This is a genomic window from Streptomyces sp. NPDC111802 (assembly GCF_055634335.1).
On record NZ_JBVKCZ010000039.1, the window covers coordinates 1 to 54,536 of the forward strand.

Below are 54,536 nucleotides of genomic sequence, written 5' to 3' on the forward strand. Positions count from 1 at the left end.
ACGCTTCCTTCGTACTCACCCTCTCGGGCTTTCCTCCGGGCGCTTCCCTTCGGTCTTGCGTTTCCGACTCTATCAGATCCTTTTCCGATCCGATTCCCTGTCGGCGGGATTGCCGTAGTGCCTTAGGCTTTCGCCCGTCGGCCTTTCGACATTCACTACGTTAGCCGATTCCCCCGGCCGATTCATAATCGGCTTCCGCGGATTCGAATTCAGGCGTGCGAGCACGCGAGAATCGACCCCGCTGAGGGGTTCTCGTAGGTAGTGGGTTGGCCGCTCCGGCTGCTGACTTCGCAGTACCCGGTTCAGCGGCTCGGGCCACGTTACGCGCCTTGCCAGGGCGCGTCAACTTCGGCGGCGCCTGGGGACATGGGCCCGATAGGGGCTGACTGTGGGGTCGTTGGCCACCCAGTAGCGCCAGGGGTGGATGTCGCCGTCGCCACCGTCACCGGCCACGCCGGTTCGTGGACCGTTGCGTACCTGGTCGGAGGGAACGGGCGTGCCGGTCAGCATCCTCAGCGGGGTCTCGCCGGAGGCGCACGCGTCCGTGCCGTCCAGGGCCCGGTCCACGTCCAGGGCGGTGGCCAGACGGGCGGGGCCTTTGGCCAGTTCCTTGTCGTTGCGGGCCGAGAGACGGCGTTTGCGGGCGAGCTCGGCGCCCTCGACGATCTCGCCGGCGCGCAGCAGGACCGCGCATGCCTGGCCGTCGGGGCCGCACACCAGGTTCATGCAGTGCCACATGCCGTAGGTGAAGTAGACGTATACATGTCCGGGGGGACCGAACATCACGTCGTTGCGGGGTGTGCGGCCGCGATAGGCATGGGAGCCGGGGTCGTTCGGGCCGTCGTAGGCCTCGACCTCTGTGAGGCGCAGGGCGATCGGACCGTCCGGGGTGCTGCGTACGAGGATGCGGCCCAGGAGGTCGGGTGCGACCTCCAGGACGGGCCGGTCGAAGAAGTCCCGCGGAAGGGGCGTACGGTCGGGGGTCGCGATCATGCCGTCCGAGGGTAGTGCAGACGGGTGGTCGCGACGGGGTGGTCAGGGGGCGTGCGGCTTGCCAGTGTGAGAGCGCGGAACCGGCCACGGCCGGATCGCGTTTGTAGGGATCAGGGATCCACTCTGAGAAGAGGAGAGTCATGGCGTTCAAGAAGCTGCTCGCGAGCCTGGGGGCCGGCGGTGCTTCGGTTGAGACGGTGCTGACGGAGGTCAACGTCGTCCCGGGCGGTGTCGTCCAGGGTGAGGTGCGGATTCAGGGCGGGTCCGTGAGCCAGAACATCGAGGGCCTGTCCGTGGGTCTGCAGGCGCGCGTCGAGGTCGAGGGCCAGGACTCGGAGTACAAGCAGGACATCGAGTTCACGAAGATGCAGCTCGGTGGTGCCTTCGAGTTGCAGGCCCAGGCCGTGCACGCGGTGCCCTTCGGGCTGGAGATCCCGTGGGAGACGCCGATCACCACGATCGACGGTCAGCCGCTGCGGGGCATGAACATCGGTGTGACGACGGAGCTGTCGATCGCACGGGCCGTGGACTCCACCGACCTGGACCCGATCAGCGTGCACCCGCTGCCCGCGCAGAAGGCGATCCTCGACGCCTTCATCCAGCTGGGCTTCCGTTTCAAGAACGCGGACATGGAGCGCGGCCACATCCGCGGTACGCGGCAGAAGCTGCCGTTCTACCAGGAGATCGAGTTCTTCCCGCCGCAGCAGTACCGCGGTATCAACCAGGTCGAGTTGAGCTTCGTGGCGGACGAGCACGCGATGGACGTCGTCCTGGAGATGGACAAGAAGCCGGGGCTGTTCAGCGAGGGCAGCGACACGTTCCGTTCGTTCCAGGTGGGTCTGAACGACTTCCACGGGACCGACTGGGCGGCGTATCTCAACCAGTGGCTGTCCGAGGTCGGCAGCAAGCGCAACTGGTTCTAGGCTCGGAACTGCTGATTCCACTGTTCCAACAGGAGGTATCGAAGTGACCGAGCTCAAGAGGCGTCCACTGCCCCACGACTTCCATCCGCCCGTGCCGTCCTTCACGGTCACGAGCGAGGACGTCGAGTCCGGCGGGACCCTCAAGGACGCTCAGGTCTACGCGGCCGGCAACACCTCGCCGCAGCTGCGCTGGGAGGGCTTCCCGGCCGAGACCAAGAGCTTCGCCGTGACCTGCTACGACCCGGACGCCCCTACGGGCAGCGGGTTCTGGCACTGGGTCGTCTTCGACATCCCGGCCTCGGTGACCGAGCTACCGGTGGGTGCGGGCAGCGGCAAGTTCGAGGGGCTGCCGGAAGGTGCCATACAGGCGCGGAACGACAACGGGTCGAAGGACTTCGCTGGTGCGGCGCCGCCGCCCGGCGACGGGCCGCACCGCTATGTGTTCACGGTGTACGCCGTGGACCAGGAGAAGCTCGGTCCGGACTCGGACGCCAGCCCGGCCTTCGTGGGTTTCAACCTGCGGTTCCACACGATCGCGCGTGCGCATGTGATCGCTGAGTACGAGGTGCCCGCCGAAGCCTGACGTTCATGGAACGTTTGCCCGCCCCTGGTCATGGAAGTGATCGGGGGCGGGCATTTTTTATTTCGTTGTCCATCTCGGCGTGCCCGGCCAGAGTTGATCCCAGCCCGCCAGGGGGTGGGCAGGTGCGCACGGGAGGTGGGCTGCAATGCGGGACACGCTGGTACTGAACGCGAGCTTCGAGCCGCTGTCGACGGTGACGTTGAATCGAGCCGTCGTTCTGGTGCTTCAGGACAAGGCCGTCGTCGAGCAGGCCCACCCCGAACTGCGTATGCGAGGAGCCGCGGTCGACATACCCGCGCCCCGGGTGATCAGGCTGTGCAGGTACGTACGGGTGCCGTTCCGAAGACAAGCGCCGTGGTCGAGACGGGGTGTTCTGGTGCGGGACCGGCACCGGTGCGCGTACTGCGGGCGCCGGGCCACGACCGTGGACCATGTGCTGCCTCGGTCGCAGGGTGGGCAGGACACGTGGCTGAATACGGTCGCCTCGTGCGCGGAGGACAATCATCGGAAGGCTGACCGGACTCCGGAGGAGGCGGGTATGCCGCTGCTCCGGGAGCCGTTCGAGCCGACACCTGCCGATGCGATGTTGCTGGCGCTGGGGGCGGATGAGCTTGCAGCACTGCCGGATTGGCTGGCACTGGACGCGGCCTGACCAATCGCCGTAGGACCACTACTGATTCGTTGACCGCGGGTTGCCTTGGGCTGGTCGCGCAGTTCCCCGCGCCCCTTTGGGGCGCGGGACCCGCCCGGCATCTGGAAAAACCCTCAGTCGATCGACGGCTTCTCTCGGCGTTCCGAGCCGCTGTTGCCTGAGGAGCCGTTGCCCGAACCGCCGCCCAGGCCGCCCAGGTTGCCCATCGCGCCGGAGAGGCCCTTGAGGGCGTCGCCGATCTCGCTGGGGACGATCCAGAGCTTGTTGGCGTCGCCTTCGGCGATCTTGGGGAGCATCTGGAGGTACTGGTAGCTGAGGAGCTTCTGGTCCGGGTCGCCGGCGTGGATCGCCTCGAAGACCGTGCGGACCGCCTGGGCCTCGCCCTCCGCGCGCAGAGCCGCGGCCTTGGCCTCACCCTCGGCGCGCAGGATCTGGGACTGCTTCTCACCTTCGGCGGTGAGGATCGCCGCCTGGCGCGTACCTTCGGCGGTGAGGATCGCGGCGCGCTTGTCACGGTCGGCGCGCATCTGCTTCTCCATCGAGTCCTGGATGGAGGTGGGGGGTTCGATCGCCTTGAGCTCGACTCGGTTGACGCGGATGCCCCACTTGCCCGTCGCTTCGTCGAGGACGCCGCGCAGGGCCGCGTTGATCTCCTCGCGGGAGGTCAGGGTGCGCTCCAGGTCCATGCCACCGATGATGTTGCGGAGCGTGGTGACGGTGAGCTGCTCGATCGCCTGGATGTAGCTGGCGACCTCGTAGGTGGCGGCGCGGGCGTCGGTCACCTGGTAGTAGATGACCGTGTCGATGTTCACGACCAGGTTGTCCTGGGTGATCACCGGCTGCGGCGGGAACGGTACGACCTGTTCACGCAGGTCGATGCGGTTGCGGATGGTGTCGATGAACGGCACCACGATGTTGAGGCCCGCGTTGAGCGTCCGCGTGTAGCGACCGAAGCGTTCGACGATGGCCGCGCTCGCCTGTGGGATGACCTGGATCGTCTTGATCAGGGCGATGAAGACCAACACCACCAGAATGATCAAGACGATGATGACCGGTTCCATCGTCGTTTCCCCGTATCCCTTCTGCGCTGCGGCAACTTCGGCAGATCTTATGTTTGTTGACGATCTTGCTGGTCGAGTCTGACAGACCGTCGCGTACCCCGTGGCGCGTTCGCGCCAGTTACGTCGTGCGAGGTCACATGACGATCGCCGTGGCCCCCTCGATGTCCACGACGTCCACTTCCTGGCCTACTTCGTAGGCGCGGTCGGTGTCGAGGGAGCGTGCCGACCAGATCTCTCCGGCGAGCTTGATCCGGCCGCCGGAGGCGTCGACGCGCTCCAGTACGACGGCCTGTTTGCCCTTCAATGCCTCGATGCCGGTGGCGAGTTGGGGCCGCTGTGCGCGATGCCGGTTGGCGATGGGCCGTACGACGGCGATGAGTGCGGTCGAGACGACGACGAAGGCCACGACCTGGATGACGGCGTCGCCGCCGAAGATGCCGGCGACCACCGCGGCCGCGACGGCGCCCACCGCCAGCATGGCGAGTTCGGGCATCGCGGTGATCACGAGCCCGATGCCGAGCGCTGCCGCGCCGATCAACCACCAAACCCACGCGTCGATTTCCACATGGTCATGGTAGGGCTGCGGGCCCTGTCGCCGACAGGGCGCCGATCGTTTGAAAGACCCTTCTTACCGGGGTCAGGAGAGCGGGAGGCCCTGTGCCGTCCAGCGGTCGCCGACCTGTTCGACGACGAGGGGCAGGCCGAAGCACAGGGAGAGGTTGCGGGAGGTGAGTTCGAGCTCCATGGGGCCGGCGGCGAGGACCTTGCCCTGGCGGATCATCAGGACGTGGGTGAAGCCCGGGGGGATCTCCTCGACGTGGTGGGTGACCATGAGCATCGAGGGGGCGATCGGGTCGCGGGCGAGGCGGCCGAGGCGGCGGACGAGGTCCTCGCGACCGCCGAGGTCGAGGCCGGCGGCGGGCTCGTCGAGGAGGAGCAGCTCGGGGTCGGCCATCAGGGCGCGGGAGATCAGGGTGCGCTTGCGCTCGCCCTCGGAGAGGGTGCCGAACTTCCGGTCGAGGTAGTCGCTCATGCCGAGGCGGTCGAGGAAGGCGCGGGCGCGCTGCTCGTCGACCTCCTCGTAGTCCTCGTTCCAGGTGGCGGTCATGCCGTATGCGGCCGTGAGCACGGTCTGCAGGACCGTCTGGCGCTTGGGCAGCTTCTCGGTCATGGCGATGCCGGCGACACCGATGCGCGGGCGCAGCTCGAAGACGTCGGTGCCGGGCTTGCCGAGGGTCTCGCCGAGGATGGTGGCGGTGCCCGTGCTGGGGTAGAGGTAGCTCGAGGCAACGTTGAGGAGGGTGGTCTTGCCCGCACCGTTCGGGCCGAGGATGACCCAGCGCTCGCCCTCCTTGACCGACCAGGAGACCTGGTCCACCAGAGCCCGGCCCTCACGGACCACGGATACGTCCTGAAGCTCCAGAACATCGCTCATGAGCGCGTTGTCTCCCCTTGCAGTGTGACCGGTCTCGGCGTCTCGGCGTCTCAGTGGTCGCGTGCGCCTGCGGGCGCAGCCCTCAAGGAAATCTACGCCACCGGTCCCGCGCTTCATTCCATCGGTCCGGTCCTTAGGGTGGGGGCATGCTCTCGGAACCACGTTCAGGACGCCTCGCGGCTTGGGGAAATGCCCTTTTGGCCGGACTTGTCTCGCCGGATGACGCCGTGCTCGAGATCGTCGGCGACGACGCCGTGCACCGGGTGGAGGGGCTGCCGGGTGAGTCGGCGCCGGTGGGGCTCACGCTGGCGCTCGGGCGGCTGCGGACGCTCGGGGTGAGCGGGCTGCGGATCGCGCTGCCCGCGCCGGGGCATCCGCTGGGGTTGAGCGGGCCGCCGGAGTTCAACGCGCGGGCGATGGATGCCGAGGAGGCCGTGATCTGTCACGGCGCCGCGCTCGGGCTGGTGCCGGAGGTGTACGAGGCCGGGCCCGACGGTGATGTGCATGTCGAGGTCGTCTGGCACTGCCTGGTCGTGCGGGAGGCGCCGCCCGCGGATGTGCCGTCGCTGGGTGAGGCCGAGCGGGAGCTGGCGGAGGCGCTGCAGGAGGCGACCGCGGTGCTGTCCCGGCTGGATGTCGCCGGGTCGGGCCCGGTGGCGGAGGCGGCGATCGATGCGTATCGGGCGCGGGCGGAGCGGGGGCGGGAGTTGTTGGCGCCGGGGTATCCGCCGCGGGCGGTGCGGGTGCTGGAGCTGGCGCAGCGGGTGGGGTTGCTGGTCTCGCTGGCCCATGAGAACGGGCACGGGGGTGCGGTGAGCTCCGCGGAGATGGGGGCGCGGGCGGAGGCGTTGCGGCCGGTGGAGCGGGTGGCTCGGCGGGCGCAGGTGGCTGCGTACAACTCCGTTGTGGAGGAGCGGGAGCGGGGCGTGCGGTGAGCGTCGGTCGCTTGGTGGGCGGCGTTGGTGTGGCCGTGGCTGGGGGCTCGGCCCGCAGACCCCCGTTTCGGCCCTGAAGGGGATCTCGTCCTCAGACGCCGGACGGGCTGGATGGTGCCGGCCGGCAGTGAGGAAGAGGTGCCTTCGCGCACACAGACCGGCCTCCCGGGTTGCCCGGGAGGCCGGAGGTCACTGCTCGCTTCGGGTCGGCGTCACTTGTTGACGGCCAGGTTGCCGAAGGCCGGGTTCAGGATGCCGACGACGTTCACACTGTTGCCCGAGACGTTGACCGGGACGTGGATCGGGGCCTGGATGAGGTTGCCCGAGGCGACGCCCGGGGAGCCCACGGCCTTGCCGTCGGCGTGCGCGCCGTCGGTGGCGGAGGCCATGCCTGCACCGGCGGCCAGCAGGCCACCCGCCACCATCGTCACGGCCGCTGCCTTCTTCAGGTTCTTCACTTCTAAGCCCTCCTTGCGATTGCCGCGGCAGTCGCCGCAGCACGCACTGGAGAACGGCGGAGATCCACGAAGGATGCGCCATCCGGGGGACATTCCCACGACGGTATGAATCTCAGTCCGGAGCGGAACCCTCCGCATTGCCGTCCGTGATGCCGTGCGGAGAGCGTTTCAGCCGGTCACGCCATGGCGTACGGCCCACAGCGCGGCCTGGGTGCGGTCGGCGAGGTCGAGCTTCATCAGGATGTTCGAGACGTGGGTCTTGACGGTCTTCTCCGACAGGACCAGGGCTCTGGCTATCTCGCGGTTGGAGCGGCCGTCCGCGATCAGGCCGAGCACCTCGCGCTCCCGCTCCGTCAGCGAACCCGCTCTCCCCTGACCCGAGTTGGCCTCCTCCTGGGACAACAGGGCGTCCGCGACCTCGGGCTGGAGCAGGATGTGGCCGGCGTGGACCGAGCGGATGGCTCCGGCGAGGGCGTCCGGGTCCACGTCCTTGTAGACGTACCCGGCGGCGCCCGCGCGCAGGGCCGGGATGACCGTGCGCTGTTCGGTGAAGCTGGTGACGATCAGCACGCGCGCGGGGTTGTCCAGCTCGCGGAGCTTGCGCAGGGCGTCGACGCCGTCCATGCCCGGCATCTTCACGTCCATCAGCACCACGTCCGGCTTCAGTTCCTCGGCGCGGGCCACTCCCTCGGCGCCGTCGGCCGCCTCGCCCACGACCTCGATGTCGTCCTGCACTTCGAGGAAGGTGCGCAGGCCCCGGCGGACCACCTGGTGGTCGTCGACGAGCAGCACCTTGATTGCGTCAGCCACCGGGGACCTCCATCTCGATCACGGTGCCCTTGCCGGGCGCCGATTCCACGGTCAGCGTGCCGCCGACCCCGCTCGCCCGGTCCCGCATGGAGACCAGGCCGAGGTGGCGTCCGGCGCGGCGGATCGCCTTGGGGTCGAAGCCGCCGCCGTCGTCCGTGATCCGCAGGACCGCTCCGCTGCCGCGCCGGTCCAGCGTCACGTCGACGTGCTCGGCGTCGGAATGCCGCAGCGCGTTGTGCAGGGCCTCCTGGGCGACGCGCAGCACGGCCTCCTCCTGAGCGGAGGGCAGGGCCTTGACCCCGCGGCCGGCGAAGGTCACGCGGGCGGTGTGGGCACGGTCGAGGACCTGTATCTGGGTGCGCAGGGTGGCAACGAGGCCGTCCTCGTCGAGGGCGGCGGGACGCAACTCGACGACGGCGGCGCGCAGTTCGTCGGCTGCCTCGGCGGCGAGCGCGGCCACCTGGTGCAGCTCGCCCTTGGCGCGGGCCGGGTCGCGGTCGATCAGGGCGGTGGCCGCCTGGGCCGTCAGGCGCAGGGAGAACAGCTTCTGGCTGACCGCGTCGTGCAACTCGTGGGCCAGGCGCGAGCGTTCCTCGGCGATCGTCAGCTCGCGGCTGCGCTCATACAGGCGGGCATTGGTCAGGGCGATGGCGGCGTGCTGGGCGAGGATGGAGAGGAGCTCCTGGTCCTCCGCGGTGAAGCCGCAACTGCCCTCCGGCTTCGGGCAATTCTTGTTCGCCAGGAACAGCGCCCCGATGACCTCGTCGCCGTCGCGGATCGGCAGGCCCAGGAAGTCGGACATGTCGGGGTGCGCCGACGGCCAGCCCTCGAAGCGGGGGTCCTTGCGGACGTCGGCGAGGCGCTCGACCTTGGCCTCCTGGAGCATCGCGGCGAGGATGCCGTGCTGGCGGGGCAGCGGGCCGATGGCCTTCCACTGCCGGTCGCTGACCCCGTCGACGACGAACTGGGCGAAGCCCCCGTGGTCGTCCGGGACGCCGAGGGCGGCGTACTGCGCGTCGAGCAGCTCGCGGGCCGAGGAGACGATCGTCTTGAGGACGTCGCGCACCTCCATCTGCCTGCTCATGGCCAGCAGCGCGGAGCTCACCGCGGCCAGACCGGACCTGGGGCCTTGACTCATGCCCTCACCGTACCGGCGGGGTGTGACAGCCGGATCGGACCTGTGACGGCAGCCGACTAGGGCCACGGTCCTACTTCTCCGGTCCCCCGATCAGCGGCGTAGGGCGAACGGCCCCCGTGCGCGGCTTAGGACGAAGGACCCGACGGCTTTGCGGCCCGCGTCCGAGGCGGGGCGGGCGGGCCCGTTCCTACGTTGGGGGCATCGCCGCCGCTCATCGGGGGCGGCCTGGGACGAGGGGACGGTTGTCATGCCGGTAGCGATCATCACGGGGGCCTCGAAAGGGCTGGGGCGGGCGCTCGCCGAGACGCTGGCCGCGCGCGGCTGGGATCTGGTGCTCGACGCCCGGACGCCGCAGGTCCTTGAGGAGACGGCGTCCGGGATCCGGGAGCTGCACGGCACGCGCGTGACGGCCGTGCCGGGGGACGTCACGGACGCCGGGCACCGGTCCGAGCTGGTGGCGGCCGCCTGGCGGCTGGGCGGCGTCGATCTGCTGGTGAGCAACGCCAGCGCGCTGGGCGCCGAGCCGCTCGTACGGCTGGACGAGCTGCCGCTGGAGGGGCTGCGGCGGGCGCTGGAGGTGAACGTGGTCGCCGCGCTGGCCCTGGTCCAGGAGGCGCTGCCGTTGCTACGGGCGTCCGGGGCGGGCACCGTGATCACGGTCAGCTCGGACGCGGCCGCCGAGGCGTACGAGACCTGGGGCGGGTACGGGGCGTCGAAGGCCGCGCTGGACCAGCTCGCGGCGGTGCTCGGCGAGGAGCAGCCCGGACTGCGGGTCTGGGCGGTGGACCCCGGGGACATGGCCACGGACCTGTACGCGGCGGCCGTACCGGAGGACGACGATCCGCGGCCCGCGCCGGCCAGTGTGGTGCCGGCCTTCCTGCGGCTGCTGGACGAGCGTCCGGCGAGCGGTCGCTATGGGGCTCCCGCTCTGCTGGAGGGGCGGCGATGACGCTGGCGGTGAGGGTGCCGGAGGAACTGTCGGCGCGGGTTCCGGCCGAGCAGCGGGGGGCGGGGCTGGGCCGGGATTCCGTACGGCTGCTGGTGTCGCGGGGCACCGAGGTGTCGCATCACACGTTCGTCGAGCTGCCGCGGATGCTGCGGTCCGGGGATCTGCTGGTCGTGAATACGTCAAAGACGCTGGCCGCGGCCGTGGACGGGCGGATCGGGCACACGCGCGTGGTGGTGCACTTCTCCACGCGCGGGGACGACGGGCGGTGGACGGTCGAGCTGCGGGATCCCGATGAGCGGGGCACTACGCGCGCGCGTGCGGGCGGGCCCGTGGGTGGTGAGGTGCGGCTGCCGGGTGGGACGGGGCTGGTGCTGGAGGAGCCGCTGAGCGCGGGAAGCGAGCGGCTGTGGTGGGCGCGGGTGACGGGGCCCGAGGGGGCCGGCGTGGTCGGGCTGATGCGTGAGCACGGTCGCCCGATTCGCTACTCCTATACGGAGCGGGACCAGCCGCTGTCCGCGTACCAGACGGTGTTCGCGCTGCCGTCGGCCGACGGCAGGGGCAGCGCGGAGATGCCGAGCGCGGCGCGGCCCTTCACGGTCGGGCTGGTGACGGAGCTGGTGAGCCGGGGTGTGCAGTTCGCGCCGATCACCCTGCACACGGGGGTGGCCTCGGCTCAGGTGCACGAGCCGCCGTATCCGGAGCGGTTCGCGGTGCCGGAGGCTTCGGCCCGGCTGATCAACGCGGTCAGGGCCGGGGGCGGGAGGGTCGTGGCCGTGGGGACGACGGCCGTGCGGGCCGTGGAGTCGGCGGTGGGCGCCGACGGGGTCGTACGCGCGCGTGAGGGGTGGACGGACCTCGTCGTCACTCCGGAGCGCGGGGTGCGTGTGGTGGACGGGCTGCTGACCGGGCTGCACGAGCCGGAGGCCTCGCATCTGCTGATGCTGGAGGCGATCGCCGGGCGGGCCGCGATCGACCGCAGTTACGAGGCGGCACTGGAGGGGCTCTACCTCTGGCACGAGTTCGGCGACGTGCATCTCGTCCTGCCGACGGAGGGGCCTCACTCAGAGCATTGCGCCAGCAACTGTTGGTGAGACTGACGCAGGGCCGGTGTGAGCCCGCACATAGGGTGCACGTCACGTACGAAAGTCCGTAGTAGGTAGAGCCGTCCCTTTTGAGCGGCGCAGACAGTCCCGTCTGTCCTATTTTGCCCTTCCTGGCTCCACTATCGAGGATCGTACGTCACACCTTTGCCAGGCAATTTTGCGGCCGCTAAGAATTGCTCTCGTCGCTCAGCGCCGTGGGTTCAGCCCGCGGCGTTTGTGCAGGAAGCACCCGTGTCCCCCGACGGACAGCGAGCGACCTCCGCGCTATTCGAAGAGGTCCCACTGCCATGCTCAAGAACACCAAGAACCGTGCTCTCAGTCGTGCCATCACCAAGCGTCAGAAGATCGCGATAGCCGGTGTCGGCACGCTCGGTGCCGCCGCTCTGGCCCTGTCCGCCGTCCCCGGCAACGCCCAGACGACCACGGCCGAAGCCCCCGCGGGCAAGGTGGCCTACAGCAGCGAGCAGATCAAGGACGTCAAGGGCAGCGTCACCGGCCAGCTCGCCGGCGAGAAGGTGAAGGCCGAGGCGATGGCGGCCCAGCACAAGGCCGCGGTGGCCGCCGCCAAGCACCGGGCCGCCGTGGCCCACGACAAGCACGTGGCCGCCCAGGCCGCCGCCGAGCAGCGGGCCGCGAAGGCCGCCGCCGCGAAGAAGGCCGCTGCCGAGCGCAAGGCGAAGGAGGCCGCGAGCCGGTCCGCCAAGCGCGCCACGGTCAAGCCGGTCGCCGCCAAGAGCTACGCCAACAACCTCGACGGCTGGATCCGTGAAGCCCTGGACATCATGAAGAAGCACAACATCCCGGGCACCTACCACGGCCTGCACAAGAACATCATGCGTGAGTCCTCGGGCAACCCGAACGCGATCAACAACTGGGACATCAACGCCCAGAACGGCGTCCCGTCGATCGGTCTGCTCCAGGTCATCAAGCCGACCTTCGACGCGTACCACGTCCCGGGCACGGCCCACAGCCAGTACGACCCGGTCGCCAACCTGACCGCCGCCGCCAACTACGCGGCCGACAGGTACGGCTCGATCGACAACGTCAACAGCGCGTACTGAGCGAGGTAGGCGCGGGCCTCCGATCCGTACGCCGAAGGGCGGCACCCTCCTGACGGGGTGCCGCCCTTCGGGCGTCGTACGGCAGCGGCTACTTCCGCATGACCTCGGGCTCGTGACGGCGCAGGAAGCGGGCCACGAAGATGCCGCAGATCACGCCGAGCACGATCAAGGCGATCATGTCCATGGTCCAGGCCCCGACGGTGTGCTCCCACAGCGGGTCATTGCTCTCGCCCTCACCCGGCGGGCTGATCTTGTTGAAGTCCAGGGTGGCGCCCGCTGCGCCCACCGCCCAGCGCGACGGCATCAGGAACGAGATCTGGTTGGCGCCGATCGAGCCGTTGAGGGCGAACAGACAGCCGGTGAACACGACCTGGATGATCGCGAACATGACCAGCAGCGGCATGGTCTTCTCGGCGGTCTTCACCAGGGCCGAGATGATCAGGCCGAACATCATCGAGGTGAAGCCCAGCGCCATGATCGGCAGCGACAGCTCCAGCAGCGTCAGCTTGCCGAGGACCAGCCCCTCCTCCGGGATCTCGCGGCTGGCGAAGCCGATGACGCCGACCATCAGGCCCTGCAGCACGGTGACCAGGCCGAGCACGAACACCTTGGACATCAGGTACGCGGAGCGCGACAGACCGGTCGCGCGCTCGCGCTCGTAGATGACCCGTTCCTTGATCAGCTCACGCACGGAGTTCGCGGCGCCGGCGAAGCAGGCGCCGACCGCGAGGATCAGCAGCACGGTGGTGGCGGTGCCGTTCGGGATGATCCGGCCGGTCTGCGGGCTCGGCGGGTTGGGCAGCAGGCCCTTGCCCGAGTCGATCAGCAGACTCACCGAGCCGAGGACGAGCGGCAGGATCACCGTCAGGGCCAGGAAGCCCTTGTCCGAGCCGATGACCGAGACATAGCGGCGCACCAGCGTGACGAACTGGGACATCCAGCCCTGCGGCTTCGGCGGCTTCATCGCCTGCATCGGCGGCATCTGTACGGACTGCGGCGCAACCGCGTCGATGTCCGCGGCGTACATCTGGTAGTGCTGCGAGCCCTTCCAGCGTCCCGCCCAGTCGTAGTCGCGGTAGTTCTCGAAGGCGGAGAAGACGTCGGCCCAGGTGTCGTAGCCAAAGAAGTTCAGCGCCTCCTCCGGCGGGCCGAAGTAGGCGACCGCGCCGCCCGGCGCCATCACCAGGAGCTTGTCGCACAGCGCGAGCTCGGCCACGGAGTGGGTGACGACGAGGACCGTACGGCCGTCGTCGGCGAGGCCGCGCAGCAGCTGCATGACATCGCGGTCCATGCCCGGGTCGAGGCCCGACGTGGGCTCGTCGAGGAAGATCAGCGACGGCTTGGTCAGCAGCTCCAGGGCCACCGAGACACGCTTGCGCTGGCCGCCGGAGAGGGAGGTGACCTTCTTCTCCTTGTGGATGTCCAGCTTCAGCTCGCGCAGCACCTCGTCTATGCGGGCCTCGCGCTCGGCGCCGGTGGTGTCGGCGGGGAAGCGGAGCTTGGCCGCGTACTTGAGGGCCTTCTTGACGGTCAGCTCCTTGTGCAGGATGTCGTCCTGCGGGACCAGACCGATGCGCTGGCGCAGCTCGGCGAACTGCTTGTAGAGGTTGCGGTTGTCGTAGAGGACATCGCCCTGGTTGGCCGGGCGGTAGCCGGTGAGCGCCTTGAGCAGGGTCGACTTGCCGGAGCCGGACGGGCCGATGACCGCGATCAGCGACTTCTCCGGAACGCCGAAGGAGACGTCCTTGAGGATCTGCTTGCCGCCGTCGACCGTGACGGTCAGATGGCGGGCGGAGAAGGAGACCTCACCGGTGTCGACGAACTCCTCTAGGCGGTCGCCGACGATCCGGAACGTGGAGTGGCCGACGCCCACGATGTCCGTGGGGCCGAGCAGCTGCGCGCCGCCCTTGGCGATCGGCTGGCCGTTGACGTACGTGCCGTTGTGGGAGCCCAGGTCGCGGATCTCCATACGGCCGTCCGGCATCGAGTGGAACTCGGCGTGGTGCCGGGAGACCTGAAGGTCGGAGACGACGAGCTCGTTCTCCAGGGCACGGCCGATGCGCATCACGCGGCCGATCGAGAACTGGTGGAACGTGGTGGGACTGCGGTCGCCGTAGACCGGCGGCGCCCCCGCGCCACCACCGGGCCCCTGCTGCTGCGGGATGTGGGCGGCCTGCTGCGGCTGGTTCGGCCAGCCGGCCTGCTGGGGCTGCTGCTGCGGCGTCTGCTGGGCGGGGACCTGCGGCGTCTGCTGGGCGGGAGCCTGCTGCGCCCACCCGGCCTGCGCGCCCTGTGCGGCGTACGGCTGCTGCTGCGGCTGGGCCTGCGGCGAGGCGACGGAGGCCGCGGCGCCGGAGAGGTCCAGGCGCGGTCCGTCGGTCGCGTTACCCAGATACACGGCCGTCCCCGGGCCGATCTCCAGGTGGTGGATCCGCTGGCCCTGCACGAACGTGCCGTTGGTGCTGCCCTGGTCCTCGATGACCCAACTGCGGCCGCTCCAGCTGATCGTGGCGTGCCGCCAGGACACCCTGGCGTCGTCGAGCACGATGTCACCCTGCGGATCACGTCCGAGGGTGTAGGGCCTGGACGCATCGAGCGTCCAGGTCCGTCCATTCAATTCCAGTACGAGTTCCGGCACTCCATGCCCCACTGAGTAGTCCCCCGAGTTACCCCCATCACAGGGAGTCTAGGGATGTCGAACATCGTCGGGAACTATTTCAGGCTCCGCCCCCTGACCGAAAGCCGGGCCTTGTGTGGACCACGCTCACGCGCTTCCACTGGTTCCGTTGACGGGGTTGAAACCAGCCCGGAGAGTGGTAATCCACGCGAGGGGGACATGCGCGGCGGACAGTCGCGCAGCGGATCGGGGGGTCTGCCATGAGCGCGTCCACGTACGTCGAGAGCGCGAAGAGCGGCCCGAGGCTGCCCTGGGGAGACATCCTCGTCTCCGCAATCGCCTCTGTGAGCTGGGCGTTGATCGGGATGGCGGGTACGGCGGCGCTGGGACTGCATCTGCTGGAGGCGGACTCGGCGGGCTCGCTCGGCCCGATGACCGCGGCGGTGGTGGCCCTTGGGGCAGGTGGTTCCATCACACCGTCCGGGGATGTGTCCGCCTTCGGCCTGACGGGCGCGGAGGCGGCGACCGCCGTCGAGATCACGCCACTCGGGGTGAGCCTGGTCGGCGCGGTCCTGCTGTCGTGGTTCTTCCTACGGTCCTTGCGGGGCGCGGGAGTTGTGATCGCGCCGGCCGAACTCCTCGCTCGCGCGGGCGCGGTGGTCGCGCTGTTCGTGGCGGCGCTGGGCGGGCTGGCCTGGGCGGGACACGACGTGATCACGATCGACGGGAGCTCGCTGGGGCTCGACGATCTGCCGGGGGGCGGCGGTGGCGGCGGTGGCGGCATCGAGATCCCCGGCGTCGGTGACATCGGGGACATCGGCGGGCTGCTGCCCGACCAGATCGGCGGCCTCATCGACGCCAAGGCCGCCGTCGGCTTCACGGTGGACACGGCGCCGACCTTGCTCGGCGGTCTGTGCTGGTCCGCCGGCATCCTGCTGATCGCCCTGCTGACCTCACGCCGTACCCCGCTGCCGGCCGGCTGGAACGCCGTGCACCGTGTCGTACGGCCCGCCGCGTCCGCCCTCGTCACGGTGCTGCTGGTGGCGGTCACGGCCGGGCTCGCGGCGGCGGCGTACGCGACGATCGGCGACGCCCACCCCAAGCGCATCGCGGGCGCGGCCCTGCTCGGCGCGCCGAACGGCGTGTGGCTCGGCATCCCGATCGGTCTGTTCGTCCCGTTCGACGGCCGGGCGACGGGAGTGCTCGCGGGCCTGCTGCCGGACCCCCTGGACGACCTCCTGAACAGCGGCGCCGACCAGTCGGTGACGCTGAGCCGACTGGCTGACCTGGACGGACGGGTGTGGCTGCTCGGGGTCGCGGCGGCGGTGATGATGCTGCTGGCCGGGGTGCTGACGGCGGTGCGGACGCCGGTGGTCGTCGGGGGCGGGCTCCACGGGGCCGGTGGCCACAGCGGGCCTCCGGGGTCGCGGAGCGCGGCGGTCTCGGGTGCCGGGCCGGTGGGTGGCTCGGGTGGTTCGGGTGGTTCGGGTGTCGTACGGCCATCGGGGGGCGGTCCCTCGGAGGGGCCGGGTCCCTGGGGCGTACGGGATCCAGGTGCCCTCCGTTTCGCCGGCCGGTGTGCGCTGCGGCTCGGGATCGTCACCGCGTTGACGTTGCCGTTGCTCGCCTGGCTGACGGAGGTGTCCGTGGACGCCTCCCTGTCGGTACTGGGGTTCGACGCCTTCGGCGCCGGGATCGAGCTGCGCGGGAACCTCGGCATGGCGCTGCTCCTCGGGGCGGCGTGGGGCGCGGGGGCGGGTGCCGTGGGCGCACTGCTGGCCCGCGCGACCGGTGCCGCGGGGAGGGGGGCGGCGCCGTTGGCTCACTGTGGTGGGGCGGGTGCGCGGCCGGGTGCCGCGCAAGCAGCTGGGACGGGCACGGCGGGTGTGTCCGGCGCCACGGCGACGGAAGGTGCCGGGGCTTCCCCGTACGCGGACCCGTCCGCGCCGTACGCGGATCCGTCCGGGCCGTACGCGGACCCGTCCGGGCCGTACACGCCCGGCACGCCGTACCGACCACCGAACCCGGGCACGAACCCGTACCTGCGCATGCCGGACGAGCTACGGGAGCCGGAGGACGCACGACCGCCGGGCACTGATCCGCCGTCGAGGGGCATGGGGTCATTCGGGGGCGCGGAGTCGCCCGAGCGCCCGCAACCGTACGGAAGCACTCCCCCACACGCAGGCACACCGTCGCCCGGGGCCACCCGGCAGCACGGGAGCACGCAGCCGCCCAGGAGCTCCCATTCCTCCGAGGGCTCGCAGTCGTCCCACGAGACGCTGCGGCGCCAGGATGCGCGGTGGCCCGGAGGGACGGCGCCCGATGACCCGGCTTCCAGTAGCCCACCCTCCAGCGACCCGCCCTCCGGCAACCCTCCGTCCAGCACTCCTCCGTCCGATGACCAGCCGCCCCACAGTGGCCACGACATCTACGGCGCGCCCACCGTCGTCCGGCCCTTCGAGCCGCCCCCGAGGTCGCCTCGGCCTCCCCGGCGGTCGGCGGGAGCGGGCGAAGGGCCGCCGCCTCCGCCGCCACCGCCTCCTCCCCCGCCGCCGGGGAAGCCGAAGGGACGCGAGTAACTCACAGTCACCGGTGCGGCAGTGGCCGGGGCGTAAGGCTCACGCCACCCTGCCGACACCCAGTGTTCCGTGTCCGCTAGACGGACCTCAGGGGCGGCAGGCACTGGGTGCCGGATACGGTGGAAGCACCATGAGCGCTTCGCAGACCTCTGAGATCCCCACACTTCTCGTCAAGATCTTCGGGAAGGACAGGCCCGGCATCACCGCCGGCCTCTTCGACACGCTGGCCGCCTACTCGGTCGACGTGGTCGACATCGAGCAGGTCGTGACCCGGGGCCGGATCACGCTGTGCGCGCTCGTGACGCAGCCGCCGGCCGGTCAGGAAGGGGATCTGCGGGCGACCGTCCACAGCTGGGCGGAGTCGATGAAGATGCAGGCGGAGATCATCTCCGGCCTGGGCGACAACCGCCCGCGCGGCCTCGGACGCTCCCTGGTGACCGTGCTCGGGCACCCGCTCACCGCGGAGGCCACGGCCGCCATCGCCGCCAGGATCACCAAGTCGGGCGGCAACATCGACCGTATCTTCCGGCTCGCCAAGTACCCCGTGACGGCGGTGGAGTTCGCGGTCTCCGGCGTGGAGACCGAGCCGCTGCGCACCGCGCTCGTGACCGACGCGGCGGCACTGGGTGTCGACATCGCGGTCGTCGCGGCCGGCCTGCACCGCCGCGCCCAGCGTCTGGTCGTCATGGACGTGGACTCCACGCTCATCCAGGACGAGGTCATCGAGCTCTTCGCCGCGCACGCCGGCTGCGAGGACAAGGTGGCCGAGGTGACGGCTGCCGCCATGCGCGGGGAGCTGGACTTCGAGCAGTCGCTGCACGCGCGCGTGGCGCTGCTTCAGGGGCTGGACGCCTCCGTCGTGGAGAAGGTGCGCAGCGAGGTGCGGCTGACGCCGGGCGCGCGCACGCTGATCCGTACGCTGAAGCGGCTCGGCTATCAAGTAGGGGTCGTCTCGGGCGGGTTCACACAGGTCACCGATGATCTGAAGGAGCGGCTCGGGCTGGACTTCGCCCAGGCGAACACGCTGGAGATCGTCGACGGGAAGCTGACCGGCAAGGTCACCGGCGAGATCGTGGACCGGGCGGGCAAGGCGCGGCTGCTGCGCCGGTTCGCCGCCGAGGCGGGGGTGCCGCTGTCGCAGACGGTGGCGATCGGTGACGGCGCGAACGACCTGGACATGCTCAACGCGGCCGGACTCGGCGTCGCCTTCAACGCCAAGCCGGTGGTGCGGGAGGCGGCGCACACGGCGGTGAACGTGCCGTTCCTGGACACGGTCCTGTATCTGCTCGGGGTCACCCGCGAAGAGGTCGAGTCGGCCGACACGCACGACGAGGAGTGACGACCCGGACCGGATTGGTCCGCGTACGCGAGGGGCCCGGCACCGTGACGGCGCCGGGCCCCTTCGTGCGGGTCGGTCACTCCGACGGCGCCCAGTAGTCGAGCAGCGTGGCCACACCGGGCTCCAGCGTCTTCCAGGGGCCGCTGAAGGAGAGGACGGCGAAGGCGGCGGCCGGGAACCCGCGGCGGCTCATCCGCTCGCGCGCGTCCTTGTCGGCGGAGCCGGACAGAATCTCGGCGAGGCCCTGTACGCCGGGGTTGTGGCCGATCAGCAGGACGTTCTGCGCGTCGTCGGGCGTTTCGTTCAGCACGGCGATCAGTTCGCCGGGCGAGGCCTCGTAGATCCGCTCTTCGTAGACGGTTTTCGGCCGGTGCGGGAACTCGTGGACGGCGAGCTTCCAGGTCTCCCGGGTCCGGGTCGCGGTGGAGCACAGGGCCAGGTCGAAGGGGATCGCGGTGTCGGCCAGCCTGCGGCCGGCTTCTGCCGCGTCCAGTCGGCCCCGGTCGGCGAGCGGCCGCTCGTGGTCGGTCACCTGTGGCCAGTCGGCTTTCGCATGCCGGAAGAGGATGATCCTGCGGGAATCTGCGACGCTCATGAGATCCAGCTTCGCATGAAACAGGCCACGAGGCGCAGGGAGTTGACCGGCGGTTCCGTTGGTGCTCAGCGCATGATCAGCTGTTGTATGCGCTCGAAGAGCTGGGTGATCACGGGCTCCGCGGTGGCGGCCTGCGCCTCCGCCGGATTCAGTATCAGTGTCAGCAGCGTGATGAAGGCGAGCGTCGGCAGAGCGAGGGCCCACCAGGGCAGCCGGATGTCGGCACGGCCCGTGGACGCCGGGTGGGGCGGGGTGTGCGTACGGGCCGACATGATGCCTCCGTGGTCTCCGAGTGTCCGTGGCCGCCTCTCGCGGGCACACTTCGAAGTTACGGACGCACGGGCCCTCAACCCATCCGGTGATCCACCCAGTTGACCCTGACACTCACCCCCTAGGGGATGGTGGTGCTAGCCCCACCATCGGCGTGCCGACGTGTGCCGGGGGACGTCCGCCGGGAGACCCGCGTCAGGGAGAGGCGATCGTCGCGACGACGGCGATGATCACGAAAATGGCGAAGAACGCGCCGAAGACGAGCAGCATCTTCTTCTGGCCGTTCCGGGGGTTCGGGTCGAGCACTGGCATACGGCAAGTCTCGCACCCGCCGCCCCCGAGCGGCCCGCCGGGGTGAGGTCAGCGGGCCGCCTCGTCCTCCACCGTGCGGTTGCGTCCCGCCAGGACACCCACCGCCATCTGCGGGATCATCAGTGCGGCCATCAGGGCGATCGGCAGCCCCCAGCCGCCGCTGTGCTGGTAGAGCACACCGACCAGGAGCGGGCCGGGGATGGAGATCAGATAGCCGGTGCTCTGCGCGAAGCCCGACAGCTGGGCCACGCCGGCGCTGGTCCGGGCCCGCATGCCGACCATGGTGAGGGCCAGCGGGAACGAGCAGTTCGAGATGCCCAGGAGCACGGCCCAGGCCCACGAGCCGGAGGTCGGGGCTAGGTACATGCCCGCGTAGCCGACGAGGCCGCAGGCGCCCAGCGCGAGCACGATCGGGCCCTGATGGGGCAGCCGGGTGGCGAGGCGCGGGATGACGAAGGCCAGCGGCACGCCCATCACCATGGTGACGGCGAGCAGCAGCCCGGCCGTGCCGGCGTGCACTCCCGAGTCACGGAAGATCTGCGCCATCCAGCCCATCGTGATGTAGGCGCCGGTGGCCTGGAGGCCGAAGTAGACGGCGAGGGCCCAGGCGGTGCGGCTCCGGGTGATCCGCACCGGGGATGCGTCCACGCGGGCGCGGCCCTCCCGAGCGGACTCGGCGGGCGACGCCCCCCGATCCCGTACGAAGGGGATCCACGGCAGTACGGCCGCCGCGGCGAGCCCCGCCCACACCGCGAGGCCGGTCTGCCAACTTCCGCCCAGCGTCTCGGTCATGGGCACCGTCACCGCCGCCGCGGACGCGGTGCCGAGCGCGAGGGCCATCGAGTACAGGCCGGTCATGGAGCCGACCCGGTCGGGGAACCAGCGCTTGACGATGACCGGCATCAGGACGTTGCTGACCGCGATGCCCATGAGGGCGAGCGCGGTGGCGGCCACGAAGCCGGCCGTGCCGCCCACGTACGGCCGTATGAGCAGGCCCGCGGTGATGGCGACCATGCCCGCGCAGACCACCGCGCCGGGGCCGAAGCGGCGGGCCAGGCGCGGGGCGGCGACACCGAAGACGGCGAAGCAGAGCGGGGGCACGGAGGTGAGCACTCCGGCGACGCTGCCGCTCATGCCGAGCGCGTCGCGGACCTCTTCGAGGAGGGCGCCGAGGCTGGTGATGGCGGGGCGGAGGTTCAGCGCGGTCAGCACGATGCCGGCCAGGAGCAGCCGTATCGTCCACGCGCGCGTGGTGGGCTCGGTGGTGGGGTGCGCCTCAGAGGTGCGTATGCGCATGGACGTCACTGTCCGGGTTTCCTCGCTTGCCATGCCGCCCATCATAGAATCATAGGATGATTGGTTGTCCACCCCCGCGCCGCCCGGCCCGGGTCCTGACGTGCGAAGGTGTGCCATGCCCCTGAGCCACCCCCGCCGCTCGGCGCTGTCCGAGCAGGTCATCGCCGCTTTGCGGAACCAGATCGCCTCGGGCGAGTGGCCTGTCGGCTCCCGCATCCCGACCGAGCCCGAGCTGGTCGAACAGCTCGGCGTGGCCCGCAACACGGTCCGCGAGGCGGTCCGCGCGCTGGCGCACAACGGCCTGCTGGACATCCGGCAGGGCTCCGGCACCTATGTCGTGGCGACCAGCGAGCTGGCCGGTGTCATGCACCGCCGCTTCGCCGACGCCGACCCCCGGCACATCGCCGAGCTGCGCTCCACGCTGGAGTCGGGCGCGGCGAAGCTGGCCGCCGAGCGGCGCACCGAGAAGGACCTCAAGCAGCTGGACACGCTGCTGGTGCGGCGCGAGGAGGCCTGGGAGTCGGGTGACACGGAGGCCTTCGTGGCGGCCGACGCGACCTTCCACCTGGCGGTGGTGGCGGCCTCCCACAACGACGTGATGACCGCGATGTACGCGGACCTGGGCGAGGTGCTGCTGGACTGGCTGCGCGACGACGTCGGCGCGGAGCTGACGCCGGAGTCGTATCTGGACCACGCACGGCTGGTCGACGCGATCCGCGCGGGTGACGCGTCGGCGGCCGCGGACGAGGCGGCGGGCTATCCGTTCCACTGCCGTCCGGGGCGCGTCAGTCCTCCCGGCGGTGACTGACCCAGGCCGAGCCGATCTCCTTCCAGCAGCGGGCGGTCAGCCGCACCGTCTGCGCGGGCTCGGCGTCCACCGCGGAGCCGTCGCTGTCGAGGTCCCACCAGCGGGCGCACTCCACGTGCAGGCTCACGCTGTCGGTCTCCGGATAAGGGTTGTGGCAGTACGCGGTCACATGGGAGCCGGTGACATTGATCCGGCACGCGGCACCGAACAGCTCCTCGGGCTCCGCTTCGGCGACCGCTTCCGCGGAGTGCGCGGAGTGCTCGTGCGCGTGGGCCATCGCCGCGCAGGACACAGGCAGTACGAGTGCGACGGCGACGGTCGTTGAGGCCAAGCGGCGGGGCAAGCGCACAACGGGACCTCCTCGGCCGTACGGGAGAGGGGTTCGCGTGAGGAACGCGTACTCCAGAGTGCGCGTGCACCTGCCCCGCCCGCCTCGCCGGATGGGCCGAACGGGTGACGCCCCGCTCCCCCGCGCGGCGGGAGACGGGGCGTCGACGACGTCCGGGAGATCAGGCGCCGATGGCGTGCAGGCCGCCGTCCACGTGGACGATCTCGCCGGTGGTCTTCGGGAACCAGTCGCTCAGCAGCGCGACGACGCCCTTGCCGGCCGGCTCCGGGTCCTTGAGGTCCCACTCCAGCGGGGCGCGGGTGTCCCACACGGAGGCGAGCTCGGCGAAGCCCGGGATGGACTTGGCGGCCATGGAGCCGATCGGGCCGGCCGACACGAGGTTGCAGCGGATGTTCTGCTCGCCCAGGTCACGCGCCATGTAGCGGCTGGTGGCCTCCAGGGCGGCCTTGGCCGGGCCCATCCAGTCGTACTGCGGCCAGGCGTACTGCGCGTCGAAGGTGAGGCCGACGACCGAGCCGCCGTTCTGCATCAGCGGCAGACAGGCCATGGTCAGCGACTTCAGGGAGTACGCCGAGACGTGCATGGCGGTGGCGACCGACTCGAACGGCGTGTTGAGGAAGTTGCCGCCGAGCGCGTCCTGCGGTGCGAAGCCGATGGAGTGCACGACGCCGTCGAGGCCGCCGAGCTCCTCGCCGACGATGTCGGCCAGCCGCCCGAGGTGCTCGTCGTTGGTGACGTCGAGCTCGATGACCTTGGTGGGCTTCGGGAGCTTCTTGGCGATGCGCTCGGTCAGCGTGGGCCGCGGGAAGGCGGTCAGGATGATCTCGGCGCCCTGCTCCTGGGCCAGCTTGGCGGTGTGGAAGGCGATGGAGGACTCCATCAGCACACCGGTGATCAGGACGCGCTTGCCCTCGAGAATTCCGCTCATGGTGATCAGTGACCCATTCCCAGTCCGCCGTCAACGGGGATGACGGCTCCAGTGATGTACGAGGCGTCGTCCGAGGCGAGGAACCGCACCGTCGCGGCGATCTCCTCCGGCTGCGCGTAACGACCGAGCGGCACCTGCTTCACGATGCCCTCGCGCTGCTCGTCGGTGAGCACCTTGGTCATGTCGGTGTCGACGAAGCCGGGCGCGACGACGTTGAAGGTGATGTTGCGCGAGCCCAGCTCACGGGCGAGGGAGCGCGCGAAGCCGACCAGGGCGGCCTTGGACGCGGCGTAGTTCGCCTGGCCGGGACCGCCGAACAGCCCGACGACCGACGAGATGAGCACCACGCGGCCCTTCTTGGCGCGCAGCATGCCGCGGTTGGCGCGCTTGACCACGCGGAAGGTGCCGGTGAGGTTGGTGTCGATGACCGAGGTGAAGTCCTCCTCGGACATGCGCATCAGGAGCTGGTCCTTGGTGATGCCGGCGTTGGCGATCAGCACCTCGACCGGGCCGTGCTCGGCCTCGATCTCCTTGTAGGCCTGCTCCACCTGCTCGGTGTCGGTGATGTCGCACTTGACGGCCAGGCAGCCCAATTCCGTCAGGGCGGCCGGCGGCTCACCCGAGCGGTATGTGATCGCGACCTTGTCGCCGGCGTCGGCGAAAGCGCGGGCGATGGCGAGGCCGATGCCCCGGTTGCCTCCGGTGACGAGAACCGAGCGGCTCAACGGATCACCCTTTCGATAGGTGGCTGACACACCCGCCCGGACAGCTCGATGACAGGCGGCTTCACCGAAAACCTATCGGGCCGGTCGCGTCCGGGGACATTCGGGCACCCACAGTGGCGTCGGGGTGTCACTGTCGGGTCTCTACAGAAAGACGCGGACTCCAGCCGGAAACGTGTGGTCCACGGCCCCGCCCGCGCGAAATGATCGGGCCGACAGGCCACGACAGCAGGGAGACCTCCGTGCCTCATACGATCGATGAAGCCTTCACGGCGCTTCCGCTACGCGCCCTGGCCGACGCGGCGCTGGCACGCGCGCGTGCGCTGGGCGCCGAGCACGCGGACTTCCGCTTCGAGCGGGTGCGCAGCGCGTCCTGGCGGCTGCGGGACGCCAGGCTCGCCGGGTCGTCGGACACCACCGACCTCGGCTACGCGGTGCGGGTGGTGCACGGCGGGACCTGGGGGTTCGCGTCCGGTGTGGATCTGACCCTGGACGCCGCCGCCAAGGTCGCGTCGCAGGCGGTGGCGATGGCGAAGCTGTCCGCCCAGGTGATCAAGGCCGCCGGGTCGGACGAGCGGGTGGAGCTGGCCGACGAGCCCGTGCACACCGACAGGACGTGGATCTCGTCGTACGAGATCGATCCGTTCGCCGTGCCCGACGAGGAGAAGTCGGGGCTGCTGGCCGAGTGGAGCGCGCGGCTGCTGGCTGCGGACGGGGTGAACCACGTGGACGCCTCGCTGCTCACCGTCCACGAGAACAAGTTCTACGCCGACACCGCCGGGACCGTCACCACCCAGCAGCGGGTACGGCTGCATCCGCAGCTGACGGCCGTGTCGGTCGACGAGTCGAGCGGCGAGTTCGACTCCATGCGCACCATCGCGCCGCCCGTCGGACGCGGTTGGGAGTATCTGACGGGAACGGGCTGGGACTGGGAATCCGAGCTTGCGCAGATCCCGGAGCTGCTCGCCGAGAAGATGCGGGCGCCGAGCGTGCAGGCGGGACCGTACGACCTGGTCGTCGACCCGTCCAACCTGTGGCTGACCATCCACGAGTCCATCGGCCACGCCACCGAGCTGGACCGCGCCCTCGGCTACGAGGCCGCCTACGCCGGCACCTCCTTCGCCACCTTCGACCAGCTCGGCAAGCTCAGGTACGGCTCGGACCTGATGAACGTCACCGGTGACCGCACCGCCGAGCACGGCCTCGCCACCATCGGGTACGACGACGAGGGCGTCGCGGGCCAGTCCTGGGACCTGGTGAAGAACGGCACCCTGGTCGGCTACCAGCTGGACCGGCGGATCGCGAAGCTGACCGGCTTCGAGCGGTCCAACGGGTGCGCGTTCGCCGACTCCCCCGGCCATGTGCCGGTGCAGCGCATGGCCAATGTCTCGCTCCAGCCGGATCCGGCCGGGATGTCCACCGAGGATCTGATCGGGAGCGTGGACCGCGGGATCTATGTCGTCGGCGACCGGTCCTGGTCGATCGACATGCAGCGCTACAACTTCCAGTTCACCGGGCAGCGGTTCTTCAGGATCGAGAACGGGCGGATCACCGGTCAGCTGCGGGACGTGGCCTACCAGGCGACGACCACGGACTTCTGGGGCTCGATGGCGGCCGTGGGCGGTCCGCAGACCTACGTCCTGGGCGGCGCCTTCAACTGTGGCAAGGCGCAGCCGGGGCAGGTCGCGGCGGTGTCGCACGGCTGCCCGTCGGCCCTCTTCAAGGGCGTCAACATTCTGAACACCACGCAGGAGGCCGGTCGATGAGCGCTCACTCCCACAAGGCGCACAAGCCGCACGAGATCGTCGAGCGGGCCCTTGAGCTGTCGCGGGCGGACGGGTGTGTCGTCATCGCCGACGAGCAGTCGACCGCCAATCTGCGCTGGGCGGGCAACGCGCTGACCACGAACGGCGTCACGCGCGGACGGACGCTCACCGTCGTCGCCAGCGTCGACGGCAAGGAGGGCACGGCCTCCGGCGTCGTGTCGCGGTCGGCGGTGACCGCGGACGAGCTGGAGCCGCTGGTGCGGGCCGCCGAGGCCGCCGCGCGCGCCGCCGGGCCCGCCGAGGACGCGCAGCCGCTGGTGACGGACGTACCGGCGTCGCCCGACTTCACGGACGCCCCGGCGGAGACGTCGTCCACGGTGTTCGCCGACTTCGCCCCGGCGCTCGGCGAGGCGTTCGCACGCGCGCGTGCGGGCGGACGGGAGCTGTACGGCTTCGCCAACCACGAGATGGTGTCGACGTACGTGGGCACGTCCACCGGGCTGCGGCTGCGGCACGACCAGCCCAACGGGACGCTGGAGGTGAACGCCAAGTCGCCGGACCGTACCCGCTCGGCGTGGGCGGGCCGCTCCACGCGGGACTTCAAGGACGTGGACCCGACCGCGCTGGACGCCGAGCTGGCCGTACGGCTCGGCTGGGCCGAGCGGCGCCTGGAGCTGCCGGCGGGCCGGTACGAGACGCTGCTGCCGCCGACCGCCGTGGCCGACCTGCTGATCTACCAGCTCTGGTCGGCTTCGGGGCGGGACGCGGCCGAGGGTCGGACGGTGTTCTCCAAGCCGGGCGGCAGGACGCGCGTCGGCGAGAAGCTGAGCGAGCTGCCCCTGACGCTGCGCAGCGACCCGAACGAGCCGGGTCTGGAGTCAGCCCCGTTCGTGATCGCGCACTCCTCCGGGGGCGACCAGTCGGTGTTCGACAACGGGCTGCCGCTCGCGGCCACCGAGTGGCTGAGCGCGGGCGAGCTGAAGCACCTCACGACCAGCCGGCACAGCGCGGGGCTGACCGGTCTGCCCGTGGCGCCGGCGATCGACAACCTGATCCTGGACGGCGGCCAGGACCGCTCGATCGAGGAGATGGTCGCCGGCACCGAGCGCGGGCTGCTGCTGACCTGCCTGTGGTACATCCGCGAGGTCGACCCGGCGACGCTGCTGCTCACCGGACTGACCCGGGACGGGGTGTACCTCGTCGAGAACGGCGAGGTGACCGGTGAGGTCAACAACTTCCGGTTCAACGAGTCGCCGGTCGATCTGCTGGGCCGGGCGACGGAGGCGGGGCGTTCGGAGAAGACCCTGCCTAGGGAGTGGGGCGACTGGTTCACCAGGGCGGCGATGCCGACGCTGCGCGTCCCCGATTTCAACATGAGCTCTGTCAGTCAGGGCGTATAACCTCGTAGTCGGCTGTCACCCGACTGCCCGAGATCATCAAGGAGACACGAGAACCGTGACGGACATCGTCGACGAGCTGAAGTGGCGTGGCGTGATCGCCCTGTCCACTGACGAGGACGCATTGCGCAAGGCGCTCGCGGACGGTCCCGTCACGTTCTATTGCGGTTTCGACCCGACCGCGGCGAGCCTGCACGTCGGTCACCTGGTCCAGGTGCTCACCATGCGCCGCCTCCAGCAGGCGGGCCTGCGCCCGCTGGCGCTGGTCGGAGGCGCAACCGGCCAGATCGGCGACCCGCGCCCGACGGCCGAGCGCACGCTGAACGACCCGGAGACGGTCGCGAACTGGGTGAACCGCCTGCGCGGGCAGATCGAGCCCTTCCTCTCCTTCGAGGGCGACAACGCCGCGCTGATGGTGAACAACCTGGACTGGACGGCCGGCATGTCGGCCATCGAGTTCCTGCGGGACATCGGCAAGCACTTCCGCGTCAACAAGATGCTCACCAAGGACTCGGTCGCCCGCCGGCTGCAGTCCGAAGAGGGCATCAGCTACACGGAGTTCAGCTACCAGCTGCTCCAGGGCATGGACTTCCTGGAGCTGTACCGGCGGCACGGCTGCACGCTCCAGCAGGGCGGCAGCGACCAGTGGGGCAACCTCACGGCCGGGCTGGACCTGATCCACAGGCTGGAGCCGCACGCGCAGGTGCACGCTCTCGCGACGCCGCTGATGACCAAGGCGGACGGCACCAAGTTCGGCAAGACCGAGGGCGGCGCCATCTGGCTCGACCCGGAGATGACGACGCCGTACGCGTTCTACCAGTTCTGGCTGAACGCGGACGACCGGGACATCTCCACCTACATGCGCATCCTCTCCTTCAAGTCCCGTACGGAGCTGGAGGAGCTGGAGAAGCAGACCGAGGAGCGTCCGCAGGCCCGTGCCGCACAGCGTGCGCTGGCCGAGGAGCTGACCACGCTGGTGCACGGCGCCGACCAGACGGCCGCGGTGATCGCCGCGTCCCGCGCGCTCTTCGGGCAGGGCGAGCTGACCGAGCTGGACGATGCGACGCTGGCGGCGGCCCTGTCCGAGGTGCCGCATGTCCAGGTCGCCGAGCTCGGCCCGGTGGTCGACCTGTTCGCCGAGGTCGGGCTGGTGGCCAGCAAGTCGGCCGCTCGGCGCACCGTGAAGGAGGGCGGGGCCTACGTCAACAACGTCAAGGTCGCCGGCGAGGACGCGGTGCCCGCGAAGGAGGACCTGCTGCACGGGCGCTGGCTGGTGCTGCGGCGCGGGAAGAAGAACCTCGCGGCCGTCGAGGTCATGGGGTAGCTCCGCTGGACGTGCCGTACGGGTGCGCCGTAGGGGTGCGGGTTGTGTGCGAACTGCCGCCGCGTCGTGGTCGCTCGCGCAGTTCCCCGCGCCCCTTACGGGGCGCCTCGCTCACGCCCGCTCTTTCCTCTTGCCCAGCGTCGCCATGTACAGCATGTCCCCCAGGTACACGATGATCACCGCCGCGACGATCTGGAAGACGTGCCGGCTCCAGTCGATGCCGCGGGTCGAGTCGACGCCGAAGGCGCGGGCGATGGAGTTGCCGACGATGGCGCCGAGGATGCCGAAGATGGTGGTCAGCCAGAGAGGGCTGTGCTGTTTGCCAGGGATGAGTGCCTTCGCGAGCAGGCCAAGCACGAATCCCACGATGATCGCCCACAACCAGCCCATGGCTGCCTCCTAGTACGGCTCGGGTGAGCAGTACGCCCAGTCTTGGTCCGGGCCCGGTACGCCGCATGCCGGGCACCGCCGTACGCGTTACGGCTGACCGCGTTCCCCCAGGTGGCAGGAGCCCCGGTCTCGTAGGCGGCGCAGGCGAGGCGTACCGTGGGAGGTGTCCCGGCCCGACCCCCTGACCCGGGGCGGACGGGTGCGCGCAGGGGGAGAGTCCGATGCGGGCGGATGGTGGAATGTGATGCGGAAGCTGCACGCGAGCGGCAACACCGAGGTGTTCCGGATCACCGGGGCCCGGACGGGTCTCGAGGAGGATGTGCGCGGCCGGCAGCGCCGGTACGTCATCTCGATGTCGGTCCGTACGCTGTCGGTGATCCTCGCGGCCTCGCTGTGGAACGTCGAACGGCACGTCGCGATCGTGGCGTTGGTGCTCGGCGCGGTCCTGCCGTACATCGCGGTGGTGATCGCGAACGCCGGGCGGGAGAATGCGCCGTCTCTGCCGTCGACGTTCGTGACCGCACATGTGCGGCCGATGATCGCGCCGCCGCGGACGAATGACGGTTTCGCGGAATCGGTCCCGGAAGATGTGGCGGGCGATTCGGGGCCCGGCGCACAAAGCAAACCGCGTGACGGGGTGTGATTGCGCGGACCGGTTCATTCCGGAGACGAGTCCCCGCCAAGCTCAGTAAAAGCTCAGATCAATAGTGTTGTTCCGGTGCCGGGCGGCGGGTTACCCGTGACATACTTCGTAGGCGCTCCGCATCCCCCGTCGGAGCGACGGACCGACGCCGGGCAGCTCCCCCCGTGGCTGCTCGGCGTCGCCTTTTTGTGCGCTATTTGTGAGACGAATCTGTGAGTGACACGCCGATCTGTTCTGCCAAGGGATGTCGTGCCGACGCCGTGTGGGTGCTGGCGTGGAACAACCCGAAGATCCATACGCCCGAGCGGCGGAAGACATGGCTCGCGTGCGAGGAGCATCGCGAGCATCTGTCGCAGTTTCTCGGGGTGCGGGGGTTTTTGAAGGACGTTGTCCTGTTGAAGGAATGGGAAGAGGCTTCTTCAGCCACCGATGGCTGACATAGGCCGGTCCGGCTGCACGAACGACGGGTCGTCCAGGCCCGCGCCTGCCTTCTTGCCCCACATCGCCAAACGCCAGATGCGGGCGATCTCCTCGTCGGGGGCGTCGGAGCGCAACGCCGCTCTCAGGTCCGTCTCCTCCGTGGCGAACAGGCATGTGCGCACCTGGCCGTCGGCCGTCAGCCGGGTGCGGTCGCAGGCCGCGCAGAACGGGCGGGTGACCGAGGCGATGACGCCGACGACATGCGGGCCGCCGTCGACCAGCCAGCGCTCCGCCGGGGCCGAGCCGCGCTTCTCCTCACCCTCGGGGGTCAGCTCGAAGCGGGTGCGCAGCGAGGTCAGGATGTCACCGGCGGTGATCATGCCGTCGCGCTTCCAGCCGTGCTGGGCGTCCAGGGGCATCTGCTCGATGAACCGCAGCTCGTAGTCGTGCTCGACCGCCCAGGCCAGCAGGTCGGGGGCCTCGTCGTCGTTGAGGCCCGGCATCAGGACCGAGTTGACCTTGACCGGGGTCAGGCCGGCGGCGCGGGCGGCGTACAGGCCCTCGATGACGTCCTTGTGGCGGTCACGGCGGGTGAGGGTCTTGAAGACGTCCGGGCGCAGGGTGTCCAGCGAGACGTTGACCCGGTCCAGGCCCGCGGCCTTCAGCGCGGCCGCCGTGCGCCCCAGGCCGATGCCGTTCGTCGTCAGGGACATCTGGGGGCGGGGTTCCAGCGCGGCGACCCGCTCGACTATGCCGACCAGGCCGGGGCGCAGCAGGGGCTCGCCGCCGGTGAAGCGGACCTCATCGATACCGAGTGAGGTGACCGCGATGTCGATCAGGCGGACGATCTCGTCGTCCGTGAGCAGGTCCGGCTTGGCCAGCCACTGCAGGCCCTCCTCGGGCATGCAGTATGTGCACCGCAGATTGCAGCGGTCGGTCAGCGAGACTCTCAGGTCGGTGGCCACCCGGCCGTAGGTGTCGATGAGCACGTGGGCCCCCTCCCTTTGTCACGACCAGATTGAACTGTCACGACCAGATTCAACTTCCGTCACCTGTGAGCCTACGTGACCGCACTGACAGCGACACCGGCCCGATCCGACGACGTACGACGCGGCCGCGTCGTAGGGATCTACGACGCGGCCGCTCCAGGGGGCGTGCTCAGTGGGCGCCGGTGCCGGTCAGGGACCGGACCTCCAGCTCCGCGTACTTGCCGGCGTCCGGCTCTTCCTTCGACAGGACCGTGCCGAGCCAGCCCATGAGGAAGCCGAACGGGATGGAGATGATGCCCGGGTTCTTCAGCGGGAACCAGGCGAAGTCGACGTCCGGGAACATCGCCTTCGGGTCGCCGGAGACGACCGGCGAGAACAGCACCAGGCCGACGGCGACGATCAGACCGCCGTAGATCGACCACAGCGCGCCCTGGGTGGTGAACCGCTTCCAGAACAGGCTGTAGAGGATCGTCGGGAGGTTGGCGGAGGCCGCGACCGCGAAGGCCAGGGCGACCAGGCCGGCGACGTTGAGGTCGCGGGCGAGGGCGCCGAGGAGGATGGAGACGGCGCCGATGCCGATGGTGGCGAGGCGGGCCGCCCTGACCTCCTCCTTCTCGGTGGCCTGGCCCTTCCTGATGACGTTCGCGTAGATGTCGTGGGCGAACGACGAGGACGAGGCCAGCGTCAGACCGGCGACGACCGCGAGGATCGTCGCGAAGGCGACGGCCGAGATGGTGGCGAGCAGGATCGCGCCCCACGCCGAGTCGACGCCGCCCAGGTGCAGGGCGAGCAGTGGTGCCGCCGTGTTGCCGGACGGGTTGGAGGCGATGATCTCGTCCTGCGAGATCAGCGCGGCGGCGCCGAAGCCGAGGGCGATGGTCATCAGGTAGAAGCCGCCGATGATGCCGATCGCCCAGTTCACGGACTTACGGGCGGCCTTGGCGTTGGGCACCGTGTAGAAGCGGATCAGGATGTGCGGCAGACCGGCGGTGCCGAGGACCAGGGCGATGCCGAGGGAGATGAAGTCCAGCTTGGAGGTGCCGGTGGCGCCGTACTGCAGGCCGGGCTCCAGGAACGCGGCGCCCTTGCCGCTGTTCTCGGCGGCCTTGCCGAGCAGGTCCGAGATGTTGAAGTTGAACTTCAGCAGCACCAGGAACGTAATGAGGATCGTGCCGCTGATGAGCAGCACGGCCTTGACCATCTGGACCCAGGTGGTGCCCTTCATGCCGCCGATGGACACGTACACGATCATCAGGACGCCGACCAGGGCGACGATGAGGATCTTGCCGGCGTCGGTGGTGATGCCGAGCAACAGCGAGACCAGGACGCCGGCGCCCGCCATCTGTGCCAGCAGGTAGAAGATCGACACGACGATCGTGGAGGTGCCGGCCGCCGTGCGCACCGGGCGCTGGCGCATGCGGTACGCGAGCACGTCGCCCATCGTGTAGCGGCCGGAGTTCCTGAGCGGCTCGGCGACCAGGAGCAGGGCGACCAGCCAGGCGACCAGGAAGCCGATGGAGTACAGGAAGCCGTCGTACCCGAAGAGGGCGATGGCGCCCGCGATGCCGAGGAAGGACGCGGCGGACATGTAGTCGCCGGAGACGGCGAGGCCGTTCTGGAAGGCGCTGAACGAGCGGCCGCCCGCGTAGAAGTCGGCGGCGTCCTTGGTCTGGCGGCCCGCCCAGACGGTGATGAACAGCGTCGCGACCACGAAGCACGCGAACAGGGTGATGATCAGCGGCCGGTGCTCGCTGGCCTCGTTCGCGGCGAGTTGGACCTGGGTCATCGCGGGGCTCATGCGCCGCCCTCCATACGGGTCTTGATGGCCTCGGCCTTGGGGTCGAGCTTGGCGCCGGCGTGGCGCGAGTACCACCAGGCAATGAGGAACGTGGTGACGAACTGGGCGATACCGAGGACGAACGCGACGTTGATGTTGCCGAAGAGCTTGGTGCCCATGAAGTCGCCCGCGTAGTTGGAGAGCAGGACGTACAGCAGGTACCAGGTGATGAAGGCGACGGTCAGCGGAAAGGCGAAGGAGCGGTAGGAGCGGCGCAGTTCGGCGAACTCCGCGCTCTGATGCACCTCGGCGAACTCCTCGGGAGAGGGGAGTTTGTGTTGCTCTTTCGAGGGGGGCGGTGCGTCGGTAGCCACGGAGTCTCCTCGCGTTGCGGGCGCTGTTGCGACGGTGGACGGGGACGGTTGGGGGGTCGGGGACGGATCAGGGGACGGGTCGGGCACGGGCATGGCGGCTCTGTTCTTCGCAGTGACATGGATCACTTGAGCCGGCTGGCGATGTTAGGGCCCCGGCGCGTGATCCGACAGGGGGCACGATGGTGCTCGCGCCTCCTGTCCAAGGTCACGGCGCCACGCGAGGACCGGTTCAACTCCCCGGACTTCTTTCCGAAGTCGTCCGGCCGGATTGCTGGCCAGGAGGTTCAGGGATAGCTTCGGCCCAGCACTTCTCGTCATGTACCTGCCCGAACCGATCCGTGGCTCGGGCAGGTTCCGGTTCCGGATGATGTGGAGATCCCATGGCTCATCTGCGGTCCAGACGCCGACTCGGCCTCGCCGTTCCGCTAGCTCTGTCACTGACCGCCTCGCTCGGCTTCCTGCCGTCGGCCGCCTCGGCGGCACCGTTCGGGGAGCCTGTCGCGCGGGCCGCGGAGGCGTCGACCCTGGCCTATGTCGTCAACACCGAGCCGGACCGCCGCACGATCGAGTCGGTGCGCCGCGCGATTGAGGCGGCCGGCGGCACCGTCGTGATCACGTACGACAGGATCGGCGTGATCGTCGCCCATTCGGCGCACCCCGACTTCGCCGAGTTGATACGCCGGGTGCGCGGGGTCCAGTCGGCGGGCGCTGCCCGTACGGCGCCCCTGACCGCCGCCGGGTCCACGGACGAGGGGCCCGTCCAGCCCCTGACGAAGCAGCAGGCCGAGCGGACCACGAGCGCGTCGGACGCGACGGACGCCGGCGAGCCGCTCGAGGCCGACCAGTGGAACCTGCGCGCGATAGGCGCCGACCGGGCCGCGAAGATCAACCCGGGCAGCAGCCGCGTCACCGTCGCCGTCATCGACAACGGCGTCGACGACACCCACCCCGACCTCGCCGCGAACTTCTCCGCCGCCCAGTCCGCGAACTGCGCCGGCGGCAAGGCGGACACCAGCCCGGGCGCCTGGCGGCCGTACACCCCCGCCGACGCACACGGCACGCATGTGGCCGGCGAGATAGCCGCGCCCCGCAACGGCGTCGGCATAGCGGGCGTCGCCCCCGGCGTGAAGGTCTCCGCCATCCAGGTGAGCGACCCCGTCAACGGTCTCTACTACCCGGAAAGTGTCGTGTGCGCCTTCGTGTTCGCCGCCGACCACGGTGTGGAGATCACGAACAACAGCTACTACGTCGACCCGTGGCTCTACAACTGCATGGACGACGCGGACCAGCGGGCGATCGTCGACGCCGTCAACAGGGCCCAGCTGTACGCGCAGAAGAAGGGCGTGCTCAACCTCGCCTCCGCGGGCAACTCCAACCACGACCTGGACTCCGACGCGGTCGTCGACGACAGCAGCCCCGACGACTCGACGGCGGTCGAGCGCACCGTCGACCCGCACAAGTGCTTCGACGTACCGACGCAGCTGCCCGGCATCGTCACGGTCAGCGCGACGGGCGTGAAGAACCTCAAGTCGTACTACTCCTCGTACGGTTACGGCGTGGTCGACATCGCGGCCCCGGGCGGCGACCGGCTCTACCAGATCCCGGACACCCCGTCGAAGAACGGCCGCATCCTGGCCACCCTCCCGGGCGGGCAGTACGGCTTCCTGCAGGGCACGTCAATGGCCTCCCCGCACGCCGCGGGGGTGGCCGCGCTGCTGAAGTCCCGGTATCCGCTGGCGACCCCGACCCAGCTGCACGCGCTGCTGAAGGCCCAGGCGGACAACCCGGGCTGCCCCGAGTCGTACGACCAGAACGGCGACGGCACGCAGGACGCGGTGTGCAAGGGCGGCACGCGGTTCAACGGCTTCTACGGGTTCGGCATCGTGAACGCGCTGGACGCCGTCGACTGAACCGAATGACTTTGACTGAGTCGGATACTGCATAGTGCGGTCATGACTGCACTCAGTACTGCCTGGTCCGCGGTGGACGGCGACCCCGCCCTGCTGCCGCGGGTGTCGACCGTGGTGCGGGAGGGCGCGCTCGAAGCGCGTCTTCCCGTACGGGAGTTGGCGCGCGCCTGTGTGGGCGCGTGTGCCTTGGCCGCCGCCGAGCTGGGGGCGCGGCGGGCCGGGCTCGCCCAGGTGCCCGAGGTGCGGCTGGACGACGGGGCGGTCGCCACGGCGTTCGTGAGCGAACGCCATCTGCTGGTCGACGGGCGCGCACCGGTCTGGTTCGCGCCGCTGTCCCGGTTCTGGCGGACGGCGGACGGCTGGGTGCGTACCCATGCGAACTATCCGCATCACCGGGCCGGGCTGCTGGCCGGGCTGGGTGTGACGCAGGAGGATCCGGACGCCGTCGCGGCAGCTCTCGCCGAACGGTCCTCGCACGAGGCGGAGGATGCCGTGTACGCGGCCGGCGGCCTTGCCGTCGCACTGCGCGCACCGCGGGAATGGGCGGCGCACGAGCAGGCGGCAGCCGTGGCGCGGCGTCCGCTCGTCGAGCACGAGCTGCCGGCCACGGCACGCGCGCGTGCGCTCCCGCCGCTCGACGGCACTCCCCTGCTGCCCGCCGCCGGAGTGCGGGTCCTTGACCTGACGCGGGTCATCGCGGGGCCGGTCGCCACCCGCACGCTCGCGCTGCTCGGCGCGGACGTTCTGCGCGTGGACGCACCGCAGCTGCCCGAACTGGCCGACCAGCACACCGACACCGGCTTCGGGAAGCGCTCGGCGACGCTGGACCTAAGGGCCGACCGGCGCGCCTTCGAGGAACTACTCGCGGCGGCGGACGTCGTCGTCACCGGGTACCGGCCGGGCGCCCTGGACCGCTTCGGGCTGTCGGCACCGGCTCTGGCCGAACGGCACCCCGGGCTGATCGTGGCGCAGCTGTCGGCGTGGGGTTCGTACGGGCCGTGGGGCGAGCGGCGCGGGTTCGACAGCCTCGTGCAGGTCGCCACCGGTATCGCCGCGATCGAAGGCTCGGCCGAACGTCCCGGCGCCCTGCCCGCGCAGGCCCTCGACCATGGCACGGGGTATCTGCTGGCGGCGGCCGTGCTGCGGGCGCTGACCGAGCGGCGGGAGGAGGGGCACGGGCGTTGCGTACGGTTGGCTCTGGCGCGCACCGCTCACTGGCTGGTGAACGGGATCGAGCCGGGCCCGCGGGGGGACCTGTCCTACGACACGCCCGACGCGTGGCTCGCCGAGCGGGACAGCGCGCTCGGGCGGCTGCGGTACGCGCTGTCGCCGGTGTCGTTCGCGGACGGGCCGGTCGACTGGGCGCGGCCGCCCGGCGGTTGGGGCGCGGATCCGGCGCGGTGGGACTGAGCGGCGGGGCCCTCCAGGCCGTACCTCAGTACGGAATGCCATATCCCCACTTGTTTTCCGGCACTTGCCCGACTTGGCCGTGTTTCGTGAAGATTCTGAGGTGACGTTGCCGAGATCCTCCCCTGGCGTGTCCGACGGGAGTGCGCCGAGACGGCGTGCCGGTACGGGCCGGGCCGTCGCCGTACTCGTCCTGCTGACGCTGGCGGCGCTGATCCCGCTGCTCGGTCCGCCGGCCGCGCTGCACGGCACCGGGGAGGCCGCGGCACCCGGCACGGGCGGCATCGCGCTGTTGCGGGCGGTGCTGCTCGCGGCGCTGTGCGTCCCGCTGGGCGAGCTGTCCGTGAACCGGCTGGCCCGGACCGTGCCCGGCGCTCCCCGGGCCCTGCCCCGCAGCTGGGCGCCGTACGCGGCCGGCGTCGGTTTTGTCGCCGCCCTCGGTCTCGCGTCGGTCGTCTCGACGGGCAACCTGGTGCCGCACAGTCCCGCCGACCTCGACATCGGCGGTCTGTATGCCTCGCGGGACGGCAAGCTCGCGCTGCTGGAGGTCAACGCCTTCGCGGCGGCAGGTCTGTGCGCCCTCTCGCGCCGGCCGGGCACGCAGGTCTGGCCGCTTGCCGCGGTGGTCGTCGCCGAGGCGCTGCGCGCGCACCCCACGACCGAGTACAGCCCACTGCTGGGCTCCGGGCTGACGCTGGTGCACCTGGTCTGCGCGGCGCTCTGGACCGGCGGGCTGCTGCACGCCCTGCGGACCCTGCGCGGGTGGGACGCCAGAGAGGCGGGCGCGGCGCTGCTCGGCCGCTACGCGCGCGTGGCGGCCGTACTGCTCGCCGCCATCACGGCGACCGGGGTGTGGAGTTCGCTGCGCCGGATGCCGTCGGGCACGATCCTGGACCAGCTGACCGAGACGGCGTACGGGCGTGCCCTGCTGGCCAAGGTGATCGTGGTCGCGGCCGTGGCGGCGCTCGCGCTGTGGGCGCGGATCCGGCTGGGCCGGGCGGCGGACCCGCTGTCCGCCTGCTCCCCCGCGCGGGCGGAGGTCGTCGCCCTGGGAGTGGTGGTCGCGCTGTCGGGACTGCTGACGGCGTTGCCGGTGCCGATCCGCTGGTGAACCGTTACGCCGTCAGCCACCTCTCTCCCGTGCTCAGTTGGTGACCAGGACCTTGAGCGCGGTCCGCTCGTCCATCGCCTTGTAGCCGGCGGGGACCTCCTCCAGACCGATCGTCAGGTCGAAGACGGGCGACGGATCGATCGTGCCGTCCAGCACGTCGGGCAGCAGCTCGGGGATGTAGGTGCGGACCGGCGCGACCCCGCCGCGCAACGCGATGTTCTTGTCGAACATGACAGCGAGGTCGAGGCCGGTGCCGCTGCCGTGCGGCACACCGACGAAGCCGATGGCGCCGCCGTCGCGGGTGATGTCGACGGCCGTACGCATGGACTGTTCGGTGCCGACGGCCTCGACGACGGCGTGCGCGCCCTGTCCGCGCGTCAGCTCCCGTACGGCCGCCACGGCCGCGTCCCCGCGCTCGGCGACGACATCGGTGGCGCCGAAGCGGCGCGCGATGTCCGTGCGTACCTGGTGCCGGCCCAGGGCGATGATCCTCCTCCAGTCTCGGCTTCGCTCGACCGGGGGCACCCCCATGGCACCGAGCCGCTTGGCGGCGAGCACCGCGCACAGCCCGACGGCCCCGTCCCCGACGACGGCGACCGTGGCGCCCGGCCGGACCCCGGCGCCGAGGGCGGCGTGGTGGCCGGTGCCCAGGACGTCGGAGAGCGTCAGCAGGGCGGACAGCAGATGGTCGTCGGAGGCCGCGTCCTTGGGGAGCCGGACGAGGGTCGCGTCGGCGAAGGGGACGCGCACGGCCTCGCCCTGGCCGCCGTCCGAGCCGACGGTGCCCCAGAAGCCGCCGTGCTCGCAGGAGGTGGTCAGGCCCTCGCGGCAGTAGTCGCAGACGCCGTCGGACCACATGAAGGGCGCGACGACGAGGTCGCCCCGCTCGATGCCGGTCACCTCGGAGCCGGTCTCCTCGACGAGCCCGAGGAACTCGTGGCCGATGCGCTGCCCCGGCTGCCGGGCCGCCTCGCCCCGGTAGGCCCACAGGTCGCTGCCGCAGATACAGGCCCGCAGCACCCGGACCACGGCGTCGGTGGGCTGCCGCACCGAGGGGTCGGGCACGTCCTGCACGCGCATGTCGAAGGGGGCGTGGATGGTGGTGGCGCGCATGCGAGGGTCCTTCTCGTCTTTCGGCGTACCGGCGCTCGGGGGTGTTCGAGGCGCGTTCTCACCGTACGTCGGGGTCCGCGCCCGGCGCGCTCCGAGGGCCCGGGGAGCGCTCTGAGCCGCGCAGACCGTGGGTGCGGCGGCCTGACCCGGCGCTACGCGCCCGCCGCGTCCAGCAGCGACCCGGCCGCGTAGGTGACCCCCATGGCCAGCGCGCCGCCGGCCACATTGCGCAGCATCGCCCGGCCCGGGGCCGCCGCGCCCAGGCGGGCGCTGCTCCAGCCGGTCAGGGTGAGCGCGGCCAGCACGGAGGCGACGGTGACTCCCAGCCGCCAGTCCGCCGACGGCAGCACCATGGCCAGCAGCGGCAGCAGCGCCCCGGCGGTGAACGCCAGGAAGCTCGCCCACGCCGCGTGCCACGGGTTGGTCAGCTGGTCCGGGTCGATTCCGAGCTCCACGCGCGCGTGCGCCTTCAGCGCGTCACGTTCCGTCAGCTGGACCGCCGCCTCCTCGGCCACCTCGCGGGACAGCCCCCGCCGCTCCAGCAGTTGCGTCAGCTCCTCCAGCTCCGCCTCCGGCCACTCCCGCAACTCCCGCTTCTCCACGGCCAACGCGGCCTTCTCCGAGTCGCGCTGCGTGGACACCGAGACGTACTCCCCCGCCGCCATCGACATCGACCCGGCGAGCAGCCCGGACAGCCCGGCGGTGAGCAGGGCCGAGCGGTCGTCCGTGGCGCCGGCCACGCCGACGACGAGCCCCGCCGTCGACACGATGCCGTCGTTCGCCCCGAGAACGGCCGCCCGCAGCCAGTTCAGCCGCTCCCCCAGCGCGCCGCCGTGGGGCTCGTCGTGCGTTGGTTCGGTCATATGCGGAGGATCGCACTGCTCGGGACATCGGGGACGTACCGACGCCCCCGGGCAGGCAGTTGACGGCCTTGCGTTCGCGGCCCTCGAACAGGCGGGCGAGGCAAGGCACCTGACGGCCAGGGCTGTCAGTGGCGGCCCGTATCCTCAGTGACCATGCTCGAAGACCGTACGACCGCAGCGTCCTCCCCCACTGCGTGGCCGGCCGCGTATCCCCAGGGATACGCGGTCGTTGACGTGGAGACCACGGGCCTGGCGAGGGACGACCGGATAATCTCCGCGGCCGTCTACCGGCTGGACGGGCGCGGCGAGGTCGAGGACCACTGGTACACGCTGGTCAACCCGGAGCGCGACCCGGGCCCGGTCTGGATCCACGGTCTGACGAGCGACATCCTCGAATCGGCGCCGCTTTTCGCGGACATCGCCGAGGAGTTCTCCCACCGGCTCGACGGCCGGGTCCTCGTCGCACACAACGCCGTCTTCGACTGGCAGATGATCGCGCGCGAGTACGCGCGCGCGGAGCGCGAGGCGCCGGTGCGCCAGCGGCTGTGCACCATCGCGCTGTCCAAGGAGCTGGGCCTGCCGTTGCCCAACCACAAGCTGGAGTCGCTGGCCGCGCACTTCGGTGTGGTGCAGCAGCGCGCGCACCACGCGCTGGACGACGCGCGCGTGCTCGCGGAGGCGTTCCGGCCGAGCCTGCGGGCCGCGGCGGCGGACAGCGTGCGGCTGCCGCTCCAGGAGTGCCGCCCGCTGACGGAGTGGCGGGACACGGCCACGCCCCGGATCGGGCAGCAGGCCGGGGGCCACGGCGGTTACAGCGCCTACCGGCCGACCAGTTGGCGCCCCTCGCGCAGGAGGCCCGCCTGCCCCTACCCCAACCCAGGCCGCTACGAAGAGGGCAAAAGGCTCAAACAGGGCATGCGGGTCGCCTTCTCCGGGGACACGTCGGTCGAGCGCGATCTGCTGGAGGACCGGGCGATCGAGGCGGGGCTGCATGTGTCGACGAGCCTGTCCCGGCTGACCAGCCTCCTCGTCACGAACGATCCGGACGCGAACACCTCGAAGATCGTCAAGGCCCGGCAGCACGGGACGCCGGTCGTGGACGAGGCCGCGTTCGGACAGCTCCTGCGGGACGTGGAACCGGCGTCGGGCAGTGACCGTACGGACGGGTGATTGCCGCGCGACTCGCCCGCAGCCCTCTCGCTCGCGCCGCGGGGACCGCTCACCCTGTGGCGCATGGCGACATGTGAAGTCTGCGGAAACGACTACGGCATGACCTTCGAGGTGCACGCGCAGGGCGCGGTGCACGTCTTCGACTGCTTCTCCTGTGCGATCCACCGCATGGCACCCATCTGCGAGCACTGTCGTGTGCAGATCATCGGGCAGGGCGTCGAGGTCGACGGTCACTGGTTCTGCGGCGCCCACTGCGCCCGCGCGGAGGGAAAGGCGGGGATCGTCGACAAGGTCTGAGCCGGTACCCGCCCGAACCCGCCCCACGACCGAGTTGTACGGTCGTGGGGTGTACCGCTTCCTGTTGTCCCGGCAGTGGGTGATCCTCACGCTGATCACCCTGCTTCTCATCCCCACGATGATCAGGCTGGGCTTCTGGCAGATGCACCGCTACGAGGAGCGCAGCGCCCGCAACCAGCTGGTCGCCGACGCCCTGGAGGCGAAGCCGGTGCCCGTGGAGAGGCTGACGTCCTCGGGGCACACGGTCACCACCGAGGAGCGGTACCGCACGGTGACGGCCGAGGGCCACTTCGACGCCGACCGGGAGGTCGTGGTCAGGCGGCGTGTCAACGCCGACGAAGAGGTCGGTTTCCACGTCCTCACCCCGTTCGTGCTGACGGACGGCAAGGTGCTGCTGGTCAACCGGGGCTGGATCCCCGCCGACGGTCCGAGCCAGACGGCCTTCCCCAAGGTCCCCGCGCCGCCGAGCGGCCGGGTCACCGTCACCGGGCGGCTGATGCCGGACGAGACGACCGAGGCGAGCGGCATCAAGAACCTCAAGGGCCTCCCCGACCGGCAGGTCATGCTGATCAACAGCGAGCGCGAGGCCGGCCGCCTGGGTGCCCGGGTACTCGGCGGCTATGTCGTCCAGACGGCGCCCGAGCCCAAGGGCGACACTCCGGAGCTGATCGGCAAGCCCGGCAACGAGAACGCTCCGCTGAATTACGCGTATGCGCTGCAGTGGTGGCTGTTCTCGGCGGGCGTTCCCATCGGCTGGGTGATCCTGGCCCGGCGGGAGGCTCGGGAGCGGGCGGCGGCAGCCACGTCACAGGAAGCCGAGGCGGCACCGGCGCCGGTGTAGCGCCGCGGGGTTCCGTTGAGGGCGGGCGCCGGCTCGTCCTCGCGTCACTCCCACGGCCCCGCCCCTGATTGGCCCAGCGCCCCCCGGGGAACCCGCACTTGCGTGCACCAGCGCATCGAGGACTACGCCCTGATCGGTGACGAGCAGACGGCAGCCCTGATCGGCAGGGACGGCTCCGTCGACTGGCTGTGCCTGCCCCGCTTCGACTCGGGGGCCTGCTTCGCGAGACTCCTCGGCGACAAGGACAACGGGCACTGGCGCATCGCACCCAAGCACGCGAAAGGCAATTGCACGCGTCGCGCCTACCGTCCGGACACCCTGGTGCTGGACACCGAGTGGGAGACCGACGAGGGCGCGATCCGCGTCACCGACCTGATGCCCCAACGCGACCGCGCCCCGGACCTGGTGCGCATCGTGGAGGGCCTGCGGGGCCGAGTCACCGTGCACAGCGCCCTGCGGCTGCGCTTCGACTACGGCTCGATCGTGCCCTGGGTGCGCGAGTCCGACGGGCACCGGGTGGCCATCGCCGGGCCGGACTCGGTCTGGCTGCGCAGCGAACCCGAAGTGCACACCTGGGGCAAGGACTTCGGCACCCACTCGGAGTTCACGGTCGAGGAGGGCCAGCAGGTCGCGTTCGTCCTCACCTACCACCCCTCGCACGAACCGCGCCCACCGCTCATCGACCCGTTCAAGGCGCTGCACAGCAGCATCCGGGACTGGCGCAAATGGGTGCGGCAATGTCGCTACGACGGCCCGTACCGCGATGCCGTCGTGCGTTCCCTGATCACCCTCAAGGCCCTCACCTACCGCCCGACCGGCGGCATCGTCGCCGCCCCCACCACCTCGCTCCCCGAGGAGATGGGCGGCGTCCGCAACTGGGACTACCGCTACTGCTGGCTGCGTGACTCCACCCTCACCCTGAACGTGGGCCTGTCGGCGGGCTACCGCATGGAGGCCGAGGCCTGGCGCGACTGGCTGCTGCGCGCGGTCGCCGGTGACCCGGCCGACCTGCAGATCATGTACGGCCTGGCGGGCGAGCGCCGGCTGCCCGAGTTCGAGGTGCCGTGGCTGCCCGGCTTCGGCGGCTCCGCCCCCGTACGCATCGGCAATCGGGCCGTGGAACAGCTCCAGTTGGATGTGTACGGCGAGGTCATGGATACCCTGTCGCTGGCCCGGGAGGAGGGGCTGTCCACCAAGCCGCACATGTGGGCGATCCAGGCCGCCCTCGTCGAGTGGCTGCGCTCGGCGTGGCGCCAGCCCGACGAGGGACTGTGGGAGGTGCGCGGCGGCCGGCGTCACTTCGTGCACTCGAAGGTGATGGTGTGGGTGGCCGCGGACCGGGCGGTGCGCGCCCTGGAGAAGGACCCGAAGCTGGAGGGCGACCTCGACGGCTGGCGGGAGTTCCGCGACGAGGTGCATCGTGAGGTGCTGGAGAAGGGCTACGACGCCGAGCGGAACACCTTCACGCAGTCCTACGGCTCCCGTGAACTGGACGCCGCGCTGCTGCTCATCCCGCGCGTCGGCTTCCTGCCGCCCGACGACCCGCGCGTCATCGGCACGATCGACGCGATCCGCACCGAGCTCAGCCACGACGGATTCCTACGCCGCTACAGCACCGACCGGACGACCGTCGACGGGCTGCCCGGCGACGAGGGCACCTTCCTGGCCTGCTCGTTCTGGCTGGCGGAGGCGCTGCACATGACGGGCGGTACGCAGCAGGCACGGGAACTTTTCGACCGGCTGGTGGGGCTCACCAACGACGTGGGCCTGCTGGCCGAGGAGTACGACCCCGTCTCCGGCCGCCAGCTCGGCAACTTCCCGCAGGCCTTCAGCCACATCGGCCTGGTGAACACCGCCCTCGCCCTGTTCGGGACCGACGGGGCAGGATAGGACCCATGGATCTTGGACTGAAGGACCGGGTGTACGTCGTCACGGGGGCCACCCGCGGACTGGGCAACGCGGCGGCGCGTGAGCTGGTGGCCGACGGGGCGAAGGTCGTGGTGACCGGCAGGGACGAGGAGCGGGTCGCCGCCGCCGCGGCCGAACTGGGGCCGGACGCCGTCGGGGTGGCCGTCGACAACTCCGACCCGGAGGCCTCGGCTCGGCTCATCGCCGCCGCGCGCGACGCCTTCGGCGGGTTCGACGGGATCCTGGTGAGCGTCGGTGGGCCGCCGGCCGGGTTCGTCGCGGACAACACGGACGAGCAGTGGCAGGCCGCGTTCGAGTCGGTGTTCCTGGGCGCGGTTCGGCTCGCGCGTACGGCAGCGGCGGAGCTCGACGCGGGTGGGGTCATCGGGTTCGTGCTGTCGGGGTCGGTGCATGAGCCGATTCCGGGGCTGACCATTTCGAACGGGCTGCGGCCGGGGCTCGCCGGGTTCGCGAAGTCACTCGCGGACGAGTTGGGGCCGCGGGGGATCCGGGTGGTGGGGCTGCTGCCGGCTCGGATCGACACGGATCGGGTGCGCGAGCTGGACGCGATGTCCGCGGATCCGGAGGCGACCCGGGCGGCGATCGAGGCGAGGATTCCGCTGCGGCGGTACGGGGCTCCGGACGAGTTCGGGCGTGCGGCCGCGTTCCTGCTGTCTCCTGCCGCTTCCTATCTGACGGGGATCATGCTGCCGGTGGACGGCGGGATGCGGCACGGGTTCTGAGGGGTCAACTGACCCTCTCGGCACCGTGCTTGACGCCCCTCAGCCGGACCTCGGCCGGCAGTGCCGCGAGGCCCGCCGAATTGCGGGCGTGGGCGAGGGCCTCGGTGGTGAGGTCGGACAATGCCGTTCCGGGGTCCACGTGGGGCGCCAGGAGGAGCCGTACCCGGGCCTCGGGGGCGCTGCGCCTGCCTGTGAGGTGGGCGCGGGCGCGCTGGACGCCCTCCTGCTGCACGGCCTCGTTCGCCAGTACGCCCTCCAGGGCCCGGCCCCGCAGCAGTGCGCCCTCGCCGTCTCCGGTGTCCACCAGGACCTCGGCCAGGCGGCGTCGGCGGAGGTTCGCGGTCAGCCACCACAGGGCGAGCAGGACCAGGACGGCCAGCACCGCGATGACCGTGGGCCACCACCAGCCGTCGTCCCGCCAGTGCGTTCGCTCGGCGTCGCTGAGCAGGACGTCGTGGCGGTCGTCGTGGATCCACCAGGAGGGGGCCGGGGCACCCAGACCCACGGCGAGCACCGAGCCGCCGATGACGAGCAGGACCAGTCCGACGAGCCCGACCAGCACCCGGTTGACCACCCTGAGCACGGCCCTCACCCCTTCCGTCCGAGTCGTCGTACCCGCACCGACAGCGCGGGCGGGCGGGACAGCCCCAGGCCCCTGATCGCGTCGGCGAGCGTGGCGTCCAGGTCGGCGCGTACGTCGTCCAGGTCGCGGAAGTGGGAGACGGCGCGGACGTCGGCCCGGGTCCGTTTCATCCGCACCCGCACCGACTGGACGCCGGAGATCTCCATCGCCCGGTCGCGCAGCACCAGTGCGGCCAGGTCGCGGTGGAGCCCGGCGCGTACGTCGGCGTGGGTGCGCCGCATCGGCAGCAGCCGCCGCAGGCCGGGAGTGATGGCCAGGACGAGCAGCCAGAGTCCGAGGACGGCGGCGACGCCCGCGCCGACCAGCACCCAGATGTCGTCGAGGGGGCGCTCGGCGAGTTGCCGCGCCAGTTCCCGGCGCCAGCGCATCCCGGGCCGGCCTGCGCGCACGGCGGCGATGTCGTACAGGAAGACGCCCGCGACGAACAGGAGCACAAGCGCCGTGATCGTGGCCGGGATCCGGCGTGCGGACCAGAAGCGGCCCTCGCGGCCGCCCTCGCCGTCGACCGCGGTCGGGGGCTCGTCGGCCGACGCCGACTGGTCGAGGGGGTCCGGGCCGGTCTCCTTCTCGATGACCGGCAGTCGTTGTGTGGTGCCCTCGGGACCCTGGGACTCGCTCATCGCGTCCTCCCCTGTGCCGCGCCCTGTCCGGCCGGGTGCAGCCGCTCCACGTGCACGGCGACCTCCGGCACCTCCATGCCCACCAACGCGCCTACCCGCTCCACGACATGCCGACGCACGGCCGCGCAGCGGGAGCCGATGTCGCAGGGGTACTCGAGTTCGACATGGATACGGACCCGGGCGGCGTCGACGGTGGTCCCCGCCGCGGCCTGCGGGCGCACCACGACATGGGCGTACGGCCGGGCGGCGTCCTTGGGCAGCTTGCCCACCGCCTCGCGCGCCGCCTGTGAGGCGATCTTCGTGACGACCCGGTCGGCGATCCGGGTGGCCCCGCGCTCAACCGGCGGGACGACCGTCGGCGCCGTGCCGGGTTCCGCGGCCTCGGCGCTCACCGATGTCACCGCCGCCGTTCGTCACGACGCCGGAAGAAGTCACCGAGCTCGTACTCCCCTTCCAGGAACCGCCCGACGACGAAACCGACGGCGCCCAGTGCCGCCACCAGCAGGAAGGCGCCGAATCCGCCGAAGTATCCGGCGAAACCCAATGCCATGCCGGCGATCATGCCGACCACGGCCATGCTCATGGTGCGCTCCTCAGCTCCTCAGCCGCTCCTTGGCCAGCCGCTCCTTGGCCGCTGCGTTGTCCGGTCGCCGGCGCCTCACTGGATCCGGCGCTCCGGTTCCTCTTCCTCTTCCTCCGGAAGCTTCACGTCGCTCACGGCGATGTTGACCTCGACGACTTCGAGGCCTGCCATCCGCTCGACAGCGGTGATCACGTTCTCGCGCACGTCCCGGGCCACGTCGGCGATCGACACGCCGTACTCGACGACGATCTCCAGGTCGAGCGCGGCCTGTACCTCGCCGACCTCGGCCTTCACTCCCCGGGTCACGGACTTCGTCCCGCCCGGCACCCTGTCGCGCACCGCGCCGAAGGTCCGCGACAGTCCGCTGCCCATCGCGTGCACACCGTCCACATCGCGTGCGGCCATCCCGGCGATCTTCTCCACGACGCCGTCCGCGATGGTCGTCCGGCCCCGGGCGCCGGGGTCTCCCCCACCGCGCCTGGTCCCCTGAGTCTTGCGTGTCGTGAGGGCGTCACCCTCCGTCCCCCGGTTCTGCTGCGTCGTCTCGGTCATGGCCGTCCGTCCTTTTCGGTCGTCGTCCTTTGACCACCGTAAGCATGGTTGTGCGATACCGCGCCACGGATGCGGCAGGCTGGAGGAATGACGACGGCGGATCGGTGGACACAGGCAGTTCGACATCAGCTGGGGCTCGGCAGACTGCTGCCCCTGGGGGGCGCGCGCGACGGCGCGTGGATCACTGAGAGTGCGGCCGAGGCGGTGCTGCGGCGCGCGGCCGAGGACATGCGCGGCGTACGGCTGGACGAGCTGCGGATCGCCCTCACCGACCCGGAGGACGCTCAGGAGGCCGCCGTGCCGGCCCCGCCGAGCGCCCTGCTGCCGGGCCCGCTGCGGGTGACGGCCGATTTCGCGGCGACGGCGGCCGAGCAGTTGCCGACGACGGCGGACCGGCTGCGCGGACTGCTGGCCGCCGCGGCGGCCGACCGCCTCGGCCTGACGGTGACCGAGGTGGACCTACGGGTGACGGCCCTGCTCGACGAGGACACCGAACCGGCTTCCGTACGGCAGCCCGACCCGGCGCGTGCCGCGGAGCCCGGGGGCCCCGACGAGGAGCGCGTCGCCGCCGCGGCTCTGGCGGTCCCGGGGGTGACCCGACTGACGGGCGCCCTGGGCGGGTTGGGCCGTGCGGTGCACATCGAGGAACGGCAGGACGAGGCCGCCCTTCCGCGTCGGCACGTGCGTGTGGAGATCGCGGTGAGCGCGGACCGCCGGGCCGTGGAAGTGGCCCGGGAGGTCCGCGAGTGGGTAGGAGAGGCGCTGGCGGATCGCCCGACGGTGGCGGTACTGGTGACGGCCGTCGGCTGATCGGCACATGCTCACGGGATCAGCGCATGCTCATTCGCCGAGGCCGGCCAGGTCCCGCAGCCGTCGGGCCTGTGCGGCCCGCTCGGCACCGCGCTGCTCGTCGTACGTGCGGTCCACGGCACCACGAATCAGCGCCTTGGTCTCGATGACCGCGTCGCGCGGCGCGGCCACGATCGCGCCCGCCAGGTCCCGTACGGCGTCGTCGAGCTGGTCGGCGGGCACCGCGAGGTTGGCGAGGCCGCTGCTCACGGCCTCCTCGGCCAGCACGAAGCGCCCCGTCACACAGATCTCCAGCGCACGGCCGTATCCGACGAGCCCGACCAGCGGGTGCGTACCCGTGAGATCGGGCACCAGCCCGAGGCTGGTCTCGCGCATGGCGAACTGCACGTCGTCGGCGACGACGCGCACGTCACAGGCGAGCGCGAGCTGGAAGCCCGCCCCGATGGCATGCCCCTGCACGGCGGCGATCGACACGATGTCGTTGCGCCGCCACCAGGTGAAGCCCTCCTGGAACTCGCCGATGGCAGCGTCGAGTTCGCCGTCGCTGCTGCGCGCGAGATCGATGAACGAGGGCTCGCCCTCGATCCCCTCGGGCGTGAACATCTGCCGGTCGAGTCCGGCGGAGAAGGACTTGCCCTCTCCGCGCAGCACGACGACCCGCACGTTGCCCGGCAGAACCTGCCCGGCCTCGGCGAGCGTCCGCCACATGGCGGGGCTCTGCGCATTGCGCTTGACCGGGTTGTTCAGCGTCACCGTGGCGATAGCACCGTCGACGGTGAGCCGTACGCCGTTCTTGTCGAGCAGGGGAGCGAGGTCCTGGTCGGGCGAAGCCATGGAGCGCCTCCGATGAGTGCGGTCATCACGGAATGCCCGGAGGGCATCCACTAAGTGACTGCACAGTAACCACCCGGCCAGTCAGCCGACCGACCGGGTGGCCACCATCGAAGCCGATGGGCCGCCCGGGCTCAGGACGTTGCGGCCTTCTTGCCCCGCGTCGCCCCGCCACGCCCACGGAGCGTGACGCCCGATTCGCTGAGCATCCGGTGTACGAAGCCATACGAGCGACCGGTTTCCTCGGCCAGCGCCCGAATGCTCGCACCGGAGTCGTACTTCTTCTTCAGGTCTGCCGCGAGCTTGTCGCGCGCGGCGCCGGTCACCCGGCTGCCCTTCTTCAGAGTCTCGGCCACCCGTGCCTCCTCATGGGAAGTGCGCTCTGGTCTCCTCATGATCACCCCTCCGGGCCTTCATGGCCACCCATTCGGCAAGGTCCGTGAGACATGGTTTTGACGACAGGAGCACATCCCCACATGCGGAATCTCAAATTCCGGGGCGTGGCGTCCGTACGGCCGAACGGGTTCTTCCGCGAAGTACCAGGTCAGCGTCACAGCGCGGCCGAGCCCTTGTCGATAAAGGACTCGGCCGCGAATTCGATGTAGCACACACCTCGGTACGAGGAGATCTCACACAGATGATGGATCACGGATAGGCCGAATGATCCATAGCCTGTTGATCACGCATTCGATCAAGCGAGGGCGACGAGATCCGCGTAATCGGCGCCCCACAGGTCCTCGACGCCGTCCGGCAGCAGAATGATCCGCTCCGGCTGGAGCGCCTCGACGGCACCCTCGTCGTGGGTGACGAGGACGACGGCGCCCTTGTAGGTGCGCAGCGCGCCGAGGATCTCCTCGCGGCTGGCGGGGTCGAGGTTGTTCGTCGGCTCGTCGAGCAGCAGCACGTTGGCCGAGGAGACGACCAGGGTGGCGAGGGCGAGGCGGGTCTTCTCGCCGCCGGAGAGGACGCCGGCGGGCTTGTCGACGTCGTCGCCGGAGAACAGGAACGAGCCGAGCACCTTGCGGACCTCGACGAGGTCCATGTCCGGGGCGGCGGAGCGCATGTTCTCCAGGACGGTGCGGTCGGCGTCCAGGGTCTCGTGCTCCTGGGCGTAGTAGCCGATCTTGAGGCCGTGGCCGGGGATGACGGCGCCGGTGTCGGGCTGCTCGGCGCCCGCCAGCAGGCGGAGCAGGGTCGTCTTGCCGGCACCGTTCAGCCCGAGGATGACCACCCTCGACCCCTTGTCGATGGCCAGGTCGACGTCGGTGAAGATCTCCAGCGAGCCGTACGACTTCGACAGGCCCTCGGCCGTCAGCGGGGTCTTGCCGCAGGGCGCGGGCTCCGGGAAGCGGAGCTTGGCGACCTTGTCGGAGACGCGGACCGCGTCGAGGCCGGCGAGCAGCCGGTCGGCCCGCTTCGCCATGTTCTGCGCGGCGACGGTCTTGGTGGCCTTCGCCCGCATCTTGTCCGCCTGCGAGTGCAGCGCGGCGGCCTTCTTCTCGGCGTTCTGCCGCTCGCGCTTGCGGCGCTTCTCGTCGGCCTCGCGCTGCTGCTGGTAGAGCTTCCATCCCATGTTGTAGACGTCGATCTGGGCCCGGTTGGCGTCCAGGTAGAACACCTTGTTGACGACCGTCTCGACCAGGTCGACGTCGTGGGAGATCACGATGAAGCCGCCGCGGTACGTCTTCAGGTAGTCGCGCAGCCAGACGATCGAGTCGGCGTCGAGGTGGTTGGTCGGCTCGTCGAGCAGCAGCGTGTCGGCGTCCGAGAACAGGATGCGGGCGAGCTCGATACGGCGGCGCTGACCGCCGGAGAGGGTGTGCAGCGGCTGGCCGAGCACCCGGTCGGGCAGGTTGAGCGCGGCGGCGATGGTGGCGGCCTCGGCCTCGGCGGCGTACCCGCCCTTGGTGAGGAACTCCGTCTCCTGGCGCTCGTACTGCCTCAGCGCCTTCTCGCGGGTGGCGCCCTGGCCGTTGGCGATGCGCTGCTCGTTCTCGCGCATCTTGCGGATCAGTACGTCCAGGCCGCGCGCGGACAGGACGCGGTCGCGGGCGAGGACGTCGAGGTCGCCGGTGCGGGGGTCCTGCGGGAGGTAGCCGACCTCGCCGGAGCGGGTGATGTTGCCCGCGGCGGGGATGCCCTCGCCGGCGAGGCACTTGGTGAGGGTGGTCTTGCCGGCGCCGTTGCGGCCGACCAGGCCGATGCGGTCGCCCTTGGCGACGCGGAAGGTCGCGGACTCGATGAGGACGCGCGCACCGGCGCGCAGCTCGATACCGGAGGCGGAGATCACGGACAGACTCCAGGGCGGGGATAGGTGGCGGGATGGGCGGCTGAGGACGTTCCCGCCGTCTAATGCGCGAGGAGAATGGCCATGAGGCCAGTCTAACGGGGGCGTGCAAGCACTTTTTCTGGGATCGGGTGTTCGGGCCGGCGCTCGCCGTCTTCCTCGCGGCTGTCATGGCCGCGCGGTCCGGGGTGCCGGGTGATCCGCCCCAGGTCGTCGACGGCGATGAGCTGGGCCGTCCACGCCGCGTGCGGGCACGGCTGGGCGATGAGGAGCACCTTGCCGTGATGTACGGCACGTTCGGACGCGAAGCGCGAGGAGCCGGGCCGTTGTCAGTGGGCGCTGTAAGACTGAGACGCGCAGGGGCTGTCGACCAAGGTGATTGATCACAGAGGGGTGATCGGCATGGCGGACACGAGTGGTGGGCGTCCGAGCATCTACCCGACGCTGCGGTACGCGGACGCGAAGGCGGCGATCAGGCAGCTCACGGAGGCCTTCGGGTTCACGGAGCTGGCGGTGTACGAGGGCGAGGACGGCTCGGTGGCCCACGCCGAGCTGGTGCAGGGCAACGGCGCGGTGATGCTGGGCTCGAAGGGCACCGGCACTGTCTTCGACAAGGCGATGACGGGCGAGGGCCCGACCGGGGTGTACGTCGTCGTGGAAGACGTCGACGCACACCACCGACGGGCCGTGGAGCACGGCGCGCAGATCCTGATGCCCCCGACGGACCAGGACTACGGCTCACGGGACTACATGGCCCGGGACCTGGAGGGCAATGTGTGGAGCTTCGGCACCTACGCCCCCGAGTTCAAGGGCTGAGCGCCGGCCGGGCTCAGCTTCCCCCGGTGTGCACCTGGAAGGCGGCGCGGCGTACGGCCTTGGCGAGGGCGGGGTCTGGGTGGGCGGCGGCGAGCGCGACGAGGACCTGCACGGTGCGGGGGTGACCGACGGCGCGCACCTCGTCGAGGAGCGCGGGGACGGTGGGCTGGAGCGCGGACTCCAGGTGCCGTACGAGCATCGGGGCCTCGCCGTGGTCGGCGACGGCGGCGGCGGTGTCGACCCACAGCCAGGTGGCCTCTTCGCGGGTGAGCACCTCGTGGGCGTCCTCGGGATCGATGCCGTCGTGCTCGGCGAGCCACAGCAGGGCGTAAGGCCGCAGGGTCGGCTCGTCGACGACGGCGCGTACGTCGGGCTCGGCGGGGGCGCCCACGACGCGCAGCGCCTCGAAGGCGAGGCCGCGCAGAAGGGCGTCGTCGCCGCGGGCGGCGCCCAGGAGTTCGGTGACGGCACTGCCGACGGGGCGGGCGGCGAGCCAGGCGCGGTATTCGTCGCGGGCGGCGTTCGGGCGGAGCTGGGCGCAGCCGCGGAGCATGTCCTCGGCCGCCTGCTCGATGTTCCCGGCGGGGCTCTGCGCGGCGACACAGATCTGCTCCAGCTTGACCCACACCGCCCAGCTGCCGAGCGGGGTGAGGGTGGCCTGTCCGTCGCCGTAGGTGAGGGCGCCGACGGAGGCGAGGGCGTGCAGGGCCCAGTCGAGGAGCGGGGCGAGGGACGCATCCTCGACGGCCGCGGGGGCGGCGACCGGGGCGGCCTGCGGCCCGTAGGGGATCTCGCATCTCTCGGTGCGCAGTTCGGTGACCCGCTGCTCCAGCAGGTCCAGGAGCTGCTCGACGGGGACGGGCCCGGCGGACAGCTGGAGGAAGGAGAGCACCTGCGGCAGGGCCGAGACAACGTCTGCCACGGCACCGTGGCCGTGCTGCTCGGGTTCCGGGTGGGCGAGCGACCAGGCGTCGAAGAGGGCGACCCAGCCGCGCAGCACGGCGCTGTCGTCGCGGTCCCAGGCGCGCAGCCGCCAGCCGGGCCGGGCGCTGTCGCCGTGCACCTCGACGAGACCGGCGAGCCGCGCGGTGTCCCAGTCGGCGCGCACCTGAGCCACGGTCAGGCCCAGGTCGTTCGCCGCCCGTTCGGCGGTCGCGTCGGAGAGGGTGCCCTTGCCGTCGGAGTGTGCGCCGTCGCGACCGGGGCCCAGCGCAGCGTCGGCCCAGTGGGCGACGCGGGCCGCGGCGGCCAGACCGGAGCGAGCCATTCTGGCCAGCTCGGACCGGGCCGGTGTGCCCTCCGGGGGGCGGGGCGCGGGGCGGCGGGGGCGCCGCTGGTTCACAGCTCTGGGGGCGGCGGCCAGGGGTCGCGGGCGGACGAGTCGAAGCCTGGAGTCGCGCGGGATACGGGACGTCACGGGTGCAGTCTTCCGGTTGACGGTCCGAAAACCCAAACGGAATGTCACGAGGGGCGACGGGGAAGGCCAACGCACGGGGTCCTGCGGGCGGCCGGGGACCGATAACAGGCCAGTGGTACGGGCTTAAACGGAATCTGCGGGACCGGTGCGGGAAGGGGTGCCGGCCGGCGGGCCCGTGGGTCACATGAGGGGGGTCATGAAGCGGCGCAGGGATTCCTCGTACGACTCGGGGTCGGCGTTCCACATGGCCGCGTGGGGGGCGCGGTCGACCGTCTGCAGGGACACCAGGTGGGGGTGGGTGTCGGCGAGGCGGCGGGAGAGGGTCCAGGGGGCCACCCTGTCGTCGGGGCCGTGGAAGATCAGGGTCGGCACCGTGAGGCGCTCGAAGGCGTCGGGGTCCGGGGCGCGGTCGGCGTTCAGGCCGGTGCGGCCCTGTGCCGCGCGGACGGCCAGCGGCAGGAGCGCGCTGGGTGTGTGGCGGGCGGTGGCGAGGGCGCGCAGGGTGGCCTCCCAGCTGAGGACCGGGGAGTCCAGGACGAGGCCGGAGACCCGCTCACGCAGCCCCGAGTGCGTCGCGGCACGCAGCGCCATCGTCGCGCCGGTGGACCAGCCGAGCAGGACGAGTTGCTTGGCGCCGTACCGCACGGCGTAGCGCATCGCCGCGTCCAGGTCGCGCCACTCGGTCTCGCCGAGGTGGCTCAGGCCGTCCGGCGGGCGGGGTGCGCCGAGATCACCGCGGTAGGCGAGGGCGAGGACCGGGAAGTGGCGGCCGCTGAGGAACCCCATGACGTTCATGGCCTGCTCGCGGGTCGCGCCGAGGCCGTGCACCGCGATGACCCAGGTCTCCCGCGCACCGGGTACGAACCAGGCGGGCAGGGCGCCGAGTTCGCCGGGGATGTCGATGTCGGCGTGGTCGAGGCCGAGGGCGGCGCTGGGGTTGCCGACGTACACGTTCGGGGTGAGCCAGACGCTGTCGCCGGGCTGGAAGGTGCCGTGGGTGACGCGTTCCAGGCGGCGTACGACGGTGTCGGCGGAGTGTTTCGCCGCGGCGAGAACGGGGCCGACGACCGCGTGCGAGGCGTCGCCGGAGAGGCCGTAGGTGCCGGGGCGGAGGCTGGCGAGGTGGCGGGTGAGCGCGATCTGGCCGGCGGCCGTGGCATGCACGGTGAGCCGGGGTTCGGTGGGCAGGGGCCTGCCCGGGGGCGCTGTCAGCGCGGCCCCACTGGCGAACCGCCCGGCGGCGACGCTCGCAGCGCCGGCGGCCAGAGCCACGGTGACGGCAGCGGCCGTCGCTTTGACTGAGCGCACGAGTCCAGTGTCCGGGCGGACGGGGGCGGCGGCCAGTGGGAGGGCGAGTCGGAGTGAGACGGGGTGTGTGCCACTGCTGAAGGATGCGGACCGGCGTCGGTCAGCGACCGCGACCGCAGGCACCCGCGTCCCACCTCACCTCCCCTCCCTCAGCCCCGCTGCCCGTACCCCCGCAGCCGCTCCGCCACCTCCCCCACCTGCCCCTCCGACAGCAGCGAAGGCGCAAGCCCCGGAACCGATGCCGCCGTCAGCCAGACGCGGCACATCCACTCCAGCTGGGCCGTGCGGTCGTAGGCCTGGTCCAGGGTCG

The 54,536-nt window shown here is 70.9% G+C and carries 57 protein-coding genes (1 of these 57 running past the window's edge); 25 read left to right on the top strand and 32 right to left on the bottom strand.

The window, feature by feature from the left end; translation table 11 throughout:
- Positions 1 to 342 precede the first annotated feature (342 nt).
- Positions 343 to 993 carry a DNA-3-methyladenine glycosylase gene (locus ACZ7NC_RS33710; RefSeq protein ID WP_471493806.1) on the bottom strand — a complete coding sequence of 217 codons (651 nt, stop codon included), beginning with the start codon at positions 991 to 993 and terminating at the stop codon, positions 343 to 345.
- A gap of 140 nt (positions 994 to 1,133) precedes the next feature.
- Here ACZ7NC_RS33710 and ACZ7NC_RS33715 point away from each other — a divergent pair, with 140 nt between their 5' ends.
- The 3 genes from ACZ7NC_RS33715 to ACZ7NC_RS33725 all read left to right on the top strand — a co-directional run bounded on the left by ACZ7NC_RS33715 (position 1,134) and on the right by ACZ7NC_RS33725 (position 3,151).
- Positions 1,134 to 1,916, top strand: coding sequence for a sporulation protein (locus tag ACZ7NC_RS33715; protein WP_471493809.1), 783 nt, complete (start codon positions 1,134 to 1,136; stop codon positions 1,914 to 1,916).
- Positions 1,917 to 1,959: 43 nt separating this feature from the next.
- Positions 1,960 to 2,499: a YbhB/YbcL family Raf kinase inhibitor-like protein gene (locus ACZ7NC_RS33720; RefSeq protein WP_471493811.1), complete on the top strand. Its 540-nt coding sequence runs from the start codon at positions 1,960 to 1,962 to the stop codon at positions 2,497 to 2,499.
- Between the two features lie 145 nt (positions 2,500 to 2,644).
- A complete protein-coding gene (locus ACZ7NC_RS33725) occupies positions 2,645 to 3,151 on the top strand; it encodes an HNH endonuclease (protein WP_471493814.1) in 507 nt (168 codons plus the stop codon).
- Positions 3,152 to 3,264: 113 nt separating this feature from the next.
- Here the strand turns inward: ACZ7NC_RS33725 and ACZ7NC_RS33730 are convergent, their stop codons facing one another.
- The 3 genes from ACZ7NC_RS33730 to ACZ7NC_RS33740 form a co-directional block, all read right to left on the bottom strand.
- Positions 3,265 to 4,212, bottom strand: a complete 948-nt coding sequence (locus ACZ7NC_RS33730) for an SPFH domain-containing protein (protein WP_471493816.1) — start codon at positions 4,210 to 4,212, stop codon at positions 3,265 to 3,267.
- Positions 4,213 to 4,345: 133 nt separating this feature from the next.
- Positions 4,346 to 4,777 carry an NfeD family protein gene (locus ACZ7NC_RS33735; RefSeq protein WP_471493819.1) on the bottom strand — a complete coding sequence of 144 codons (432 nt, stop codon included), beginning with the start codon at positions 4,775 to 4,777 and terminating at the stop codon, positions 4,346 to 4,348.
- Positions 4,778 to 4,849: 72 nt separating this feature from the next.
- A complete protein-coding gene (locus tag ACZ7NC_RS33740; RefSeq protein WP_471493821.1) occupies positions 4,850 to 5,647 on the bottom strand; it encodes an ABC transporter ATP-binding protein in 798 nt (265 codons plus the stop codon).
- Positions 5,648 to 5,793: 146 nt separating this feature from the next.
- On the opposite strand from ACZ7NC_RS33740, the gene ACZ7NC_RS33745 reads away from it, so the two are divergent.
- Positions 5,794 to 6,582, top strand: a complete 789-nt coding sequence (locus ACZ7NC_RS33745; RefSeq protein ID WP_471493823.1) for a hypothetical protein — start codon at positions 5,794 to 5,796, stop codon at positions 6,580 to 6,582.
- A 212-nt stretch (positions 6,583 to 6,794) separates the two neighbouring features.
- On the opposite strand, the gene chpE is transcribed toward ACZ7NC_RS33745, so the two are convergent.
- The 3 genes from chpE to ACZ7NC_RS33760 form a co-directional block, all read right to left on the bottom strand.
- On the bottom strand, positions 6,795 to 7,040 hold the full coding sequence (gene chpE, locus ACZ7NC_RS33750) for a chaplin ChpE (protein WP_471493825.1): 246 nt from the start codon (positions 7,038 to 7,040) through the stop codon (positions 6,795 to 6,797).
- A gap of 168 nt (positions 7,041 to 7,208) precedes the next feature.
- Entirely contained in the window at positions 7,209 to 7,850 is a 642-nt protein-coding gene (locus ACZ7NC_RS33755; RefSeq protein WP_471493827.1) for a response regulator, read from the bottom strand.
- Positions 7,843 to 8,988, bottom strand: coding sequence for a GAF domain-containing sensor histidine kinase (locus tag ACZ7NC_RS33760; protein ID WP_471493829.1), 1,146 nt, complete (start codon positions 8,986 to 8,988; stop codon positions 7,843 to 7,845). The genes ACZ7NC_RS33755 and ACZ7NC_RS33760 overlap by 8 nt, the downstream gene beginning before the upstream one ends.
- Positions 8,989 to 9,235: 247 nt before the next feature.
- Here ACZ7NC_RS33760 and ACZ7NC_RS33765 point away from each other — a divergent pair, with 247 nt between their 5' ends.
- The 3 genes from ACZ7NC_RS33765 to ACZ7NC_RS33775 all read left to right on the top strand — a co-directional run bounded on the left by ACZ7NC_RS33765 (position 9,236) and on the right by ACZ7NC_RS33775 (position 12,101).
- Positions 9,236 to 9,937: an SDR family NAD(P)-dependent oxidoreductase gene (locus ACZ7NC_RS33765; RefSeq protein WP_471493831.1), complete on the top strand. Its 702-nt coding sequence runs from the start codon at positions 9,236 to 9,238 to the stop codon at positions 9,935 to 9,937.
- Complete coding sequence (locus ACZ7NC_RS33770; RefSeq protein ID WP_471493833.1) at positions 9,934 to 11,028, top strand: S-adenosylmethionine:tRNA ribosyltransferase-isomerase; 1,095 nt, start codon at positions 9,934 to 9,936, stop codon at positions 11,026 to 11,028. The genes ACZ7NC_RS33765 and ACZ7NC_RS33770 overlap by 4 nt, the downstream gene beginning before the upstream one ends.
- A 299-nt stretch (positions 11,029 to 11,327) precedes the next feature.
- A complete protein-coding gene (locus tag ACZ7NC_RS33775; protein ID WP_471493836.1) occupies positions 11,328 to 12,101 on the top strand; it encodes a transglycosylase SLT domain-containing protein in 774 nt (257 codons plus the stop codon).
- Between the two features lie 88 nt (positions 12,102 to 12,189).
- On the opposite strand, the gene ACZ7NC_RS33780 is transcribed toward ACZ7NC_RS33775, so the two are convergent.
- Positions 12,190 to 14,739 (bottom strand): ABC transporter ATP-binding protein/permease, encoded by a 2,550-nt coding sequence (locus tag ACZ7NC_RS33780; protein WP_471493838.1) that lies wholly within the window; start codon positions 14,737 to 14,739, stop codon positions 12,190 to 12,192.
- Between the two features lie 239 nt (positions 14,740 to 14,978).
- On the opposite strand from ACZ7NC_RS33780, the gene ACZ7NC_RS33785 reads away from it, so the two are divergent.
- Both ACZ7NC_RS33785 and serB read left to right on the top strand, forming a co-directional pair.
- The gene (locus tag ACZ7NC_RS33785) at positions 14,979 to 17,297 is read left to right on the top strand and encodes a streptophobe family protein (protein WP_471493840.1); all 2,319 of its coding nucleotides are present in this window, start codon (positions 14,979 to 14,981) and stop codon (positions 17,295 to 17,297) included.
- A 130-nt stretch (positions 17,298 to 17,427) separates the two neighbouring features.
- Entirely contained in the window at positions 17,428 to 18,636 is a 1,209-nt protein-coding gene (gene serB / locus ACZ7NC_RS33790) for a phosphoserine phosphatase SerB (RefSeq protein ID WP_471493843.1), read from the top strand.
- A gap of 76 nt (positions 18,637 to 18,712) precedes the next feature.
- Here serB and ACZ7NC_RS33795 read toward each other — a convergent pair whose 3' ends face one another.
- From ACZ7NC_RS33795 to ACZ7NC_RS33810, 4 genes are all read right to left on the bottom strand, one after another.
- On the bottom strand, positions 18,713 to 19,231 hold the full coding sequence (locus ACZ7NC_RS33795; RefSeq protein WP_471493847.1) for a SixA phosphatase family protein: 519 nt from the start codon (positions 19,229 to 19,231) through the stop codon (positions 18,713 to 18,715).
- 65 nt (positions 19,232 to 19,296) lie between these two features.
- Positions 19,297 to 19,503 carry a hypothetical protein gene (locus ACZ7NC_RS33800; RefSeq protein WP_471493850.1) on the bottom strand — a complete coding sequence of 69 codons (207 nt, stop codon included), beginning with the start codon at positions 19,501 to 19,503 and terminating at the stop codon, positions 19,297 to 19,299.
- Positions 19,504 to 19,696: 193 nt separating this feature from the next.
- Positions 19,697 to 19,813 (bottom strand): SGM_5486 family transporter-associated protein, encoded by a 117-nt coding sequence (locus ACZ7NC_RS33805; protein WP_471493852.1) that lies wholly within the window; start codon positions 19,811 to 19,813, stop codon positions 19,697 to 19,699.
- Between the two features lie 48 nt (positions 19,814 to 19,861).
- Positions 19,862 to 21,154, bottom strand: coding sequence for a CynX/NimT family MFS transporter (locus tag ACZ7NC_RS33810; RefSeq protein WP_471493854.1), 1,293 nt, complete (start codon positions 21,152 to 21,154; stop codon positions 19,862 to 19,864).
- 70 nt (positions 21,155 to 21,224) lie between these two features.
- Between ACZ7NC_RS33810 and ACZ7NC_RS33815 the strand changes: the two genes are divergently transcribed.
- On the top strand, positions 21,225 to 21,917 hold the full coding sequence (locus ACZ7NC_RS33815; RefSeq protein WP_471493856.1) for a FadR/GntR family transcriptional regulator: 693 nt from the start codon (positions 21,225 to 21,227) through the stop codon (positions 21,915 to 21,917).
- Here ACZ7NC_RS33815 and ACZ7NC_RS33820 read toward each other — a convergent pair.
- From ACZ7NC_RS33820 to fabG, 3 genes are all read right to left on the bottom strand, one after another.
- On the bottom strand, positions 21,895 to 22,266 hold the full coding sequence (locus ACZ7NC_RS33820) for a hypothetical protein (RefSeq protein WP_471493858.1): 372 nt from the start codon (positions 22,264 to 22,266) through the stop codon (positions 21,895 to 21,897). The two genes, ACZ7NC_RS33815 and ACZ7NC_RS33820, sit on opposite strands and share 23 nt — an antisense overlap.
- Positions 22,267 to 22,426: 160 nt before the next feature.
- Positions 22,427 to 23,194, bottom strand: a complete 768-nt coding sequence (gene fabI, locus ACZ7NC_RS33825; RefSeq protein WP_471493861.1) for an enoyl-ACP reductase FabI — start codon at positions 23,192 to 23,194, stop codon at positions 22,427 to 22,429.
- A 5-nt stretch (positions 23,195 to 23,199) separates the two neighbouring features.
- On the bottom strand, positions 23,200 to 23,919 hold the full coding sequence (gene fabG / locus ACZ7NC_RS33830) for a 3-oxoacyl-[acyl-carrier-protein] reductase (RefSeq protein ID WP_471493863.1): 720 nt from the start codon (positions 23,917 to 23,919) through the stop codon (positions 23,200 to 23,202).
- A 200-nt stretch (positions 23,920 to 24,119) separates the two neighbouring features.
- Between fabG and ACZ7NC_RS33835 the strand changes: the two genes are divergently transcribed.
- The 3 genes from ACZ7NC_RS33835 to tyrS are packed head-to-tail and all read left to right on the top strand — an operon-like array spanning position 24,120 to position 28,403.
- On the top strand, positions 24,120 to 25,682 hold the full coding sequence (locus tag ACZ7NC_RS33835; RefSeq protein WP_471493865.1) for a TldD/PmbA family protein: 1,563 nt from the start codon (positions 24,120 to 24,122) through the stop codon (positions 25,680 to 25,682).
- On the top strand, positions 25,679 to 27,082 hold the full coding sequence (locus ACZ7NC_RS33840; protein ID WP_471493867.1) for a metallopeptidase TldD-related protein: 1,404 nt from the start codon (positions 25,679 to 25,681) through the stop codon (positions 27,080 to 27,082). Before ACZ7NC_RS33835 ends, ACZ7NC_RS33840 begins: the two co-directional genes overlap by 4 nt.
- Positions 27,083 to 27,137: 55 nt before the next feature.
- The gene (gene tyrS, locus ACZ7NC_RS33845) at positions 27,138 to 28,403 is read left to right on the top strand and encodes a tyrosine--tRNA ligase (RefSeq protein WP_471493871.1); all 1,266 of its coding nucleotides are present in this window, start codon (positions 27,138 to 27,140) and stop codon (positions 28,401 to 28,403) included.
- Positions 28,404 to 28,514: 111 nt separating this feature from the next.
- Here the strand turns inward: tyrS and ACZ7NC_RS33850 are convergent, their stop codons facing one another.
- On the bottom strand, positions 28,515 to 28,793 hold the full coding sequence (locus ACZ7NC_RS33850) for a GlsB/YeaQ/YmgE family stress response membrane protein (RefSeq protein WP_471493873.1): 279 nt from the start codon (positions 28,791 to 28,793) through the stop codon (positions 28,515 to 28,517).
- Between the two features lie 244 nt (positions 28,794 to 29,037).
- Here ACZ7NC_RS33850 and ACZ7NC_RS33855 point away from each other — a divergent pair, with 244 nt between their 5' ends.
- The gene (locus ACZ7NC_RS33855; RefSeq protein ID WP_471493875.1) at positions 29,038 to 29,436 is read left to right on the top strand and encodes a DUF3099 domain-containing protein; all 399 of its coding nucleotides are present in this window, start codon (positions 29,038 to 29,040) and stop codon (positions 29,434 to 29,436) included.
- A 212-nt stretch (positions 29,437 to 29,648) separates the two neighbouring features.
- Positions 29,649 to 29,873, top strand: coding sequence for a hypothetical protein (locus tag ACZ7NC_RS33860; RefSeq protein ID WP_471493877.1), 225 nt, complete (start codon positions 29,649 to 29,651; stop codon positions 29,871 to 29,873).
- On the opposite strand, the gene moaA is transcribed toward ACZ7NC_RS33860, so the two are convergent.
- From moaA to ACZ7NC_RS33875, 3 genes are all read right to left on the bottom strand, one after another.
- Complete coding sequence (gene moaA, locus ACZ7NC_RS33865) at positions 29,856 to 30,845, bottom strand: GTP 3',8-cyclase MoaA (RefSeq protein ID WP_471493879.1); 990 nt, start codon at positions 30,843 to 30,845, stop codon at positions 29,856 to 29,858. The two genes, ACZ7NC_RS33860 and moaA, sit on opposite strands and share 18 nt — an antisense overlap.
- A 169-nt stretch (positions 30,846 to 31,014) precedes the next feature.
- Positions 31,015 to 32,643 carry a solute symporter family protein gene (locus tag ACZ7NC_RS33870; RefSeq protein WP_471493881.1) on the bottom strand — a complete coding sequence of 543 codons (1,629 nt, stop codon included), beginning with the start codon at positions 32,641 to 32,643 and terminating at the stop codon, positions 31,015 to 31,017.
- Entirely contained in the window at positions 32,640 to 32,996 is a 357-nt protein-coding gene (locus ACZ7NC_RS33875; protein ID WP_471493883.1) for a DUF485 domain-containing protein, read from the bottom strand. The genes ACZ7NC_RS33870 and ACZ7NC_RS33875 overlap by 4 nt, the downstream gene beginning before the upstream one ends.
- A gap of 380 nt (positions 32,997 to 33,376) precedes the next feature.
- On the opposite strand from ACZ7NC_RS33875, the gene ACZ7NC_RS33880 reads away from it, so the two are divergent.
- The 3 genes from ACZ7NC_RS33880 to ACZ7NC_RS33890 all read left to right on the top strand — a co-directional run bounded on the left by ACZ7NC_RS33880 (position 33,377) and on the right by ACZ7NC_RS33890 (position 37,424).
- Positions 33,377 to 34,906, top strand: coding sequence for a S8 family peptidase (locus tag ACZ7NC_RS33880; RefSeq protein WP_471493885.1), 1,530 nt, complete (start codon positions 33,377 to 33,379; stop codon positions 34,904 to 34,906).
- A 42-nt stretch (positions 34,907 to 34,948) separates the two neighbouring features.
- The gene (locus ACZ7NC_RS33885) at positions 34,949 to 36,316 is read left to right on the top strand and encodes a CoA transferase (RefSeq protein ID WP_471493887.1); all 1,368 of its coding nucleotides are present in this window, start codon (positions 34,949 to 34,951) and stop codon (positions 36,314 to 36,316) included.
- Between the two features lie 127 nt (positions 36,317 to 36,443).
- Entirely contained in the window at positions 36,444 to 37,424 is a 981-nt protein-coding gene (locus ACZ7NC_RS33890; RefSeq protein ID WP_471493888.1) for a CopD family protein, read from the top strand.
- A 33-nt stretch (positions 37,425 to 37,457) separates the two neighbouring features.
- On the opposite strand, the gene ACZ7NC_RS33895 is transcribed toward ACZ7NC_RS33890, so the two are convergent.
- Together ACZ7NC_RS33895 and ACZ7NC_RS33900 are read right to left on the bottom strand one after the other, a co-directional pair.
- On the bottom strand, positions 37,458 to 38,537 hold the full coding sequence (locus ACZ7NC_RS33895; RefSeq protein ID WP_471493890.1) for a zinc-dependent alcohol dehydrogenase family protein: 1,080 nt from the start codon (positions 38,535 to 38,537) through the stop codon (positions 37,458 to 37,460).
- A 152-nt stretch (positions 38,538 to 38,689) separates the two neighbouring features.
- Positions 38,690 to 39,400, bottom strand: a complete 711-nt coding sequence (locus ACZ7NC_RS33900; RefSeq protein WP_471493891.1) for a VIT1/CCC1 transporter family protein — start codon at positions 39,398 to 39,400, stop codon at positions 38,690 to 38,692.
- 153 nt (positions 39,401 to 39,553) lie between these two features.
- Between ACZ7NC_RS33900 and ACZ7NC_RS33905 the strand changes: the two genes are divergently transcribed.
- The 5 genes from ACZ7NC_RS33905 (at position 39,554) to ACZ7NC_RS33925 (ending at position 44,359) form a co-directional block, all read left to right on the top strand.
- Complete coding sequence (locus ACZ7NC_RS33905; RefSeq protein WP_471493893.1) at positions 39,554 to 40,570, top strand: DEDDh family exonuclease; 1,017 nt, start codon at positions 39,554 to 39,556, stop codon at positions 40,568 to 40,570.
- 63 nt (positions 40,571 to 40,633) lie between these two features.
- Positions 40,634 to 40,867 carry a hypothetical protein gene (locus ACZ7NC_RS33910; protein ID WP_471493895.1) on the top strand — a complete coding sequence of 78 codons (234 nt, stop codon included), beginning with the start codon at positions 40,634 to 40,636 and terminating at the stop codon, positions 40,865 to 40,867.
- 49 nt (positions 40,868 to 40,916) lie between these two features.
- Positions 40,917 to 41,708 (top strand): SURF1 family cytochrome oxidase biogenesis protein, encoded by a 792-nt coding sequence (locus ACZ7NC_RS33915; protein WP_471493897.1) that lies wholly within the window; start codon positions 40,917 to 40,919, stop codon positions 41,706 to 41,708.
- Between the two features lie 102 nt (positions 41,709 to 41,810).
- Positions 41,811 to 43,598, top strand: coding sequence for a glycoside hydrolase family 15 protein (locus tag ACZ7NC_RS33920; protein WP_471493899.1), 1,788 nt, complete (start codon positions 41,811 to 41,813; stop codon positions 43,596 to 43,598).
- Positions 43,599 to 43,603: 5 nt separating this feature from the next.
- Positions 43,604 to 44,359, top strand: a complete 756-nt coding sequence (locus tag ACZ7NC_RS33925) for an SDR family oxidoreductase (protein ID WP_471493901.1) — start codon at positions 43,604 to 43,606, stop codon at positions 44,357 to 44,359.
- A 4-nt stretch (positions 44,360 to 44,363) separates the two neighbouring features.
- Here ACZ7NC_RS33925 and amaP read toward each other — a convergent pair whose 3' ends face one another.
- The 5 genes from amaP to ACZ7NC_RS33950 form a co-directional block, all read right to left on the bottom strand.
- Positions 44,364 to 44,951 carry an alkaline shock response membrane anchor protein AmaP gene (gene amaP, locus ACZ7NC_RS33930; protein WP_471493904.1) on the bottom strand — a complete coding sequence of 196 codons (588 nt, stop codon included), beginning with the start codon at positions 44,949 to 44,951 and terminating at the stop codon, positions 44,364 to 44,366.
- The gene (locus ACZ7NC_RS33935) at positions 44,948 to 45,622 is read right to left on the bottom strand and encodes a DUF6286 domain-containing protein (RefSeq protein ID WP_471493906.1); all 675 of its coding nucleotides are present in this window, start codon (positions 45,620 to 45,622) and stop codon (positions 44,948 to 44,950) included. The genes amaP and ACZ7NC_RS33935 overlap by 4 nt, the downstream gene beginning before the upstream one ends.
- Entirely contained in the window at positions 45,619 to 46,023 is a 405-nt protein-coding gene (locus ACZ7NC_RS33940; RefSeq protein WP_471493908.1) for an Asp23/Gls24 family envelope stress response protein, read from the bottom strand. Before ACZ7NC_RS33940 ends, ACZ7NC_RS33935 begins: the two co-directional genes overlap by 4 nt.
- Positions 46,020 to 46,205 (bottom strand): hypothetical protein, encoded by a 186-nt coding sequence (locus tag ACZ7NC_RS33945; RefSeq protein ID WP_062709653.1) that lies wholly within the window; start codon positions 46,203 to 46,205, stop codon positions 46,020 to 46,022. The genes ACZ7NC_RS33940 and ACZ7NC_RS33945 overlap by 4 nt, the downstream gene beginning before the upstream one ends.
- 75 nt (positions 46,206 to 46,280) lie before the next feature.
- Positions 46,281 to 46,757 (bottom strand): Asp23/Gls24 family envelope stress response protein, encoded by a 477-nt coding sequence (locus ACZ7NC_RS33950; protein ID WP_471493911.1) that lies wholly within the window; start codon positions 46,755 to 46,757, stop codon positions 46,281 to 46,283.
- Positions 46,758 to 46,844: 87 nt separating this feature from the next.
- Here ACZ7NC_RS33950 and ACZ7NC_RS33955 point away from each other — a divergent pair, with 87 nt between their 5' ends.
- Positions 46,845 to 47,567, top strand: coding sequence for a nucleopolyhedrovirus P10 family protein (locus ACZ7NC_RS33955; RefSeq protein ID WP_471493913.1), 723 nt, complete (start codon positions 46,845 to 46,847; stop codon positions 47,565 to 47,567).
- A 30-nt stretch (positions 47,568 to 47,597) separates the two neighbouring features.
- On the opposite strand, the gene ACZ7NC_RS33960 is transcribed toward ACZ7NC_RS33955, so the two are convergent.
- From ACZ7NC_RS33960 to ACZ7NC_RS33970, 3 genes are all read right to left on the bottom strand, one after another.
- The gene (locus ACZ7NC_RS33960; RefSeq protein ID WP_471493916.1) at positions 47,598 to 48,401 is read right to left on the bottom strand and encodes an enoyl-CoA hydratase/isomerase family protein; all 804 of its coding nucleotides are present in this window, start codon (positions 48,399 to 48,401) and stop codon (positions 47,598 to 47,600) included.
- Between the two features lie 131 nt (positions 48,402 to 48,532).
- Positions 48,533 to 48,754 carry a helix-turn-helix domain-containing protein gene (locus ACZ7NC_RS33965; protein ID WP_010355597.1) on the bottom strand — a complete coding sequence of 74 codons (222 nt, stop codon included), beginning with the start codon at positions 48,752 to 48,754 and terminating at the stop codon, positions 48,533 to 48,535.
- Positions 48,755 to 49,089: 335 nt separating this feature from the next.
- On the bottom strand, positions 49,090 to 50,688 hold the full coding sequence (locus ACZ7NC_RS33970; protein WP_471493919.1) for an ABC-F family ATP-binding cassette domain-containing protein: 1,599 nt from the start codon (positions 50,686 to 50,688) through the stop codon (positions 49,090 to 49,092).
- Positions 50,689 to 51,087: 399 nt separating this feature from the next.
- Between ACZ7NC_RS33970 and ACZ7NC_RS33975 the strand changes: the two genes are divergently transcribed.
- Entirely contained in the window at positions 51,088 to 51,501 is a 414-nt protein-coding gene (locus ACZ7NC_RS33975; protein WP_471493921.1) for a VOC family protein, read from the top strand.
- 13 nt (positions 51,502 to 51,514) lie between these two features.
- On the opposite strand, the gene ACZ7NC_RS33980 is transcribed toward ACZ7NC_RS33975, so the two are convergent.
- The 3 genes from ACZ7NC_RS33980 to ACZ7NC_RS33990 all read right to left on the bottom strand — a co-directional run.
- Positions 51,515 to 52,768, bottom strand: coding sequence for a hypothetical protein (locus tag ACZ7NC_RS33980; protein WP_471493924.1), 1,254 nt, complete (start codon positions 52,766 to 52,768; stop codon positions 51,515 to 51,517).
- A gap of 330 nt (positions 52,769 to 53,098) precedes the next feature.
- Positions 53,099 to 54,226: an alpha/beta hydrolase gene (locus ACZ7NC_RS33985; protein WP_471493926.1), complete on the bottom strand. Its 1,128-nt coding sequence runs from the start codon at positions 54,224 to 54,226 to the stop codon at positions 53,099 to 53,101.
- Between the two features lie 149 nt (positions 54,227 to 54,375).
- Positions 54,376 to 54,536, bottom strand: the end of a protein-coding gene (locus ACZ7NC_RS33990; RefSeq protein WP_471493929.1) for a class II aldolase/adducin family protein. The gene runs 580 nt beyond the window's last position; 161 of the gene's 741 nt are visible here — the last part of the coding sequence; its start codon lies off the right edge, out of view; its stop codon occupies positions 54,376 to 54,378.

Coding starts and splice junctions, on each gene's coding strand:
- ACZ7NC_RS33730 (WP_471493816.1), bottom strand. CDS start 4,212: ATGGAACCGGTCATCATCGTCTTGATCATTCTGGTGGTGTTGGTCTTC.
- ACZ7NC_RS33975 (WP_471493921.1), top strand. CDS start 51,088: ATGGCGGACACGAGTGGTGGGCGTCCGAGCATCTACCCGACGCTGCGG.
- ACZ7NC_RS33885 (WP_471493887.1), top strand. CDS start 34,949: ATGACTGCACTCAGTACTGCCTGGTCCGCGGTGGACGGCGACCCCGCC.
- ACZ7NC_RS33905 (WP_471493893.1), top strand. CDS start 39,554: ATGCTCGAAGACCGTACGACCGCAGCGTCCTCCCCCACTGCGTGGCCG.
- ACZ7NC_RS33960 (WP_471493916.1), bottom strand. CDS start 48,401: ATGGCTTCGCCCGACCAGGACCTCGCTCCCCTGCTCGACAAGAACGGC.
- ACZ7NC_RS33840 (WP_471493867.1), top strand. CDS start 25,679: ATGAGCGCTCACTCCCACAAGGCGCACAAGCCGCACGAGATCGTCGAG.
- ACZ7NC_RS33950 (WP_471493911.1), bottom strand. CDS start 46,757: ATGACCGAGACGACGCAGCAGAACCGGGGGACGGAGGGTGACGCCCTC.
- ACZ7NC_RS33850 (WP_471493873.1), bottom strand. CDS start 28,793: ATGGGCTGGTTGTGGGCGATCATCGTGGGATTCGTGCTTGGCCTGCTC.
- ACZ7NC_RS33855 (WP_471493875.1), top strand. CDS start 29,038: ATGCGGAAGCTGCACGCGAGCGGCAACACCGAGGTGTTCCGGATCACC.
- ACZ7NC_RS33945 (WP_062709653.1), bottom strand. CDS start 46,205: ATGAGCATGGCCGTGGTCGGCATGATCGCCGGCATGGCATTGGGTTTC.
- ACZ7NC_RS33765 (WP_471493831.1), top strand. CDS start 9,236: ATGCCGGTAGCGATCATCACGGGGGCCTCGAAAGGGCTGGGGCGGGCG.
- ACZ7NC_RS33770 (WP_471493833.1), top strand. CDS start 9,934: ATGACGCTGGCGGTGAGGGTGCCGGAGGAACTGTCGGCGCGGGTTCCG.
- ACZ7NC_RS33935 (WP_471493906.1), bottom strand. CDS start 45,622: ATGAGCGAGTCCCAGGGTCCCGAGGGCACCACACAACGACTGCCGGTC.
- ACZ7NC_RS33775 (WP_471493836.1), top strand. CDS start 11,328: ATGCTCAAGAACACCAAGAACCGTGCTCTCAGTCGTGCCATCACCAAG.
- ACZ7NC_RS33710 (WP_471493806.1), bottom strand. CDS start 993: ATGATCGCGACCCCCGACCGTACGCCCCTTCCGCGGGACTTCTTCGAC.
- ACZ7NC_RS33715 (WP_471493809.1), top strand. CDS start 1,134: ATGGCGTTCAAGAAGCTGCTCGCGAGCCTGGGGGCCGGCGGTGCTTCG.
- ACZ7NC_RS33910 (WP_471493895.1), top strand. CDS start 40,634: ATGGCGACATGTGAAGTCTGCGGAAACGACTACGGCATGACCTTCGAG.
- ACZ7NC_RS33870 (WP_471493881.1), bottom strand. CDS start 32,643: ATGAGCCCCGCGATGACCCAGGTCCAACTCGCCGCGAACGAGGCCAGC.
- serB (WP_471493843.1), top strand. CDS start 17,428: ATGAGCGCTTCGCAGACCTCTGAGATCCCCACACTTCTCGTCAAGATC.
- ACZ7NC_RS33810 (WP_471493854.1), bottom strand. CDS start 21,154: ATGATGGGCGGCATGGCAAGCGAGGAAACCCGGACAGTGACGTCCATG.
- ACZ7NC_RS33725 (WP_471493814.1), top strand. CDS start 2,645: ATGCGGGACACGCTGGTACTGAACGCGAGCTTCGAGCCGCTGTCGACG.
- ACZ7NC_RS33795 (WP_471493847.1), bottom strand. CDS start 19,231: ATGAGCGTCGCAGATTCCCGCAGGATCATCCTCTTCCGGCATGCGAAA.
- ACZ7NC_RS33740 (WP_471493821.1), bottom strand. CDS start 5,647: ATGAGCGATGTTCTGGAGCTTCAGGACGTATCCGTGGTCCGTGAGGGC.
- ACZ7NC_RS33880 (WP_471493885.1), top strand. CDS start 33,377: ATGGCTCATCTGCGGTCCAGACGCCGACTCGGCCTCGCCGTTCCGCTA.
- fabI (WP_471493861.1), bottom strand. CDS start 23,194: ATGAGCGGAATTCTCGAGGGCAAGCGCGTCCTGATCACCGGTGTGCTG.
- ACZ7NC_RS33925 (WP_471493901.1), top strand. CDS start 43,604: ATGGATCTTGGACTGAAGGACCGGGTGTACGTCGTCACGGGGGCCACC.
- ACZ7NC_RS33980 (WP_471493924.1), bottom strand. CDS start 52,768: ATGGCTCGCTCCGGTCTGGCCGCCGCGGCCCGCGTCGCCCACTGGGCC.
- ACZ7NC_RS33760 (WP_471493829.1), bottom strand. CDS start 8,988: ATGAGTCAAGGCCCCAGGTCCGGTCTGGCCGCGGTGAGCTCCGCGCTG.
- ACZ7NC_RS33800 (WP_471493850.1), bottom strand. CDS start 19,503: ATGTCGGCCCGTACGCACACCCCGCCCCACCCGGCGTCCACGGGCCGT.
- ACZ7NC_RS33835 (WP_471493865.1), top strand. CDS start 24,120: ATGATCGGGCCGACAGGCCACGACAGCAGGGAGACCTCCGTGCCTCAT.
- ACZ7NC_RS33895 (WP_471493890.1), bottom strand. CDS start 38,537: ATGCGCGCCACCACCATCCACGCCCCCTTCGACATGCGCGTGCAGGAC.
- ACZ7NC_RS33900 (WP_471493891.1), bottom strand. CDS start 39,400: ATGACCGAACCAACGCACGACGAGCCCCACGGCGGCGCGCTGGGGGAG.
- ACZ7NC_RS33955 (WP_471493913.1), top strand. CDS start 46,845: ATGACGACGGCGGATCGGTGGACACAGGCAGTTCGACATCAGCTGGGG.
- ACZ7NC_RS33745 (WP_471493823.1), top strand. CDS start 5,794: ATGCTCTCGGAACCACGTTCAGGACGCCTCGCGGCTTGGGGAAATGCC.
- ACZ7NC_RS33815 (WP_471493856.1), top strand. CDS start 21,225: ATGCCCCTGAGCCACCCCCGCCGCTCGGCGCTGTCCGAGCAGGTCATC.
- ACZ7NC_RS33785 (WP_471493840.1), top strand. CDS start 14,979: ATGAGCGCGTCCACGTACGTCGAGAGCGCGAAGAGCGGCCCGAGGCTG.
- ACZ7NC_RS33805 (WP_471493852.1), bottom strand. CDS start 19,813: ATGCCAGTGCTCGACCCGAACCCCCGGAACGGCCAGAAGAAGATGCTG.